We start from the raw sequence: 57,671 nt of genomic DNA on the forward strand, positions 1-57,671 counted from the left end.
AGGGCTTCTCTATGTCCTAACAGACGATGCCAAGAAATCGCGGCTTTATGTTTTTGAGCAACCGGAATTGTGAGGACTGTCCTACTAGTTCTCTACTCTAACTTGTTGAAAAGCCGGTTTGTGTAATTCAGCGCCGTCGTATGTGCGGCGTAATAAGTAAATCTGCGTTCTGTTCACTGTGTTTCTTAAAAACATCACCCATCAATACATTCGAGTAGCGTCAGGTTCACACATGCGAACCACATAATAACATTGGACTTCAACATGCTCAGTCACTTTAAGGTTGTCAAAAATGCGCGTATTCAGATCAGTTGTTTTTGCGATCATTTGCACTCTTGTGGCCACTGCATCAGTTCCAAGAAGTAGCATTGCCCAAACCTGGGACATCGCATCCCAGCACTCGGTCAGCGGCGTAACGGTGTATGATGCGGATGAGCTGTTAACTTTTGCCGGTCAGTTGGCCTTTGATCGATCAGGGCGCATTACAGCGGTGGAGGTCGCATCAACGATCACTCAGATCTACCGAGAAGACGGCTACTTCTTAGCTGAGGCGTGGCCTGGTCCCGATGGGCAGAGCATAGTTGTTGATGAAGGGCGCATTCAAACCATCGAAATTGAAGGCGTAGATACTCGCACGTTCAAAACACTAGAGAAGATTTTTCAGCCCCTCACCACCGCATATCCAATAACTCTCAAACGATTTGAGCGGGCGGTTATGCTAGCCGAGGACATACCCGATTTGGACGTGTCGACCGAACTTGATTACCCGGATCAGGCTGGTGCTCGGCTGAGGGTATTGGGAGAACCTCTGCGCAAACAAGCCGGTAGTGCGACACTCGACAACCCTCCGCGTGAGCTTGGAGAAGCGCTCAGCTTCTATGTCGTACAAGAGTTTTATTCAACGCTGACCGTCGGGGATTTGCTGCGATTTGAGGGATCAGGCAATTACAATTGGGACAAAGACGATGAACACTCTTTATGGGGCGCTCTTACCTATCGCACGCCGCTGAACAGCAATGGTCTGTACGGTGAGATCTTCTACGGGAACATAAACGCAAAACGTGACCTCTCGGGGGACTTTGCGAGAACAGATATTGACGGCGAGAACTTCACAGTCGCGATGGGTTACCCCGTGATCCGCGATGTGGCCCGTTATGGGTATCTTCTGTTGGACTATCGCCTTTCAAAAGCGGACTCAGTCAGTGGTGGCGTTCCACTATCCAGTGACGCGAGTGTCGTTGGCCTTACATATCTTTACGGGCAAAACTATCCAAAGGGACAAGCTCTGGAAGCGGGGCTAACCTTATCTTTTGGTGACAATGACAACGACACGACAGACGCGAATTTTGACGACGGGGACTCTTCGTTCTGGCATCTACGAGGCGGCGTCGGATACGAAAGCCCGCTAACGGGCTTGTCTCCCAACACAGCTTGGCGAACCGAGATCTGGGGGCAGTACACAACAGACCGGCTGCCCTCGGTCGAAGAGTACTTCCTTGGTGATCGTTATGCTTTGCGCGGATATCGTTTTGACGAAGTGGATGGCGATTCCGGGATTTCCGCGATTTTCGAAGTGTCTCATTCCTACTTCCCCAGTTCCCAGAGCGTACATCGCTTAACGCCCTTTGCCTTTTTCGACGTGGGTTACATCTCGAACAATGACCCTGCGAGTTTCGAAGTTGATAATGCTACACTGGCGTCGACAGGTCTGGGTTTGGACATTGAGTTTAAGAAAAATCTATTTCTGTCCGGATATGTCGGTGTCCCTTTGAGAGACGGCCCTTTGACCGACTCTGGCGATCCTGGCGCGTATCTTGCTCTGACAACAAGTTGGTGAGAATGTTATGAAACTGAACCGAATTGCTGTACTTACCGCAACTTGTCTAATTACAGAACTGGCCGTTACTCAGGTCTTTGCCCGCGGAAATCACTACGGGTGGTGCCGAGGTGTAGGGAACCCACACCAGTCGAGCCAAGGGTGCGGGCAGGCTGGTGGGCAAGGGGCAGGTAATCAAGTTACTGGCCCAACTCAGCCGGTGGCAAATCAGTTGCCGCCTAAGGGAACGCAGCAAACGCCCACGTCCGTTACTGTTCCAGTCCTTGCGCCGGGCGCGGTCCCGAACGCAATTCCCGGTCAGGTTCCTATTGCGACACCGATAGCGGTTCCTGGTCAGGTTCCCACGCCGGTAGTAGCGCCAACTCTAGCTCCGCCTTTGGCACCAAACGCGACACCAAAACGGGTTCCGACAGCCGTTCCCAATCAGGTTCCACCATTGGTCGCCGGTCCTACCGCGGTGCCGTCGCAAGTTCCGACTGCAACTCCCAATCAAGTTCCGGTCGCTACCCCTGGCCAGGTTCCGCCTCAACCCACCGGCCCAACAGCGGTGCCGCCACTTGTGCCCACCGCAACACCAAACCAAATACCAGTCGCAGTTCCTGGTCAGGTCCCACCTCAGCCCACTGGACAAACTGCTGTGCCACCGCTCGTCCCAACTGCAACACCAAACCAGATTCCGGTCGCAGTGCCCGGCCGTGTTCCGCAACCCAGCGGTACTACGGCGACACCACCGCTTGTCCCAACCGCAACCCCCAATCAGGTTCCCACGGCGGTTCCTGGCCAGGTTCCACAGTTGACACCAAAACCGACGGCAACTCACGTGGCAGTCCCAGGGCATCCGAAGCCACAAGGCGTCGTGACAATCATGCGCCCTAAGCCGAGGCCGACAACCGGTACTGTCCAGCAACCTGGCACAACACAAGTGACCCACCATCTAACGCACCAAAGCAATGCGAAGAAACACGATCACGTCGCAGCAACACCTGGACGACATGACCCGCACGACCTACCGAGATTCCGCAACGCGGCGGCCAAGGAAGACTGGGAATGCGTTGCCAGCGGATTTGGACAGCGCCGTTATGATGCTGGGCGAGGCGTGTTGCTGAACAACGGAGCGTTACGGCACCTGGGAAACGTGGACGCAATGGCACGGGATGTGCCTGCAAGGCATCCAAAACATTCTGGATGCATTATTTCGGTCAAACGAAAGCAGCGCTGAAGCTCGCATGGTAGGTTTTGCTCGGACAATGAGATTAGTCGACCAATAGTTCGTCAATTGTCATCTGGATAATTGGATTTCGTATTGCCCATATTCCCTGGCGTTTACGTTGGCTGACGTAGCCCAAAAATGCTCTGTACCTAAATTTGCCTCAATTAGGACAACAATCTAAAGTGCCGCACTTCCAAGAAGAGCCTCCGACCATCTGGGACGGTCAGGTCGGGCAAGCGAAACGTTGAACGGCAACTTTGCAAAGTCAGCTTTCTGCGCATCGCTGACATTGGTGCTTTCAGCAACATCGGTTGGTTTGGGCTCGAAGCGGCCATTCTCCGCAGCTTGCATGTTTGGCAGGTCCAGCCCGAAGCAGGCATTCACAGTCAAGCTTTTCAGTTTTGCACCAAACCGTTCACTAGGACATGCGCGACGTTCAGGAAATCATGTTGTCTTTTCCAAGCAGCGTAATTTGCGTTACCAATAGACATGAATGGAGACCGCAGACTTTCCGCAGTACTCTCGGCAGATGTAGTAAACTACTCAGGCCAGATTAAGGCAGATGAAAATAGGACTCTCAGCGAACTTCGTGTTCTACGTCGAGAGTTATTTGATCCTTTGGTTAGCGATCATCGAGGTAATGTCGTTAAGAGGATGGGTGATGGATGGATAGTCGAGTTTAACTCGGTATCTGATGCAGTACGATGCGCCCTTGATCTTCAAAGCCAGGTGTCGACTCAGTCCTCATTGAAACTACGAGTGGGTGTGCATCTTGGAGATGTCGTATTCGACGAAGATGACATTTTCGGCGATGGCATCAATCTATCTGCACGTCTACAAGAGGCTTCCAACGAAGGGGCTGTGTTAATTTCAGATGTCGTCCATCGCAGCCTTGACGAGCGCCTCGCTGAGCAATTTTATCGCGCTGGAGAGCGACAGTTTAAGAACGCGCCGTCACCAATAGAAGTTTTCCAATGGTCGCCGCCAGGTTCTGCCCCACCGCGAGTAACTCCGGCTAGCCATACAAAGTCTCTGCTAATCGGCGTCTTACCTTTCGATAATCTTTCTTCTGACCCGGATCAGGAGTTTTTTGCAGATGGAATTACCGAAGAGATCATCACCACTTTATCAAAACTCCCGAATTTACTAGTCGTCGCGCGTAACTCTACATTCGTCTACAAAGGTCGCTCCGTTGACGTGAAACAGGTCGGTCTGGAGCAGGGTGTCGATCTTGTTCTTGAGGGAAGTGTCCGTCAAAGCGGTAACCGGGTGAGGATCACAGCACAGCTAATCGATGCAAAGTCCGGCATGCATATTTGGGCAGACCGCTATGATCGCCTCATTGAAGATGTATTCGAAGTTCAGGATGAAATCGCACTTAGGATTGCAACCGAGCTTCAAGTCGAACTGTTGGCGGGAGAAATGGCTCGTTTCAGAGGATCCGGCACAAATAACCTAGGCGCGTGGACCGCTCAACTAAAGGCCGTTGAGGCTTCGCGCAGAATTACCAGGGAAGCTCAGGCCGACGCTCGCCGATTTGCACAACAGGCAATTGCACTCGACCCGGGTTACTCGGCTCCGTATTGTACTTTGGGATTCATTTGCACTGTCGAAGCACGACATGGATTTGTTGCTGACCGGCGTGCCGCGCTAGCGGAGGCTCGTGACTGCGCTCAGCGGGCTCTGGAAATAGACAGCTACAACCCAGAGGCTCACGCTATTGCGGGTTTTGCGGATGCAATCGATGGCAAGCTGGTTTCGGCTATCGAGAAGTTCAACGAGGCACTAGCGCTGAATCCAAACCACGCTGACGTGGCTGCCAGACTGTCAATCACCCTAGCTTTCAATGGCCAGGCAAATGAAGCGATCCAAGTCGCACAACAAGCCATTACCCTGAACCCTCACTATCCAGGTTGGTATGCAGGCGTTCTGGGTTTAGCCCTTCGACTCGACGGTCAATACGAGGAAGCCAAGAAAGCATTCACCGAATATGGTCAAAGGGTTGAAGGCTTTGGTCACCTCGACCTCGTAATCGTCCATGTAGAGACGGAGAACCTTGAGGCCGCTCGCGATGAAGCACGGAATGTGATGAAATACCGCCCTCAGTTTTCCATATCGGACTGGGCGAATACTCAACTTTTCTCTGACAGAAAAAGGCTGGAGAAAGACTGTGCGTCATTGCGACTAGCCGGTTTGCCTGAATAGGAGCAAGGTTTCGCTGTAGCAGGATGGTTTGTGATGCAAACCAATCTCACACGTTTCCGATTTGGGTTCGTGATGGCCGTGCGCTTCTAGGCGCCTTGGCGGTAGGCCGCAGTCCAAACCCGGATACTCACAAATGGGCCCAGCAATTTCCCAGTAGCAGACGAAAGCTGCCCTTCGCGGTTAAGCAACCAAGTTGATAATTTTGGCCGATTATCCGTAGGAACTTGAAGCTTAATTTATTTGATCAAGCGGGCTTTATTAGTGTTTCCAGATATGCCCGAGTGTCGGCATCCCACGAGCTGGGGTCCTCTCCATGAGCGACCACCGCGTGGAGCTCCATGAGTTTCCATACTTCATCTTTGGTCGCTGCGATCACTTTCCCTGGGCAGGCCTCCATGCCCTCGCAATCCTTGCAGGCATATGAATAAGCAGCGTTCATCGCTTTCTCCTCTGTTCGCTCGGAAAGTTATCTAGAATTCAGGAAACGTCGGCAGCCCGTCGTCGAGTTTTATCCATGGCTGCTGATGTGACACGAAGATGTGGGCCATGGGTTGTGCAATCGATGGGTCGTCCAACGTTACAGCAGAAAACCACGCATCAGCGCTCCAGTCTTGGCCCTCAACTTCATTTAGGGCGGCATAGGTCAACGTCGTTCCACAGTCCCGACAAAACCCGCGGCGAATACCCGAAGTTTTCTCAATGTGTTGGATTTCGCCTTTGATAACTACGAAGTCTTCCGCTGCCACTTTAGCCCAAGTTACAAAGGCACCGCCAAGGGCCATTTGGCATGAACGACAATGGCAATGTCCCGACCAGACAGGTGGTGTCGCGATCTGGTATCGAACAGCACCACAGTAACATCCACCTTGAAGTTTTTCCATCGTATCAAGATCTCCTGGCATGCGGCTAGGTTGACATCAGCACTAAAGCATCCGCTCCAATATTTTATAATAGCAGCGCAGATTTCACTGTGAATAATGTCAAGAATGTCGATATCATGCGACTCAAATAGTCTAACAAAACTTTAGAAAAACTACAGTATGGATTGGTTGCACCTTCCCCCAATGAACGCTTTGCGCGCCTTCTCAGCGGTTGCGAAGGCTGGGAGTTACACTGTAGCGGCTGAACGCTTGAACGTGACCCAAGCGGCTGTCAGCCAGCAGGTGAAATCGTTGGAAAGGCACTTGGGTGTAGCTCTTGTTGCTAAACGTGGGCGCAGCATTGAATTGACAGAGCCAGGCATCATTCTTGCGCGTGAACTGGGTATCGGCTTTGAAATCATTGGAAGGGGTGTCGAACGACTGGCAGAACACACAGCGCAGCGTCCCGTTCAAGTGACAATGTCACCAGCATTCGCGGTGGAGTGGCTGTTGCCGAGAATGGCAGAGTTTCAACGCGAACATCCAGAGATCACTTTGATGCTGAACCCAACTTCGGAACTGGTTCAGATAAGACCAGGTGGTATCGATGTCGCCATTCGGTATCACGACAGACGCATGCCGAGAAAAGAAGAGGATACTGTCCTTGTTTCCGACATGGTCGTGATCGGGACACCTTCACTGGTGGAAGGCCAAGATCTGCGTGACCCGGCCTCTCTGACAAAACTGCCTTGGTTGCAGGAACTGGGCACCAACGAAGCGGCCGACTGGTTCACCTATCATGGGGTCGTACCTCTCGAGCCATTGACGATAAATCACATGCCGGGGAACCTGATCATGACTGCGGTTCGCCGGGGTGACGGTATCACGTATTCTGCCAGAGCTTTTTTCGAGGACGATCTGTCATCTGGTCGGATGATTGAATTGTTCTCTGAGCCTCTCTTCGGCGTCTATTACATCCAGACGCAGGCAGAATTTCAGCGCCCCGAGGCTAAGGTTTTCGTCAATTGGCTAAAATCTCAGTCGCAAGTCGTATCGAGACACAACTCTGCAAGCTGAGAAGCTTCTATTGACCCCTGCGTGTTTGCTCATCACCGTTGGTTTCGCCTTTTTTAAGGCTGCTTTGTAGAGGAGCCCGCTGCGATCAGAGCCGCCATCCCTCCATCGATGAACTGCACGTTTTGAAAACCCATCGCAGTCAATACATTTGCCGCTGCCGCGCCTCGATAGCTCGGAGCTCCGCCACAAGTGGTGAAAATTCGCCTTGCACGATCCTGTAACTCTTGAGATCTGTATTCACTTTCAAGGTCTGCCATCCAAGCGACGGCGCGACCAGGAGCCGGAATTGCTCTTGGGCTGATACCTGTGGCCGCAATTTCAGCGCTATCCCTTACGTCCACCACAAGTGCGTTGGGGTCTTCGATCAGTACTGCCAGCGCGTCAGTTGCTGAAATTGGATTTGCTTTGGATATTTCCTGAGTTTCCATTTGTGCGAATGTTAAGACCATGTTGCCCCCCGACTGCAAATCCTACGCGATGCTACCATGCGGCTGATTTACCGCAAAACGGCATCCAAGCGATGATTGCCGGTCTTGTGGTCGCCCAGACGGTTGCCATCAACGAAGTTAAACAAGTCCCGATCAACGGCAGAAGCGGGCCTCGCAATTGCCCCAGCCATTGCTGTTGATCCGAGATTACTCGGCGGCCAACGCCTTCTGCCTGCAATAACACGACGCCTTTATCGGCACCTCGGCGCGGGCAGCGGCCTTGTCCAGTTGTAGCTTAATGTGGGCGGCTTCGACCGTTTCACCGCGCCGGGCGAGACATTCGTGCAAGCCATGCAGGCTCCAGACGTTGCCCGGATGCTGACAGGCCCGGCTAAGCGTTGCATCCAGGCCAAGGTCTGCACGGTAAACAGCTTCGGCTTCCTCCATCTGGCCCTGTTCAAGAAGAAGAGCACCCAGCGCATGACGGGTGGGTTGCATCCAGCCCCAGGGCTCGTCGTATGGCAAGTTGTCGTCGATCTCGACTGACTTTCGCAGGTGGTCAAAGGCCGTTTCGTGCTCTCCTGTGTGATAGGCCAACTCACCCAGCATCATTTGCTCAGCGACCTTCAGAATGTCCCGGCATGTGTTGTTGAACAGCATTCGGGTCTCAGGAACTCTGGCTAGAGCATCATAGAACTTGGCTTTTTCACTCTCGGCTTCAGCGACCCTGTGTAGGTTGGCCAAGGCGACCGTCCTTGCATACCGCATCATGGCGATAGTGACGCTGTAGAGCTCCGCATCTTCAGGTAAATCCTGATCAAGGATAGCCTGCCAGCGTCCAAACCTGATCAATACATGTTGTTTCATAGGAATGAACGCCTCGAACCAATCAGCCATTGGCCGAAGTGTCTCTGAAGGTAAAGTTTCGACAAGCTCATCAGCAGCTTCCAGTGCCGCCGTTGGCTGCCCCAAAAACATCGCTCCGTAGATTTTGAAGTGGTAGTTATGACACCTGTAAACGGAATAGAAGTTGTCAGGGCCTTCGCGTTCCAGGAACTTTCGATCTGACAAGATGGCTTTGTGATTACGCAACACAACGTTCATGTAATCTCCACACAAGACGTCAATATGGGTGGGCATGTGAAGCAAATGCCCGGCCTCGGGCACCAGCGTGCTGAGCACATCGCCGTGACGCAGTGCCCGTTCGGGGTGGGGCGACATTTCCATCAGGTGAATGTACATGTGCAGGAGCCCTGCGTGTTCCCATGCTCCGAGGAGTGTATCAAATGCAGTTTCGAGGACTGCTATGGCTTCAAGTGTATCGGCTCCATCCGCTGGTTTCCCAGTCGGCAAATCCCAAAGCTGCCAAGGTGTCCGGTTCATGAGCGACTCGGCCAGAATCGCAGACACGTCCAGATCCTGATCGAATTCAGAGTGAACCTTTCGCATCGCATCAGCGAATGCATCATTCCATGGGCTAAAATCCTCGATATCCGATGAGGATGGATAACGAGCCGGAATGGCTTCGATGAGCGCGCGCTCAACAGGCGTCAGTTTGTCCTTTAACGACGCAGCAGCCTCGATTGACGCTTTTGCCAAGGCGATACAGTCAGGCTTCTCGTCTTCTTCGAATGTTTCCCAGGGCTTGTTGTAGTTCGGCCCAATGCAATACGCGATGCCCCAATGCGCCATTGCGCAATTTGGATCCGCAGCCACGGCATTCTGAAAGCATACAATCGCTTCTTCGTGGTTGTACGCGTAAGTCCAAGCCAAACCACGATCAAACCAAAGCTGGGCTTCGTCCGACGAGGTTGTGATCTTTCGGCTGTAGCTACCGAGATCATAGTATTCCATCACAATAACCCCCTAATTAAAGGTAGGAGGTTACCACAATGGGCTGTTTCTCGATACTGGCGACATCAAAGCCGACCCAAGGCATAGACCCGACTTATATGAGCCCCATTTGATCGAAGCACTCTCCTTGGCGACTGATCAACTTATCGGCTACGTGCGTGAGGCACCGTCCAATCCCTCCACACTAGCCCACCGACAAGACCACAAACACCGCTCGCACACCTAAGACGGTCTTTTGAGAAAGCTGATGTCGGCAGTCAGGTTGGTCTTTTCCGCCAACCAACACTTTCGGGGCCTGGTAACGTCGTGCGACAGCTTCTGTTCTAACTGGCGTTGAAAACGTGTAATTTGGGCTCATTGCGGGCGTCAAAAATACGGGCACCCTACCCTTCTAGCGTGGCAACTGCATGGTCGTGAGAGGTATGCGGTCGATGCATGTTGAGGATACGTCGAGCTTCATTCGATTGTCCCGATATTGCCAGCGCATGCGCCAATGAAAACTCAACAATGTCGCGTTGCGCCCGGCTACCACCAAGGCGTTCGTGCTCAGACATGACACTTACGAATTTCTCAATCGCTTCGTCCGCATTTCCATCCGCCAACGCACGGAATGCGCCTGCTACCGAAGCAACGGTGGGGCCTGCGGGTCCCTTTGCGCCGTCAATGGTTGCTTCCAGACGCTCTCTGTTTCCAGCCATCGCATGCGCAAGAGCAGCGTGAACATCCGCAAAAGCCAAACCAGGTGAAGGAAAGAACTGAACAGCATAGTCGCTGAGTTGTTGCCAACGCTCCTGAGGAATTTGCTCGCCAGCCAAAAAGGCGCGGTGAACAATTGCCACACTATCAGTCAGAACGTTCAGTGGTGGCGCAGGTGGTCGGTCGGGGGAAACATAATCATCGAACAGCTTCCACATACCTGCCACATCGCCGCTCTCAAGCGCCCAAAGAGCGACGTGCCAGCTGAGATGGCAGTGCAGATACGCTGTGAAGGGATAGTCTTGCCAGAACTCGCGAAGATAAGCGTAGCCAGCGTCCGTCTCCCCGTTCTCATAGTAGAGATGGGCCCTGACATGTGCACTGTGTGCGCTGTCAGGCTTCAATTCAAGCGCGCGCTCGATGTTTTCCGCGGCCGGGCCAATCTGTCCGGCCTCCATCTGGGCAAATGCATGCTGGCAGAGAAACCACCAGTCGTCGCCATAGTGTGGCTTTAACATGGTTGTGTACGCAAGCTGCTCTGCCTCGCGTCCAGCCTGACCTGAAAACCCTATTAAGCCAAATACGCTGGTACATGTCTGAGCAAGCAAAATATCTCGCGGATGGTCTGCGACGTGATCTCGGATGCGCCTGTAGGCCTGCGGTGCACGCCCCTCAATGAGATCGCTGATAATGTCGATCTGGGCGGCTTCGCGCGGGCTGACGCCATGCGAAAGTTCTTTTGCGACGGCTATTTCACGCTTTGCATCTTGTCCACGCCCGACAGTAACAAGGTAGCGCGCAAGCCCAACATGCGGCATAGCAAAACCATCATCTGCCCGCATTGCTGATCGGTAGGCTTCTTCAACATCATCAAAAGCACCCAGAAAACGGTCGATGCCTTCAACGTACGCGTCTCGCGCAGTTTGTGATGTGGTCGTTAGCGGGCTTCCGTATCGATCTTCAAGCATCCAAACCTTCCACTATCTGTACCAAACCTGTCCGTCAGTTAGCTATATGAGCATGCCTAGCCATAAACGAGTCAAAGGAAATCGACGGTACGAGGCGCCATGATTTCAGCATCCGTTTCTTTCAGAAGTCTCATGAAATCATCTAAAAGCCGTTCAAACCATAGTTGCTTCATCAAATATCGATTTTCCAAAATTGGACTCCGAAACCAAATTTGGGGATTATTGCATACGGCTCGACCCGCGTCCGGTTAGAGGAGAACGTAGGTATGACTACCCAAACTCGCCCGCTCATTGATACGGCTTGGTTGGCAGATAACCTGACTGACCCGAAACTACGCATCATTGATGTTCGCTGGAAGTTTAGGGAGGAAAACGGCAAGGGCGTGGCCTATGATGATAGGAGCGAATTCCAAGCCGAGCACATTCCTGGCGCAGTGTATGTTGGCATGTCGACAGAGCTTGCAGACAGCACTCAGAACACTCCCGATATGATGCTCGGGCCAGAGGATTTTGGGGAAAAGATGCGAGAGTTGGGTGTTTCCAACGACAGTCATGTCGTGGTCTACGATGACTCTGGGCTTCCGTTGGCGTCTGCGCGTCTTTGGTGGGCACTTTCGCACTATGGCCATAACAACGTGCGGGTCTTGGACGGCGGCTTGCAGCAATGGAAACTCGAAGGTCGGACCACTGAAACTGGCGATCTAGCCGTTGAGCATGGTGACTTTGAACCAACAGTGCAGAGCAATTGGATTGCCCGCAAAGCTGATGTCTTGGATGCGATAGGTAAACCCAGAGTCAGAATTGTGGACTTTCTACCAAACGACCTCTTCCGAGGCGACGGAGTTCACACATGGGGAGGTCGCTCGGGACATATCCCCAGTGCGGTCAACATACCGGCGATATCGAACATCGATCCGGACTTGGCACACACACCCATATCCGAACGTGCAGCTAAACTAAAGGAACGTGGGTCATTCAAGTTGGCGGATCATTCCAAGCTCCTCAAGCACTATCAGGACAAGGGAATTCAAACTGACGATGAGGTCATCGCTTATTGCGGCCGTGGCATAGCTGCTTCTTGTGGGCTCCTTGCGCTGCGCCAAATGGGGTTCGAAAAGTCCCGCCTGTATGATGGTTCATGGGCTGAGTGGAGCGCCGATGAGAGCCTTCCAGTTGAAGCCTCGTGAGACTACGATTTTGGGTCACTTTGGGTGGTCCAATTATTAACGCTTTGCTAGGAGGATATTTTTGATGACGGACAAATTCCGGCTGACCAAAGAAGCTGCGCAGAAGTACAACAACCATAGTGTGCCTGCGATGTTCGGTCCATTGGCTGAAGCAACAATGCAGAAGGTTCAGCTTCGAAGCGGCACTTGTGTTATCGACATTGCATGCGGCACCGGGGCTTTGACGCGAGAGATTGCAAGGAAACTGACGGGCGAAGGCCGGGTTGTTGGCGTAGATCTGAACGAAACCATGATTGAGGTCGCGCAATCCAATCAGCCGGATTGTCGTCATGTGCTCGAGTGGTATGCAGAGGATGTAACCGAGTTACCTTTCGAAAATGCTACGTTTGACTATGCCTTCATACAACAGGGGCTTCAGTTCTTCCCCGACAAATCCGCGGCTTTGCAGGAAGTTCATCGGATCTTGCGCAATAACGGTCAGCTATTTTTGACATGTTGGCGTGCAGTGTCGCCCTTCAATGGAGCGCTTGCAAAAGCTCTCGAGCGCCATGTTGGAACAGATGCCGCAATCAAGGCCAGAGCGCCTTTTTCGTTTCGAGATGGGGACCTCATTTCTAAGTTGTTGGTCGATGCAGGCTTCAAGATAGCTCGTCACGAGCCATTGGTACTTGAGCGAAGATTTATTGATCTTCGCGCGCAAATCATGGCGCTGCCAATCGAAACCGATCTTAAGGATGCAGGTGCTGACGTCACCAACAAGGTCGTGGAAGAGGTTGCAGACGCTTTGTCTAGATATGACAAAGAAGGCGTATTGCACGTACCGCAAGAAGCGCACCTATTTGTCGCCGCGGCATAGGTCAACGACCACTGACTTAGTTCTCCATTACGATCTTTGCCATGGTCGAAAGACAATGCAGCATTAGTGGCGGCCGAGCCTGGCTCCGCGTTGACGGTTGAGTCTGCATCAAACTATACTTTTGCCATGGCTAGCGGAAAATACATCGACGATTTGTCGGTTGGCGAAACCTTCGAAACCGGTGGCGTCACGCTGACCGAGGGAGCGATTATTGACTTCGCACTGGTTCATGACCCGCAGCCCTTCCACGTTAACAAAGTGGCTGCCGCAGAGTCGATGTTCGGCGGTCTCATTGCCAGTGGATTTCAGACAATAGCGCTTACTTTCAGGTTGTTTCGCGACACTGGTGTACTTACCGGAACCAATCTGGGTGGACATGGAATGGACGAGGTACGGTGGCTGGCTCCGGTGTATTCCGGTGACACGATCAGCGTGCGCGTCACGGTTGAGGCGATTACACCGTCACGTTCGAAGCCAGACCGGGGAACGGTCAAATTCCGATACCAGACATTTAACCAGAACGATGTTGAAGTTCTTAACCTGGTTATGCACCACGTGATGGCATATCGGAGTTAAGGCAGTTTGCAGCGACTTGGGCGCGGCGATCAATTTGAACTCCCATTGTCATCTTCAAGAGTATCCTTGGGCTTGCTACATAAGGCTTCTATTCGCAATTGCGGTCGTGGCGTACATGCAAACTAGCTTGTTCGCGTGTTATCAATCCTTTTTGCCTAAATAACTACTTGTAGATTGCCGCATAGCGAGGTGCGAAGAACTTAACGAAGGCTCTAACCTCTGGCCGGCGATAAGCTTCCGGCGAAATGAGCATTAGGTGCGGCACCGCAAGTTCGGGGATTTCGTCGAAACATCGGATAAAAGACATGTCTGTTTCCACCAGCTTGACATTGCTGATCCCAAGGCCTTGCCCTGACCTGATCGCCGCATGCATTAGCTCCAGTTCAGTGAAAGACATGACGATCTGGTCCGGCTCCACGTGATTGGTCAACCATTCGTGGAATACATTGGGCACATCGTCCCGCTGAAAGGTAACAAACTGATGCCCGGCCAGATCATTCGTTGACCCCGGTAAGCCAAATTTGTCCGCGTAATTTTTGCTGCCGAACAAAGACCAGCGGGCCGTGCTGATCTTACGACAGATCAGGTCAGGATCGGGATCGGTTCTTGCAAGGCGCAAAGCAATGTCGGCCTCGCCCGCCATCAGGTCCAGCGCCCGAACGCTGGACAAAAACTCGAATGCGACATCCTGATTGTCGGCGGAAAACTCGTTTACGATTTCAATCATGCGTGCGGAGAAGTTTGCCGAATAAGCGGTGATACGGATGGGTTGTGTCGACGTCAATTCCTTCGCGCAATCGGTAAATTCGAGGACTGAAGCCTCGATTGCTTCGGCGAGGGGAACGAGGCGAAGGGCTTCTGGGGTCGGTTTGAACCCGTGCGTACCACGCTCAAACAGCGTCAAGCCTGTTTCTCTTTCGAGAACATCAATGCGTCGGGCGACCGTTGGTTGGGAGACCTTTAGCTTTCTGGAGGCCGCAAGCGTCGATCCTTCTCTCAAGACAGAGAGGAACACACGAATATCCGACCAATTTCGGAACCCGTTCTTCATTTTTTTAGAACAGCACAATTTTGTGCCGGATACCAGAAAAACAGGTGAACAGTTACTGTTGTTGCGACAGCGCAAGCAACTCGGAAAGGACCATGAGATGGCTTCCCATACAATGTCACCCAGCATCTGGACCGTATTTGGTGGACTGTTCGGTAGGACCAAGAGAGGCTTCCCCGAAGCCCGGAAGCCGCGGCCTACAGCTGACGATTTTCACGCTGAACGCGACTATATTAATGACGTGATCTGGAGTAATCCCGATGCGTTTTCGAGTGAGCTTGACGTGCAGAACATGGTGAGTCTGTATCCAGGAAGGTTCTGACGACACTTGGTGACAATCGGCCGAATAAGGCGATTAGATCACGCCAAATGCAGCTGCAAGCTGGAAGTGGCAGCCACGCACCTGTGTTGTAGCCATTGAGTAAGTACCAATACGAGACTTTCATGAAGCCCGCGAAAGAACCCAGGCCGATTTACTTAGCTCAATCACCCCTTTTTGCGCACCACGACAACAAATTGGGTCATCGAAAAGAAGAAGCGTCCAGTCCTTGCAAGGCTGAGCTGCTCATCAAACCACGATTGCGCAACTGCGGGATCAACATGGTCATTTGCGACAGTGTATTGCTTCATGAGGTGCATCATCATGATTGCGAGGCCATCAGGCTTCAACTGGTGATCCGTCATTGTGAACGACAAGACATCTTCCACACGGTCGCCGCGAGCCTTTATCAGCGCGGGCAGTCTTTCCGGGACGGAACCACTCACAAAGTGCTGGTTCCAGGATGTCAGCATCTTTTGCATTCTGTCGGGCTCATCGCTGAACCAGATCAAGCTGCCAAAGTGTAGATCGCTGATGACGAGGCGCCCGCCGGGTTTGACGCACCGCAGCGTGTCAGCCAACGCACCGTCTACGTCTTCGATGTACTCAAAGACCTGTACCGAGACGGCCTTGTCAGCACTCTCATCCTCAATGGGCAAGCTATTTGCGGCACCAGCACGAAACTCCACGTTTGCGTAGTCGCTGCACCGTTCTCTAGCAGCTGCCGTCATGTCAGCGCTTGGGTCGATCCCGATGACATAGCCATCCGAGCCAACTGCCCGGGCCAACTCAACTGTCAACATCCCGTTGCCACAACCGATGTCCAAAATAGTTTCACCAGGAGCCGGGCACAGCGCATCGAATGAAGCCTGTCTTCGCCGCGTCAGTTCTGCGCCTTGATAGGCGATTTCAAGTAATTTCGTTGTTTCAGCGTCAAATTTAAGCAACTCTCCACCCTTACAAAGCCCACATGCCCCCAAAACCTTATCAGAAATTGAGTTATCTACGAAAAGCAGGACGGATCGTTGAGGCTTGAACATGGATCCACCAACAATAAATGAATGCGCCGACTTGATCCGACGAATGATTTAACCCCGAGAGCGAAGGACGCATCTGCCGCTCTATCGGACCAGCTTTTCGTGGCGTTTCGAACGTTAGAACAACATCAATTCAAGGGATGTCGAGGCCGTTCTCTCGTCCGAAATCGGTATAGAAGCTGTCACTGCGGCATCGGTTTAAAGTGGCTTCGTCCGCTTCTCTTGGGTCGGTGCCAGGGCTTTGGACACCTGTTCCTTCTATGAAGCGGTTCACGAGATTAAAGACACCGCAAACTTGGATAGCATCGAACAGCGCACTCTCCGACCAGCCTGCCGCGTAGACTGCTCTAGCGTCGGCTTCTGTCATTCGGGATGGTGAGACAGTGAGCTTTTCAATGTATGCCAGCAACGGTTTGAGGTGATCCTCGACGGGCGCCGTATCGCGGTCTTCCATCAGTGCCTCGATTGTCTCGACTTCAATACCGTAGGCTTTGGCGAAAACGATGTGCGCCCCATGGCAATACGCACAAGCATTCAATCCCGAGACATAGGCCGCAATGAGTTCACGTTCAGCAACCGAGAGGTCGCTCTCGCCCCTCATCACAAGGCTTTCGTACGCACAAAGCGGAGAAAGTTTATCTGGAAAGGCTTGATAGACACTTCCAAGTGTCGCGTTCTCCGGCAGAGATGGAAACAGGCGTTTCATTTAATTCTCTTTCAATCTTGCTATGGATTACGTTTTCTCAAAGTGAGGAACCAACGTTGTTTACGCAACCTTGAAGCAATTTCGGGTTCCGCTCAGAGATTCTGTTGGGATACTGCGAACGGTAAGTTTGCCAGACGACACCCCCAACTTGTTGCTGCTTGGTTAAAGGCAATTTCATTTGAGCCGTTCTCGTAAATTTGCAAAGTCAGCATTCTGCGCAGTGCAGACGTTCCAGCAAGTTGCAACGAACGACCGCTAAGCGGACAAAGCTGCCTTTCGTGTCGATGTTGTCAATCACAGTAAACAGACCCAATCCGGAAGTTGACCGCCACCCGGGGTGCTGGAACGAAGCGAGAAAGGGCATCAAAATGCGCTTGAATTGCGACTTTTTACTCCCTCGGCGTTGGACGTTTGCTAGCAACCAACTGACAATTCTCTCTTACGCTGCGCGTCTCTGATCAAAGCTGCAAGTCGATAGAAGCCATGAACCATCTTGGTGTATGGCATGAGCAGGAAGAACGTCAGAACCGATCCAAGGTGGATGGCAAGCAGCGCGGGCATCAGATCAGTTGAACCGAGGACGTAAAGGACCAGCCCGCTCAGCCCGACAAATCCGAGCAACAGGACAAACCCGATTTCGCCGCCCCATGCGGACGGGTCACCAAGCTCGCGATCAGACTTTTGCTTGAGAAAAACCATAGCTCCGCAACCCACTGTCAGCAGAATACCGCCTGAAACCCCAAAGAGTTTTGGCAGGGACCAGAACCCGTAGGGCGCGTGTAACGCGAACCCATAGTGCATAATCGTCGCCACCGAGGTCGAGGCAAAGCACAGCAGGAAGCCGTACATGATGGCGTGGTGAATGTGGCGTCGGCCCTGACTGAACCGGTCTTCGTCCTCGAAGTTGCAACCCTCGCCGTGGCCTGCGGCCAAGTCCTGCATCTTGCCAGCGCGTTTGAACGCAGCAGTCAGATCAGACAATTGGATGGGTTTGCCACCTACCTCCGCCCAATAGCGCCTCAGGCTGATAGCCAAGCTAAAGAGTGGCAACAAGAATGCCGGCGCGAAAATTGCGACCATCGCATTATGGGACAGGACGGCATAGAACCCTTCACCTCCGCTGGAACCAACAGCGCGAATTGCCCAGAACATCACGGCAAAACCGATGACGAGGGCCAGCGCGATCGCGCCACCGTGAGTATGGAACCGCCGCGCCAGAGGTTGGGGCCAGGCGAAGCTCTCCCAAGTGTCCCGCCGCACTTCGGCCAGAGCTTTCGGCAGGTTCAGATCGAACTCGTGCGGTGCCGTGTACTGACACGCATAGTAGCAACCTCGACAGTTGTGGCACAAATTAGCCAGTTGCGTGATGTCTCCATCCGAGAACGCGCGTTCCGCGTGCAGCGACGGGAAGACTGAGCAGTAGCCCTCGCAGTACCGGCAGGCGTTGCATATCTCAGCCTGTCGGCGAGCTTCTTGAAAAAGATCAGTTTGCATAGGCTGCAGCCTCACGTCCTGCGATGCGTCCAAAAACGGTCCCGATGGTCATGCCGAAACCGGCCAGATACCCCTGCCCAAGGATCGAACCCGCCATCGTCTCGCCCGCGGCCCACAGGTTTTTGATCTTGCTGTCTGGTGTCGAACACTGGGCCGTATCGTCGACCTTTAGCCCCAGATAGGTGAAGGTCACGCCAGTACGCAGCGAGTAGCCATAGAAGGGCGGATCGGTGATCGGACGAGCCCAGTTGGTTTTGGGTGGCGTCAGACCCGAGGTTGTGACCCCGTCCAACTCGGTTGGATGAAATCCGCTGGTGTCGCCGCAAGCTTCGTTGAATTCACTAACGGTTGCCTTCAACTTGTCGGCGGGTAGGTCCATCATGCCAGCCAGTTCCTCCAAGGTGTCCGCCTTTAGCGGAGGGAACACCGAGGGCATGAACAGGTTCAGCGACTTCGCATCGATGATCACATAGCCCACCTGATCCGGCTGCGCGGCGACCAGACGCCCCCAAATCGCATAGCGTTTGGGCCAGACGTCTTCGCCCTCGTCATAAAACCGCTCGGCATTTTTGTTCACGACGATCGAAAACGGCACGCAATCCAAACGAGTGACGATACCGCCGTCAAACTTCGGCGCGCGCCCGTCGATGGCAACGGCGTGACACTGGGTCGGGTCCCCAACACTTTCGACGCTTTGATCCAGCAGATCAGCCAGCACCACGCCCCGGTTATAGGGCGTTCCCCGGATCAGGAAGTTCTTCGCAGGCGCGCCCCATGCGCGAGTGAGCCAATCGGTATCTGCCTGAAACCCGCCCGCAGCAACGATGACGGCCTTGGGCGTGATGCGATGAGACTGGCCTTCATAGGTATAGTCTACCCACTCAATCTGATCGCCGTTCAGTTCAAGATGCGTCACGGCAGCTTCGTATAGCACGTCAACGCCCAAAGCTGCCGCGGTGCGGTAGTAGGCGTTCACCAGAGACTTCCCGCCCCCCATGAAGAAGGCGTTGGTCCGCGCCAGTGACAGTGTCCCGGACAGGGATGGTTGAAACCTCACGCCGTGTTCTTCCATCCACGTAAGGCATTCCTCGGAGGTTCGGATCGCGAGGCGAGCAAGACGTTCGTCGGTTTTGCCGCCAGTGACCTTGAGCAGATCTTCAAGATACTCATCTTCGCTGTATTTTTCGATCAGCGGACCCAGAGGTGCACCATGCATACAACGAAAATTGCGCGTATGACGGGAGTTTCCACCACGATAGGGTTTTGGCGCTGTCTCGAGAATCAGAACACGGGCGCCTGCCTCGGCAGCAGTCATTGCAGCGCATAGAGCAGCATTCCCGCCGCCGATCACAGCGATGTCATAAGCTTCCTTTTGGGTGGTCATATCCTGTCTACCTAATGGTTTTCGTCGGTTGTCCGGTCGCGTTCTTGCAACGCTCGAATACGCATCCGTTGTGCGGCCTGAATATGCGCGCGCATTTCTTTTTCAGCCGCAGCGCCATCGCGGGCCTTTAAGGCAGCCATGACGCGCTTATGCTCGGCCACTGCTGTCTCGGCCCGGTCACCCTCCAGCAATTGTGATGGCCCAAGGATCAACAGCGCTTTTTGCAAAGACAACATAGACTTGGAAAGAAACCGATTCTTTGCTGCGTCCAAAAGTGTGGCGTGAAAAATCCGGTTGATCCGAGCCGCTTCCGAGCCTGTGCCAGCCTCGGCCAAGCGATCATTCAAAACGCACAGCTCGTCCAATTCGACATCCGACGCTGCACGTGCCGCTAGTCGTGCCGCGGTTCCCTCGAGCACCGCGCGCATCTCATAAAGCTCCATTACTTCGGCATAATCGAGGCTGCGTACGGTTGCGCCCTGCCGTGGCACATGAGTTACCAGCCCGTCGGACTCCAACTGCCGGATAGCTTCGCGCACAGGGGTGCGACTGACGCCTAATCGTTCTGACAACTCAATCTCGCGTAGGCGTTCGCCAGGCTGAAGTGTGCCATCCCGAATCTCATCCAGCAGGTGTTGATACGCTGAATTGCCTTGTGGGCCAGTCTGATAGGGGTCGTCTTGAATGGTCATCGAGCGCTCACTTGTATTCTTGCGTCCACTTGTATACATTTGGATACGATATGAGTCAATATTATCGAAAGCCGTGCCTTGTCCACCCAAAACAAAACACCCTCTTTCCTGACAAAGCGGGCCGTAACACTGGTCCTTGCGCTGCTGGGCACCGGAGTATTTTGGGCGTTGAACCTGCCACTGCCCTTTCTATTCGGCCCAATGAGTGCGTGTCTGATCGCCGCCCTAGCGCATGCCCCTATGGAAGGTTTTGGTCAGATATCGGTTGCAGCGCGCACCATACTCGGCGTTGCAGTTGGGGCTTCGATTACCCCTGCACTTTTTGTCGGATTGCCGAAGATGGCCGCGTCTATAGCACTGGTCCCGTTCTTCATCCTGCTGATCGCGCTGGTAGGCGTACCATTCTTTCGTAAGATTTGGGGTTTTGACTCCACGACCGCGTTTTATGCTGCCATGCCAGGCGGATTGCAGGACATGATCATCTTTGGCGCCGAAGCAGGCGCCAACCCGCGTACGCTATCCCTGATCCACGGTACGCGCGTGCTGATCATCGTGGCACTGGCCCCACTGTTTCTGACAGTGTTCTACGATGCCCAGCTCACCAACCCAATCGGAGAGCCTGCGCGCGACCTGCCAATACATGAGTTGGCGCTGATGGTACTGGCCGCCCTTGTAGGCTGGAAAGGCGGTGAGAGGATCGGCCTGTTCGGAGCATCTATCCTCGGTCCAATGATCCTGACAGCGGCTCTGTCACTGGGTGATTTTATTCATACTCGACCGCCTCGCGAGGCCATACTTGCAGCGCAATTCTTTATTGGTTGCGGGATCGGCGTGAAATTCGTGGGCGTCACTTGGGTCGAACTCCGCCGGGTGGTTGCAGCGGGCTTCGCCTATGTCATCGTCCTTGCGATCCTCGCAGCCGCTTTCACCGCCGTTGTCACTACGTTGGGCTTCGGTCAGCCGGTTGAGGCTTTCTTGGCCTTTGCCCCCGGCGGACAGGCAGAGATGACGGTCTTGGCCATCGTTTCTGGCGCGGATCTGGGCTTTGTGATCACGCACCACCTGACAAGGATCGTGCTGGTAATCATCGGCGCGCCCATAGCAGCCAACCTTATTCTGCGCTGGTCCAAACCTCGGAGTTGATCATGTGAATAGGGGCACCTTCAGCAAAGGCATTAACCTGATCGAAAATGTCTGCAAATTGCAGGTCGAATTCGTCCTCAGTCACAAAACCTATATGTGGTGTCGCAATCAGGTTTGGGTGCGATAGCAAGGGGTCATTCGGGTCGGTGAGCGGCTCGGTATCGAAGACATCAATTGCGGCCTTCCCAGGGCGACCAGCGTTCAGCGCGTCCAACAAAGCACCCGGAGCGATCAGCCCGGCCCGGGAGGTGTTCACAAACATCGCGCCCGGTTGCATCTGCGAAAAATCTGACGCTGTGATGATACCGTTCGTGTTGGGCTTCAGGCGAACATGGACCGAGACAACATCACTGTTGGCAAAGAACGCTTCGCGGCTTGTAGCAATCTGCACGCCGTCGGCCTGCGCGCGTGCCCGACCTTCATCCGAAGACCACCAAACCACATTCATCTTGAATGCCTCGGCATAGCCAGCAACAGCGCGGGCGATACGCCCATATCCATACAGTCCCAACTGTCGCCCTCTCAGAGTCTTGCCAACTCCGGCCTGCCAACGCCCCGTTTTGACCGAAGCCATCTGCGCAGGCAAATCGCGCATCCCGACCATGATCAGTGCCCATGTCAGTTCGGCTGCGGCATATGAAGGCGTCCCACCATGCATGTTCGAACACAGCAGCACGCCATTATCCGAGCATGCCTGCAAATCGACATGCGGATACACGCTGCGCTGACTGATCAATTTCAGGTTTGGAAGTTTTTCAATCAAATCCCGGGTGATCTTGGTGCGCTCGCGAAACAAAACCAGCGCCTCAGCCTCCTGCAAGCGTGCGGCCAATTCGCCGGTATCCTCGACATGATCTGTCCAGACCTTCACGTGATGGTCGGACAGTTTTCCGAAGCAGGGAAGGTCCTGCAGTGTATCGAACCAATCATCCAGAATGTGAACTTTCATCGACTTTCTATACCCTGACTTTTGTTCAGTTTTCTTGGCGTCGGCACAAAATCAAGTTTATCGAGTGCTTCAAGCGCATTGCGAACCCGTTCGCGTTGATCCAACAGATGGTTGAATTGCTCATCGCAACCGGCAATCGGTGTTGGGTATTCCGCGATATCCTTCCGCAGAGCCGACTGCGCCAGCCTGAGTTCCTGACGCGCGATATCAAGGCATTCGGAATAGTCGTCCATCGTGGTATCCTCATTAGGTATACCATAGTATACTTAATGAGGATTGCTACTTCAACTGCCGTTCCACTCAGATTCCGGTACATAAACATGTCCATCTGCCAATTTACGCGCAGTCCTCACCAGACCGGCAGAAATAACGTTGAACTCCCCGACGTTCGAGAAGTCCACCAGAACGTCGATCTTGCCTGAAGCGTGCTCCAACACAACTTCAGCCGGGCTTGAATTCGGGCGATCAAGCAAACCGTCGGCGACGGTACCGGGCGTCAAAGCGCAAGACGCCATGCATTGCGCACCTGTAACGGCCAGTGTCGGGTGAGTTTTCCATGGCATGAAATACCGAACCGCAAGAGTTCCACCCTCTCTGGCGGGTGCGATCAACCCGAATTTCGGAGTTACCGATTTCGAGACGTCCCCCATACCCATCAGTTCTCCGGCTTCGATCCGCACGGCCTCCATCCGATCAAAAAAAGCACGGTTGGCATCCAGCTCTTCGACGCTTTCATATCCTGTCAGTCCGAAATCCTCAGCTCGGGCTATCGCCATCGGCACAGCGACATCCATGCAAGTCAGCTCGACCCCCTGCACTGTATCGCGCAAATTTCCAGTGGGTAGAAATGCACCAGTTGCCGAACCCACAACGCCCATGAAACTCAGCTGCACCGGTGCAGAATGGCCGGGGACTCCGGCGATTTCCACATCGCCGTCGTACACCAACTCACCGCCCGGGGTCTGCACTTTGGTAACGACACGGGCGCCTGTATTGACAGCGCGAATACGGATTTCGGTTTCATCGCCGTTGGGCTGGAACAATCCCATTTCGATCGCAGCTGGACCAACTCCTGAGAGGATGTTCCCGCAGGTGGGTTTGAAATCGACCCGCTTTTCATCAACAGAAACCTGCGCGAAGAAATAGTCGATATCGGCCCATTCGTCCTCGCTGACTGAAAGCATCGCCACTTTGGTCGTCACTGCGTTACCACCACCGATCCCGTCGATGTTGAGCGCTTGTCCAGCCCCGATGGCAGCGACCAGAACATCGGCCAAAGTGTCCAAATCTTCGGGCAGATCAGAGCGTCGAAAATAAGGTCCTCGGGAAGTGCCGCCGCGCATGAAAACATATGGGATTGCTGTCTGGGTCATCGCGAACCCTCCTTTACAAACCGTTGATATTTCGAATTTCAGCGCTGCCCAGCCCGCCAGATTGGCCGGCCGGGCAACCGTGGAGCGCTTAATTGAGCGGCCATGGCAGGTTCACCATGTCTTGCAGCAGACCCGGCGGGAAATCCCTGTTCAAAGCGCCGGCCATGAAGCACATGAAACCGATGCCACAAGCCGTCAGGAGCAGCGTCATCTGCCAGCTGGACCCGGCGCGAATGCGGAAAAATGCGATCAGGAACCCGATCAGGGCTAGGATAAAACCCACTACCCAAGTGGCCGCGATCAAACCTGCAAACCAGGCGAGCGTTGACCAAAGTCCATGTGGCGCGCTCGCATCTTCGCCGGCGAGTTCCTTGTCAGCAAAGATCGCATCCCCCTCGGGTCGCCGCATCATCTGGATCAACAGAATGACGCAGCAGAACAGCGACACGCTGCCGATCACAAGCGGGATGATCTTGTCGGTCATGTTGTAGTCAGGGATCATGTTGGCATTGACCAACGCCACGATCAGATAGGCCATGATCACTAGCAAAAAGATCAGCGGCGCGCGCTTGCTTCCGGATTTGACCTCACCTTCGGCCATGATCATCTTGGCCTGCCGAATGCCCAGAATGACCGAAACCACAGTGACCACGATCAGGACGATCACGATCGGGCTAAAGACATATTCCATGCCTTCTGCAAAGCTTTTGCGGAAGCGGAACGAAGCGATCTGGAACGCCTGGTTGGTGAATTTCTCAACCGGGTTCGACAGAACGAAGCCGATCAGAAAGGCCGGGCGCGACCAGTCAAAGCGGCGCAGGAAGATACCGATCAAGCCGATGACAAACAGGGCCAGAAGGTCTTCGAAGTTTTGTCCGGACTGGAACGCTGCGAAGCTGATCAGCATGAATAGGAATGGCGCCAGATAAGTGAAGCGGATCGTCGTGAGCTTGGCGATACCGCCGGAGGCCGCGATGCATAGGATGGTGCCGACCACGTTGGCCAATGCCAGCAGCCAGACGATCGAATACGTAATATCGAGGTTGTCCTTGAGCATGCTTGGGCCGACCTCGATATCGCCGGACCCCAACAGGGCGACCGCACCGATGAAGATTGCCATAGAGCCGGAACCGGGAATGCCGAACAGCAGGGTTGGAACCAGCCCTCCACCTTCTTTGGCGTTGTTCGAACTTTCCGGTCCAATGACACCCCGCACTTCACCCTTGCCGAAGTTGCTTTTATCTTTAGTCGATTGAACCGAATGGCCATAAGCGATCCAGTCAACAACCGAGCCACCAAGGCCGGGAATGACACCGACAACCACGCCAATGATTGAACAGCGGACTGACAACCAGATGTTTGCAGCCCAGTCTTTGACGCCATCAAGCCAGCCCGCGCCCAGTGAGGCACCCTTAGCAATGGATCGGTCTTGACGCAGCAGCGAGACGATTTCCGGCACCGCAAAAATACCCAAGCCAACGATGACCAACTTCAAACCATCGGTCAGGTAGGGAATGTCATAAGTCGCCATACGCAGCGACCCGCCTGCGTCCGCCTCGCCAATCGTACCGACCATCAAACCCAGCCCTGCGGCCGCGACACCCTTCAGTGGGATACGTCCGGCTAAGATAGCGACCATCGACAAGCCAAGAATGGTGATCATCAGCATCTCGGGCAGACCAAATGCCAGAACGATGGGCCGCGCGACCAGGATGAACATGGTCAAAAAAGTTGCACCGACCAAACCGCCGAAAAGCGATGAAGCAAAGGCCGCTGACAATGCCCGCGCGGCTTCGCCTTTCTTCGCCATCGGGAAACCATCCAACACCGTAGCCTGCGAGGCAGAGCTACCTGGGATGCCCATAAGAACTGACGCGAAGGTGTCAGAGGTCGGCACAACGGCGACCATCCCGATCATCAACGCCAATCCAAGGATCGGGTCCATACCGAACATGAAAGGCAGCAATAGGGACAGACCAGCAATACCGCCAAGCCCAGGGAAAACACCTACGGCCAGTCCCATAACGACACCGAGAACAAGATATCCCAGAACGATAGGTTGCAGGATCAGACCCCACGCGTCACTAAGCGCAGGAACAGCTGTGGCGAAAACCTCCATAGCGGCCGCCTTTCATAAATTGTCTTGTGTTTGGAAAAGCGCGCGCCCGACATTGGGGCACGCGCGGTGGTGTTTGGGCTTAGTTCAGCTCGACACCATAGGCTTCTTTGAGCCAGTTCAGAACGTAGGCTTTGGCGTTGTCGTCGACGTTTGTCGCGGTTTGCAATGCCGCTTTAGAGCCGTCACCTACGAACACTGGGTATTTGCCCACGCGCTTTGAGGAGATGTCGGCAAAGTCGCCGCGCTCCGTCACAGCCTGGAACGCTGCTGTGTATGCGTCGACCACTTCCTGAGGTGTATCACCCGGCAGGAACGCCAGCTTCTGAACCGGGAACCCGGCTACAAAGAACGCTTTCCACGCATCCCATGCCTCACCGCTGGTTTCACAACCATCGGTGGCTTCACATACTTCCTTAAATGTCGGGATATCTGGGAAGGTCGGGTCACGGACGATATTACCATCCGCATCCAGCGCCCCCCAGGTCATCATCGGCACGGCCTGACCGGATTCAACCAGCGGGGCCGATCCACCCAGATAGCCGGACGAGGTCTGATAATCGATGTTGGCTTCACCTCGCTCGAACATCAGACGACCATCGCCACGGCCTTTGATGCCAAAAACAGGCTCAACACTCATGCCCAGCATTTGCCATGCCAGCAGCGGCACAAGGTCAAGGCGTGTCGCGCCCTGCGATCCGTAAATGAAGTTTGTGTCTTTCAGTGCGTTCGCGGAACCATCAAACTTTGCTCCGTCTTCGGCATTCAGATAGGCAACACCACCGGTTCCCGACGCCATAACCGGGATCCAGTCGTTGTATTCATAGCGCACGCGAGGATCGCTCAGCAGATATGGGAATTGAGTTGAACCGGAGGTGCCAAACAGCAGCGTGCCGTCATTATGGCTCTGCTCCTGGAACCAGTTTGCGCCTTTGGTTGAACCAGCGCCCGGCATAAATTTCACAACAACAGTGGGTTGGCCCGGCAGGGCTTCGGACAGAAGTGGCGCAAAGAAGTTGGCCCATTTGGCGGAGCCACCCGTTTCCGAGAACGGGATGACCCATTCAATGGTCTTGCCCGAGAAATCGACCTCGGCAGCGGCAGGTGCGGCGATACCGGCCGCGGCGATCAGCCCCACGACGGCGCGACGGGTGAAGTTGGAAATGGTCATTGGTTCCTCCCTGTTGACCAGACAACCACGCTAGCGCCCTCTGCGCCACCGTGATCGCAAATAGAACTGTGGGGTTGATTCCCCCTCCCATCTGGCAATCATGGAGCGCCAACCTTGCGCGAAACTTGCAGGAGCCCGAATGCGGATCGTCATAATCGAGGATAACGAGACCCTCGCCAACGCTATTGCGTATCGTCTGCGTGACCGCGGTCATGCGGCAGAAGTGCTTGCGGACGGCGACGAGGCTGACTTGTATCTTGCGCAAGAAGGCGCAGACTTGGTTGTTCTGGATATAAATTTGCCCGGACAATCTGGGCTGGAGATCCTGAAATCTCTTCGCAATCGTGGCGATGGCGTACCGGTGATCTTGCTTACAGCACGTGCCGAAACAAGCGACCGGGTTTCAGGTTTGGATATGGGTGCAGATGATTATCTGGTTAAGCCGTTCGAAATGGACGAGCTGGAAGCACGCATCCGGGCGCTTTCTCGACGCAAAGATCTCGACTACGGAGCTAAGGAGAGCATCGGAGGCCTAGAGTTCGACCGCGCCGCACGTCAGGTCAGTGTCCGAGGCGAAGTTATGGATATACCGCGGCGGGAAATCGCGGTGCTTGAATGCCTGTTGGAGCGCAGGGGCAGAATTGTTCCCAAAAGCCAGCTTACAGATTACGTCTATGGCGTGGGTGCCGATGTCGAGGCCTCGGCAGTTGAGCCTCATGTATCTCGGCTGAGAAAACGTCTTCAAGATCTCGGTATTGGAATTAAAACAGCCCGTGGTCTCGGGTATCTGCTTGAGGTGCAGAAGTGATCAATCACGGCTCGCTCAGGTTAAGACTGTTCATTCTTATCCTAACCCCCTTGATACTAATTGCCGCTCTGCTTGGTCTTTGGCGCTTTATGATTGCGCAGAAAACGGCTCAGGAATTGTTCGACGACAGCCTGTTATCTGCTGGTCTCGCAATATCGCGAGATGTTGCGATTTCAGGCGGTGACGCACTGTCACCAACGACACGCAGCATGATCCGTGACGCGTCAGGCGGAGAGATTTTTTACCACGTGACGGGACCCGGCGGCATCTATGTGACAGGCTATGCCTACCCTCCGGCAGCCACCAACCCGACTGCTGAAGAGGTGTACAAGCCGCAGTTTTTCGAAGCACTTTACCGCCAAGAACCGGTCCGCGTTCTTAAGATGACGGAACGAGTGACCATAGAAAATCTAATCGGAGATGCGACAGTTACAGTCTGGCATCGTATGGCGGATCGCAATGCGTTTGCGAATGAACTGTCAATCCGCGCTGGAATTCTCATGGGAATTCTGCTGGCCACGCTCGCCATTGTAGTTTGGTTCGGCGTCGCTCGTGGCCTGAGGCCTTTGCTGGATTTGCAGGACGCAATTGACCTGCGTTCACCAGATGACCTCAGTGAGATTAAGCGCCCTGTCCCGATCGAAGTTCAGGGTGTTGTTAGAACCCTGAACCGGCTTTTTGGTCAGGTGGAAAAAAGTATCAACGCCCATCAAGTGTTTATATCCGAAGCTGCACATCAGCTGCGGAACCCAGCGGCCGCGGTGCAATCGATGGCCGAAGCGCTGCAGGACGCGAAAACGGATGGCGACCGAGAAAAACGCATCTCCGAGCTTGTTGCGGCTGCAAAAAACTCAGCGACAGTGGCGGAACAGCTGTTATCACTTGAAAGGCTCAGGCAGCCGACGCACCAAGACCAAATGGATAAAATTGACTTCCGCTCGGTCGTTGAGGAGGCCTGCGCGGAGATGGGAGTTCACATCCTAGCAAAGGGTATCGAGTTCGACGTCACGATACCTGAGACGGCGGTCCCGGTAACCGGTGACCGGGTCTTTCTGATTGAGGCTCTAAAGAACCTGTTGGACAACGCAATCAAACACGGTGGCACAATGTTGAGCCAAATTTCAGTGGTGCTGCGGTGTGACGGCAAATACGTCAATCTAACCGTGGCCGATGACGGTGCTGGCCTGTCGCCAGACCAAAGCGAAGCGGCATTTAATCGGTTTTCTCAGTTGGAATATTCGGAGGGCAGCGGATTGGGGTTGTCAATCGTATCCGCAGTGGCGGAGCGCCACGGAGGAATGATCGAAATCAACCAAGTCGAAAGAGGAGCGAGCATTACGCTTGAGATTCCCATGGTCCTGTAAGCTGTTTCTAATTTCACTCGGAACCCAAAACCAGTCAAAGTCAACGCGAGTTTCTTCGATTGCTGCTAAATTCAGGTATTCGCCCTGAGCGAAGAACGCAGCTCTCAAAATCTATATCTATGTCGTCTTTGGGCTCGCTGCAGACGTTCGGCAGAATTCATTCAACCTTTGCTGCGCGCACAAAGCGGACATTCCCATCTAGTAGACTCGGATGGAAGTCGATTGGTTCTTCGGGTCACAAAAAACCTCTTCAAAGACGTTCGCGGTTCGTTGTACCGGAGCGTGCACCTATAGGTTGCGCGCGCTTCGGTTTTTTTGCAGATACGCTCGATGCCTCCCAAGATTTCTGCCTTATGCCAACAACCAGATTTTACGTTAAGCTGACCCAAGCTGCATTCCTTGAAGAGCTTTGCACGCACGCGGCAACAAATTTTACGCCATTAAGCCCGTCATGAACCGTTGGATAAACAACGGACGCGTCGGTTGAAATCCCATTTCGGAAAGCTTGGATCGCCTCAGCAGCCTCTCCATAGATATTGGCGAAACCTTCAAGATACCCCTCGGGATGGCCCGGAGGGACCCTGCTCAACCGATTTGCAGCGTCACCAGCTCCAGCTCCATTTCGTGTGATCAGACGCTTGGGTTCGTTGTAGGGCGTGAACCACAGGTAATTGGGATCTTCCTGAGACCACTCCAACCCACCTTTTTCGCCATAGACGCGCAAACGAAGTGCGTTTTCATTGCCGGGGGCCACCTGAGAAGACCACAGCATACCACGCGCTCCGCCTTCGAAGCGAAGCAAGACGTGCGCATTGTCATCGACTTTGCGCCCCGGCACAAAGGCCTGCAAGTCTGCCGCCAGGCTTTCCGCATTAAGCCCGGTTACAAAGCATGCGAGGTTGTAAGCATGGGTTCCGATGTCACCGGTTGATCCACCCGCGCCCGAGCGTTCTGGATCGGTTCGCCACTCCGCCTGTTTGAAATCCTGCTGCTCGGTCAGCCAATCCTGCGGGTACTCAACCTGAACTACGCGGATCTTGCCAATATCGCCGTTGGCAACCATTTCACGCGCCTGCCGAACCATTGAATAACCTGTGTAATTGTGGGTCAAAATGAATAGAGCATTCGCGCTTTCTGCTGCTTTGACCAGCTTTTTTGCATCGGCAAGTGTCGAGGTGAGTGGCTTGTCACAAATGACGTGAATACCGCGTTTCAGGAACTCACGCGCAGCTGCATAGTGAACGTTATTTGGCGTGACAATTGAGACGGCCTCGATCCCAGATTTCAGCCGAGCTTCCCTGATTGCCATTTGTTTGAAGTCTTCATAGACCCGTTCAAGCCCCAATGCTTGCCCACTTTCAAGAGATTTCTCTGGCGTTGAAGACAAAGCACCGGCTACCAGCTCGAACTTGTCGTCCAGTCGCGCGGCTATGCGATGAACGCCGCCTATGAAGGCGTCGTTTCCGCCACCAACCATGCCAAGGCGAATACGACCCGAGGTTTCTTCACTGCGTCCTGTGACCATCACTCAATCCCCAGCATTTTACGATTGGCGGCTTCGTCTGCGCCACCATCAGCGAAATCATCAAAGGCTTTCTCGGTCACACGGATGATGTGATCTGACACAAACTGAGCGCCCTCGCGCGCTCCATCTTCGGGGTGCTTGAGACAGCACTCCCATTCGACCACAGCCCAGCCATCAAAGTCATTCGCGGCCATTTTTGAGAACACAGCCCCGAAATCCACCTGACCATCGCCCAGTGAGCGGAACCGCCCGGCCCGATCTACCCAGCTTTGATACCCGGAATAAACACCCTGCCGGCCGGTTGGATTGAACTCGGCATCTTTGACATGGAACATCCGGATCCGATCTTTGTAGATGTCGATATTGTCCAGATAGTCGAGGCATTGCAGCACGTAATGCGACGGGTCGTATAGCATGCAGGCCCGTGGGTGATTGCCTGTCCGCTCGAGAAACATCTCGTACGTAACACCATCGTGGAGGTCCTCTCCGGGGTGGATTTCATAGCAGACATCGACACCGCATTCATCAGCGTGATTCAGGATGGGCACCCAGCGACGCGCAAGCTCATCAAATGCCGTTTCAATCAAGCCGGCAGGGCGCTGCGGCCAAGGATAGACATATGGCCATGCCAGCGCGCCTGAGAATGTCGCATGTGCCGAAATGCCCAAATTTTTCGAAGCGGACAGCGCTTTTTTGACCTGGTCCACGGCCCATTCTTGTCGGGCTTTCGGGTTCCCCCGGACGCTTTCGGCCGCAAAGCCATCAAACGCACTGTCATAGGCTGGGTGAACAGCCACAAGCTGGCCCTGAAGGTGTGTTGAAAGTTCCGTGACTTCGACACCATTTTCCCTGGCTTTGCCTTTGAAGTCATCGCAATAACCTCTGCTAGAAGCGGCCTGTTCTAAGTCGAACAACCGTCCATCCCAACTGGGAACCTGAACGCCTTTGTATCCACAATCAGCCGCCCATTTTGTGATCGCGTCCCACGAATTGAACGGCGCTTCGTCCCCCGCAAACTGTGCAAGAAACAAAGCTGGACCTTTGATCGTTTTCATAAAATTTCCTCCCCAAAACCTAAGCCTCTATGGCGGTAAATTTTCCTTTAGATAGATATCGATACGGATACGTTCCTGAGCTTTGTTGAACGGGACTTTGTCCGAAGTCGCACGCAACAGGCGAACGGCCGAACGAACAATGTGCCCAGTGTCTTGCGAGATTAAGGCGTCAAATGTGCCAAGCCTAAGCGCCTCACGACTGAGTGGAGTAAGCTCATGAGCTATAATCACCAGATCTTTGCTGAGCTTGTTCTCTGAAAGAAATTGAATCAGGCCTGCGTTGCCCGCTGCTGACGAGTATATTCCGACCAGATCCGGATAGGTTTCAAAGATTTCGGGCATCATCTTGTAAATCAGATCCGGGTCATCCCGGCCCTCGACAGACGCTACGACTTGGAGGTGCGGAAATTCCTCAGCCACAACAAGGTCAAAGCCTTGGCGACGCTCGAGATGGTCACGCGCCAATCGGGATCCTGTGAGAACCAAGACCTTGCCTTCGCGATGGACAAATCTACCCATCAGCTGAGCGGCGGTTCGTCCTGCCGAAACGTTATCAATTCCCACAAAGTGGTCTCGCTCAGAACTGGGCAAGTCAGACACCAAGGCGACCACCGGAACGCCTTTGTCCCTGAGCCTTTTTACGGCATCCCGGACAGAAGGCGTTTCGGGTCCGAAAACTGCGACTCCGTCTACATCCAAACTGTCGACAGCATCCAGAATGTTGACGATATCTTGCGGCTCGAACGGCGCGACCTTCTTTATCGCAATGCGGGTCCGCTCGATAAATTGGTCAGGGGATTGATCTGCGATCTGGCTGCTGATTGCCTCTACAAACTCGTTGTCCGTGTCCGGCAGAACAAAGAGGAAGTTGTAAACTCGGTTTCGTGCAAGGTTGGCCGCAGCGGTATCGCGAACATATCCCAGCTCATCAATTGCCTTTTGCACTTTCTGTACGGTTACGGCCCGAACGCCGGGACGTCTGTTCAAGACCCGGTCAACAGTCGCTAGGCTAACACCCGCAACGCGCGCGATGTCATTAACGGTTGGCTTTTTCACCAATTCTAATCTTTGTTTTTGGTCTTCCACGTGTTCTTCAGCCCTCAATCTCCCGCGCTAAGCCTTCAAACAACAAAGCAACAGCCTCAGCGCCGGGATCGTTATGTCCAACAAGGTTTTCTTCGGGAACATAGGCCGCGCGGCCTGCCTTCGCACGACGAATATTCGCGGTGTTGTTCGCGCCTTCGCGGGCAGCCTCGGCCGCATGCGTCAGACCAGATGGCAGTGCCGCAAGCGCCGGTGCCAGAGCGTCAATCATTGTCCTGTCACCGACCTTGGCGCCCCCAACCTGGCTGACGCGATTCAGACCTTCAACCAGAGACTTCGATACCGAAGCCCCGCTCGCACAGGCATCTCCAGCTGCGTTGAAGAAAATTGCAAGTATCACGCCGGAAGAACCACCCATTGTCTGGCTTAACTCATTGCCCAACGCCGGAAACAGTTGTGTCAAATCGGCAAGCGGCATGCGGTCAAGACTTCCTTGCAATGCTCTTGCGGCAGTCGCCAATGTGCTTCCTGTATCGCCATCCCCAGATTTCGCGTCTAGCTCGTTTAGATTCTTCTCTGCGTTGATGAGCAATTCAGACAGCCGGGTGATCGTTTCCCTTGTGGTGGGATTGTGCGAGGGGATTGGATCGATCGGAGTCAGGCCATCAGGCAATGGTGCAACTTTGATCGGGTCGATGGAATTCACCCCGGGCCACGCGGCCAGATCAACGGGTGCTTCAAGGGCTGACAAATCGTCCTGATCTACAGGCAGAATGGAAACCGAAAACCCGTGCATATCCAGCGATGTCATCATTGGTGCCGGGCCAATTATATGATGGGCAATACCAGTCTCGAACAAGGCATGTGTGAGGACAGCCATTTCCAGCGGAGTTGTAGAGCCTAGGTTGTTGACCAACGCCACACAGTCCCCGGTGCCCACCCTTTGCTTCAGCTTCTCCACTACTGTGGACATAGCCGATACGGCATTTGAGAACTCGACTTGCTGTACACCAGGTTCGCCATGGATGCCCAATCCAAGCTCTGCTTTGCCAGGGGCAATCCGGTCTTCTTTTGGAGAACCCGGAACGGTACAGGTGTCCAAGCTCATTCCGATGCTGACAACCTTTGCTATGGTGTTTCTTGCTGCGGTGGTAACGGTATCTAGGTCAGCACCGCTTTCAGCAAGCGCTCCGGCTATTTTGTGAACGAACAACGTACCCGCCACGCCACGTGGTTGCGGAAGGTCGGGTAGGGCGATGTCATCATCGACAACGACCATTTCAACCTTGCGGCCCAATGCGCGGGCGCGTTCCGCTGCCAGTCCAAAATTCAATCGATCTCCAGTGTAATTCTTGACAATAAGCAGGCACCCTGCCTCACCTGTGACCGCAAGAATACCTGCCAGAACCGCTTCGACTGACGGGGACGCAAACACTTCCCCACATACTGCAGCTGTCAGCATACCGGCGCCAACAAAGCCCGCATGGGCGGGTTCGTGACCAGACCCTCCGCCGGACACCAAAGCGACTTTCGACTTGTCCCAATCTGACCTCAAGACAACCTTGATGTGCGGGTAGCCGTCCAACCGGATAAGTTGTCCTCCGGAGGAGGTCAGAAGGCCGTCTATCGCCTCGGTTACCAGGGTTTCTTTTGTGTTGAGGAACTGGGCCATGCTTTTGCTCCTTAATTCACACGCGCGCCGGACGCGTCAAAATACAACGGGTTGTGGGGGCGGATTTTTATAATCTTTCCAGATGGGTAGTCCTGATGGACATCGATCAGGGTCACCACCGGGTGACCATTCAGATCCAAATGCAGCCGTGTTTGGTCTCCCAGATGCTCGGCGCGTATCACGCGCGCCTCGCTGCCTTCGCCTTCGATGATGTTTTCCGGGCGCAGGCCGATCTGCGGGCCTTTGTGATCGCCTCCGAACAACTCGGACGGCAGGATGTTGATCCGTGGCAGTCCCAACCGGCTGGCGACGTAAACACTGCCCGGGTTTTCATAGATGTCCCGGGGTGTTCCGTATTGAACCAGCCTGCCGTTTTCCAAAACGCCGATATGTGTCGCCATTGTCATGGCTTCGACCTGATCATGCGTCACGTACAGTAAGGTCGACCCCAGATCGGCCTGAATCCTTTTAAGCTCGACCCGCAAATCCGCCCGAAGCTTGGCGTCCAAAGAGCTGAGCGGTTCATCCATCAGGAAAATCTGTGGGTCACGCACAAGCGCACGTCCGATTGAAACGCGCTGCATTTCACCGCCGGACAGTTCAGTGGCTTTGTTGTCCAGCTTGTGCGGAATTTGCAGGATCTCAGCGACTTCGTTAACCTTCCTCGTGATCTCATCCTCTGGTGTCTTCAGGATCGGCGACCGCAAAGGGAAAGACAGGTTCTCGCGCACCGTCATATGCGGGTACAGCGAGTATTGCTGGAAGACCATCGCCACATCGCGCTGGGCAGGTGTATCTATACCGACGTCACGCCCGGCAATGCGTACTGATCCAGAGTCCAGTTTCTCAAGCCCGGATATCAATCTCAGCGTCGTTGTTTTTCCAGCGCCAGTCGGACCCAACAACACCACAAAGGCACCGTTGGGGATCGTCATCGAAATACCGTCCACCGCTTTGACGTTGCCAAATGACTTCGAGATATTCTCCAAAACGACTTCAGCCATTGCTCAGTACCTCGTCGTTCAGAGCGGACCTCAACGCGCGTCCGGTGGATCTTTCAAAAAGGGTTACAGCAGGTGAGCGGAACTCCAATCCAACGGTCTCACCGGGACTGACGACCTCGCGTGCATCAATTCGCGCTTTCAGTTCACCGTTCGGGCTTTGCAGTGTAACGATTTGGGTGGTCCCCAGGTATTCTGCTGCCAGGACTCTGGCCCGGTATTCGCTCCCATCCGACAGAAAAACATGCTCGGGGCGAACGCCAAAAACCAAGTCACCTTCCGCCCCTTCCATCAACCTCGGCACGGCTTCGTCATGGCCATTCAGCCGAACCATTTCCGAACCAGGCTCGACCTTTCCCTCAAACGGCAGGAAATTCATCGAAGGAGACCCGATAAAATCCGCAACGAACATCGTCGCTGGTTTGTCGTAGATTTCCTGGGGTGTACCGAATTGCTCGATCACAGCGTTGTTCATCACAACGATCTTGTCGCCCATTTGCATGGCTTCTAACTGATCGTGTGTGACGTAAACAGTGGTTGCGCCCATGCGATCATGAAGCGCGCGCAATTCTTCGGCCATATGCTCCCGAAACTCGGCATCCAAGGCGCCCAGCGGTTCGTCCATCATGAACGCTTTGGGTTCGCGAACGATCGCGCGGCCCAGCGCCACGCGCTGCCTGTCGCCACCTGACAGTCCACCTACGGGGCTATCGAGAATGTCGTTGATCCCCAGAATTCCCGCGACTTCCTCTACTTTGGCTTTGACCGCAGCACGCGGCATGCCCTGCGATATCAGGGGGTAGCTGATATTTTTGCGCACGTTCATGTGAGGATACAGCGCAAACATCTGGAACACGAATGCAATGTCTCGCTCTGATGGGGGCCGCTGGCTGATCTCCTCACCGTCCAGGTAGATTTCACCTGACGTTGGAAGTTCCAAGCCTGCGATCATCCGCAGTGTCGTCGTTTTTCCGCAGCCAGAGGGCCCTAGCAACATGAAAAACTCACCGTCCTCAATCGTGAACGAGCTTTCGCGAACAGCCGTGAAATCGCCGAACATCTTCTTTACGTTTTTGACTACGATCTGGGCCATTTCTACTCCGGGAAATGGCTGACGATGATGAACATGACGGTTCCGATCAGCGTGACGATGAAAGAGTAGGTGAAGGCCCAAAGGACAAAGGGCTGCATCAGCATAAAGACACCCAGCGCAATAAGGATGGTTGCGACCATCTCCCATGGGCCGCGGCGAAATCGCAACAATCCGTTAAGAAACCCGCTCATTTGCGTACGGCTCCGAATGTGATCCCACGCAGCAAGTGTTTGCGCATCAGGATGGTGAATATCATGACAGGGATCAGGAAGATCGTGGCACCTGCCGCCACAGCAGGCCAATCCAGGCCGCCAATACCGATAATGGTTGGGATGAACGGTGGTGCAGTCTGCGCGTTCGCGGATGTCAGCAGCACGGCAAACGCGTACTCATTCCAGGCGAAGATCAAGCAAAAGATAGCTGTTGAGGCTATGCCGGTCGCGGCTTGCGGCAGCACCACTTTGTAAAACGCCTGAAACCGTGTGTAGCCATCTATGAGCGCGGCTTCTTCGTACTCTCTTGGGATTTCGTCAATGAAGCCTTTTAGCAACCAGACCGCCAAGGAAATATTTACACCCGTATATAGCAGGATCATTCCAAGATGCGTGTCGCTTAATCCAAGGTTTCTGAACATCAGGAAGATTGGGATTGCGACAGCAACTGGTGGCATCATCCTTGTACTCAGGATGAAGAACAGAAGGTCGTCCTTGAGTGGGACCTTGAACCTGCTGAATGCATAGGCGGCCAGAGTGCCTAGGAAGATACTCAAGAACGTCGAGCCAAATCCGATGATAACCGAATTCATAAAGCGCTCGCCGAACTTCGATGGTCCTACAATCACCATGTCGTACTGGCGGACGATTTCATCGGTCCAGTTCTGCGGCGGGTTCGCTTCCAAAAACTCCTGCGTCTGCCGCGTGCGCGTGGTGAATAGATTTACATACCCTTCAAGCGTTGGGTCAAAGACCACTTTGGGCGGGTAGCTGATCGCATCGGCCGGAGATTTGAAACCCGTCAGCAAGATCCATACCAGTGGGATCATCGTAATCATCGCATAGCCGATGACCAGAAAGCCTGCGATCCACTTGGACCGGTTTGAAGGTTCAGTGACGGAAAAACTGCTCATCTCTGTTTCACCTTGTTCAGGGCTTTGACGTAGATCGACGCAAGGCCGAACACGGTGACGAAAAGGATAATCGCATAGGCTGACGCATAGCCCGTACGCCACTTCTCAAAGGCTTCGCGTTTCAGGTTGATCGAGGTGAGTTCCGTAACAGACCCCGGCCCCCCGCCGGTTAGCTGAACCACCAGATCGAACATCTTGAAGTTCTCGATTCCTCGAAACAGCACCGCGAGCATCAGGAACGGTAGCACCATCGGAATGGTGATTGTGAAGAACTGCCGCAGCTTGCTGGCCCTGTCGATCTCAGCCGCCTCGTAGATGTAATCGGGAATGCTGCGCAGCCCGGCCAGACAGATTAGCATCACGAAGGGGGTCCACATCCAGGTGTCGACAATCACGATCGCCCAAGGGGCCAGATTGACGGATCCGAGCATTTCAAAGCTCGATGGGTCTTTGCCTGTAAACCAGGACACGATGTAGTTAAACAGCCCGATTTGAGGTTGATACAGGAACTTCCAGAAGTTCCCGACGACTGCAGGAGACAGCATCATCGGCAGCACGATGATCGTTGTCCAAAGATCGTTGCCCTTGAATTTCTTGTTGAGCAACCAGGCCAGAGTAAACCCGATCAAGACCTGGAAAAAAATCGTCCAGAACAGGAAGTGCGCCGTCGCCTGCATATTTAGCCAGGTGTCCGAGTCTGTCAGAATACGCTCGTAATTCCTGAGCCCGACATCTTTGACTTCGCGCCCGATCCGGTTGGCCTTGTAGTTGGTAAAGCTCAGTTGGATGGTCCAGATCAACGGAAAGATGTTGATCGCCAGCAATAGGAATATCGTTGGGGAGATGAATATCCAGGCGATCGCGCGATCGGATAAACCTCGTATTTTTCGCGCAACTCGCTCGGGCGTTGCCTGCGCAACGCGATCTACGGTCCTGTCAGACATCTCTTTGCCAGTTCTTGTTGGTTTAGGACTCACGGGTGAAGGTGGAGCGGGATAGCACCCGCTCCTGCCTTTGTCCGGACTACAGCTTGCCTTCGTCTTCGAAGACTTCCGTCCAATCTTCAATCAGAAGATCAAGCGCTTCTTGAGCTGTACCTTGATCAGCAACCACGTAGTCGTGGATGCGTTTCTGCATGGCCAGCAGGAGTTCCGCGTAGGCAGGCTCTTGCCAGAAATCCTGAACTCCAGCCATTGCTTCAAGGAAGTCACCGGCAAACGGTTGGCTGTCCACGAAACCAGGATCTTGCAGCACGGAGTTATGTGCCGAATAGCCGCCTAGCTCCCACCATTTGGCCTGCACTTCTGGCTGTGCGAACCACTTGATGTATTCAAGGGCGGCGTCCTGTTTGTCAGAGTAGCTGACAACAGAAATGCCTTGTCCGCCAAGCGTTGAACCTGCCTGATTTTGTGGCGGGTTTACAAAGAAGTCGATCTTGTCACCGCCGGTATTGGGGTCGGCATAGAGACCTGGGAAGAACGCAAACCAGTTCATCGCCATGGCGACCTGACCGGACTTAAAGGCATCCAGGCTCTCACCCATGTAAGAGTTGGTATATCCCGGAGGTGTCGCCGTTTTGTAGAATTCCTTGTAAAATTCTAGAGCTTCAACAGCTTCCGGTGAGTTTACAGCACCTTCCATGTCATATGAGCCCGGGGTGTTTTCGTATTTGAAACCCCATGGATACAGCGCTCCGGTCACACCCATGGTGATCCCTTCCGAGCCGCGTTCGGTAAAGATTGCTGCACCGTAGACAGTCTTGCCGTCGATTTCACGACCCTGAAAGAACTGGGCGATCTGCAACAACTCTTTCTGAGACTGAGGTTCACGTAGGTCCTGACCAGTCGCCTCCTTGTATGCAGCTTGGATTTCGGGATTTTCGAACCAGTCCTTGCGATAGAACCAGCCGTTTGCATCGCCCATCGCAGGCAGCGCGTAGTAGTTTGGTGTACCTTTGGGCCAGGTCGAGTAAGCGTAAACAGTGGCCGGTGCGAAATCGTCCATGCTGATGCCTTCAGCATCGAAGAAGTCGTTCAGCTGGACGTAATGACCATTCTCAGCGCCGCCGCCGATCCATTGGCTGTCACCGATCAGTAGGTCGCAGAGCTTACCCCCAGAGTTCAGCTCGTTCAGCATACGGTCCGCAAAATTTGGCCACGGAACAAATTCGAAGTTCATCGTGTGGCCGGATTCTGCTTCGAATTCCTTGGATAGTTCGACAAGCGCGTTGGCCGGATCCCATGCAGCCCAACATAGCGTCAGATCTTCAGCATTTGCCTTGGTAGAAAGAGTAGTAGCGGCAAGGACTATTGCGCTGGCCGAAGCCAGTTTTGTGTAAGTCATCCATTCCTCCCTTTTTGCGCCGTCAATCGAGGATGTGCGAATCGCGGCATACTTCCAAGGCTATTTGAGGTACGCACCTCATGTCCAGAAATATTTGAGGTTCGTACCTCAGATGAGCAGGGAAGTTCGTTGAACTTGTTGTCTTAACCTATGATTTTAATAGAAATTGTTTGTTTTCTTTGATGTGCATCTATTTTCGGCAGTAAGGTTTTAAATTGCCATATCGACAAAAACTGGCGCGGCCCACTTTGGCGGCCATCATGGTTCCAACACGTTTAGCGAACCCGCTGCTGAAGCACTCACAGATTATTTAGTCGATACCTAGGAGAATTGGAGATAGCTTCAAAAAGCACGCACCACTCGGGATCGTGCATAACTCGTTTGGTCAGGTGCAAACGTATGAAAACTCTCTCTATCGTAAGATTGAACCGCTACCCAATAAAAGGCTTGAGCGCCGAGCCCATGCAAACTGTAACGCTGCGTTCAGGAGATGGCATTCCAGGTGACCGTCTGTTCGGATTTGCTCGATACAACTCCGGTTTCGACGTACATAACCCGCAGCCGCTCCCGAAAGATCGCTTTGTTGTTTTGTTGAATGAAGCTGCGCTTGCAGGCGTTAAGACAAATTTTAATGTTGAGACCCAATATCTTGAGATCAAAGCGAGCGGCAAAACACGCAGCTTTAATATGCAAGCACCAGAAGATCGGATGAATGCGGTGAGTTTCCTGTCTTCGGAGATCGACCTAAAAGACCCCGAACCACCAAATTTCGTTTCGTCCGCTCCGCATCGGTTTACAGATGTATCTGTCGTGTCACCTAAAATGATGAACGCGATATCCGTTCTAAATCTGGCGTCTGTGGAAAAGTTAGGTGAAAAACTGAACGCGGAAGTCCACCCAGCGCGCTTCCGGGCGAATATCGAGATGGACGGTTTACCCCCGTTTTCTGAGTTGGATGAAGCTGGATCAGTTTTTAGATTTGGCGATGTTGAGTTAAAGATACTCTCACGTACGAAAAGGTGTGCAGCCACTGAAGTGAACCCGGAAACGGCTAAGCGGGACCTGAAGATACCCTATCTAATTCGGAAGTTGATGGGTCATACGGACATGGGTGTCTATGTTGAGGTTGCTGTAGGCGGAACGTTGAGAGTCGGCCAAATTGGGGAGATGTTGAATTGAGTGTTACTCACCCCGCCAGAGTGGCAGTCGCAGGCGATTTGTCCCGCGTTCTCTCAAGTAATTTGTGTCTACGCTTTCGCCAGTCGTTTTCTTGCTCGCCCAGCCTAGCGAATGTGACTCCGTCAAAAAAATGCTCCAGATGAAGCATGTAATTGACCGAACCTGGAAAGTTCACAAAGGTCGTTTTTTGCGGATTTCTCTGACCTCTTCCCAGGCTTGGGAAGAAAGATGGGCTTCGACCGGCTGCCGATTGCGCTCGTTGCAGCCATCGAATTCGTCAGTACCATCGTTATTGCTCTTTTGGGCGTACGTACTGGGCGCAACTATCTTGCCTTTGCCTTCGCAATCATCGGCGTAGCCCTCCTGATTGACGTGCCGTCGCTACTGGCAGCAGATGGACCTGATCTCATTTCTGATCTTCTTGGCCTGTTCTGGGCGGTGCTGAACAGCTCGCTTTTCGTTCTCTACATCATCTTCGGCCACAAGATTTCCGAAGGTGGCGCGTCGGGCGGTGTGGAGCGCCTTGGCGCTGTCTCGACAGCGGCCTTTATATTTGTGATGCCCATAGGTTTCCCGCAAGCCCTCGACGATTTTGGTGCGCCCTCGCTGGTACTGACCGGGATCGGCGTCGGCATCTTTTCCTCGTTAATCTCCTATGTCTGCGATCAGCTCGCGATGGCCCGCTTGCCACGTGCCAGCTTCGCGTTCCTTATGGCTCATCTGCCAGCGACCGCTACGATCATCGTCGCGACGGTCTTGCGTCAGGTTCCGAGCGCTGTGGATGTCCTCGGCGTGCTCCTCGTCATGATTGGCGTAGCCGTTCACAAATCCTGTCGATGCGGTCTGCGGGTGTCGACGGCGACTAGAATCGGCCATTCGCTGCAACCTGACGAACGAGCAGGTTGGGCTCAATGCGGTGCTGTCAGACGAATTCGAACCAGTCTCAGTTTGCCGCGGAAACCGCGAACCTATCCGGAACAAAGTTGACGCCACTCGCTAAGAGCGGCGGCGCGAGTCAGCTTGAAGGTGTCTCGGCTGGCTAGCGATCTTTCCTGGTTGAAGTGGTTGTAGATGGAGGAATGGACGGCGGCGAACTTCTGCAAACTTCGCATGCGCCTGAAACGCTGCATCGCGCGTTCGCGTCGTCGAAACGGCAGGTGCGAGTTCTCGACGCGGTTGTTGAGCCACCTGCCCGTTTGCTGTTTTTCGAATGCACCCAGTTCTCTGAGCGCGGCTCTGTATGAGGCGAAGCGATCCGCGACGACATTTTCCGCTTTTCCGTGTCGCTTCATCAATTTCTTGAGGAATTTCAATGCTGCCTGCTTGTTTCGGCGTTTGGTAACAACGGCTTCCAGCACCTCGCCTTCGTGATCAACAGCCCGCCAAAGATAATTCCGCTTGCCATTTACCCTCACGAAAACCTCGTCCACGTGCCACTTCCATTTCGAGAATGCGTGCTGCTGCTGAACACGCTTTCGTCTGATCTCAGCAGTAAACATCGGGCCAAACCTGTTCCACCAATATCGGACAGTTTCGTGGCTCACGTCGATGCCTCGTGCGTGCAGCAGGTCTTCAACATTCCGAAGCGAGAGAGGGAAACGGATGTACAGCATCACCGCACGGCGGATGATCTCTGGTCTGGTTTTGAAGTACTTGAAAGAGGCCGGATTGGTCATGGGCAAAAACTACGCAACACCCCTGCCCCGCTCAACCAAAGTTCGTCTGACAAGACCCATTTTCTGAATACTAACTGCTAAGAATTTACCTTTGGTTCAAAGGCCGAATGGGCTTCAGGAGAAAAAGATTACGGCGATTTTGAGCGGTAGCTTTGGGCTCGATGCAAACGTTCGCACAGTTTCTGCGAAAGACCGCTTTGCGGGACAGAGCCGCCATTGGCCCACTTTCACCGTAGGACCGGACACAGCCCGAAGCGGACATTCACAACTGAGCTTTGCAAATTCCGAGATGCGGGACTAAGCAGCTGTTCGCACTCAAGCACCTAATTACGACATTTAGCCTCTTTGCAGCCATTGAATCGATGCCCAGCATCCGGAGCAATGGCGTCAACCGGACATTCTTTGCAGACGCAAATTGGAGAGCCTTCCAATTGCTAAGCGATCATTCGGCTCCAACGCGGTGCTGTTTGTCGGTTTTACCCCAAAACCCATTTGGCCTAAGCGTTGTCGCCAAAAACCTGAAAACCGCAAAAATTGAACTTTCCTCACAGCTCATAAGGCGATGTAGTGCTCACCACACCAGATCATGTTTGGCTGGTTGAAAGACTGAAGACGCGTTGCCACCTGCTACGACAAAAACCTTAAGGGCTTCCTTTCTGCCATAGCAGTCCAGCAACCGATTTTTGTTTGCTACGAGGCCTAAGACCACCCTAAAATTTCTACCCCAAACCCATCGCAACCAAGGGCAATAACACACCCGACATGGCTATCGATACACCCATCGGATAGCTGGCTTTTGGTCGCATTGCGAGCCAGCGGCATTCCGGAAATCCAATTATCGAGCGGGTTGTGATCACAAACAGCATGCCCACGACCATGGACAGGGTGAAAGTGTAGAAGAACAGCAAAAGAAAGTAGCTGGGCACAAACATTGTCAGCGCGGCGATTGCCTTTACGTCCCCTCCACCCCACAGGCGCAGCATGAAACCAAGAAAACCAACGACAAATACGCCGACGCCGAAGATCGCGCGGTATAACGTCTCGTGGAAGGATAGAAACACGGGCGTGGAGAGGACAAAAGCGGCGAGCATAATCAGCACCAGCCTATTGGATATCCTGAGGTTCTTCAGGTCATTCCATGCCATTGCAGCCAAAAGCGGAGTAATGACGATCAAGGGGACGAACTGCGCGACTTCAGGCGACATTTTCGCTACTCGCAGTCAGCGATTGGCGCTTGACCATCGGGGTCAACAAATCATGGATCAATTCGGGTTGAGAGGACGTTTCTGTTTTGACGTAGATATTGCGAAGATGCGTACGCAGTGTCGAAATTGAAATCGACAACTCGGACAACAAGGCGTTGTTGTTCAATCCCCGCGCCAATAAAACGCAAACCCGATATTCCGAGCGGCTCAGCCGACAAGGGTTGTCCATAGACAAAATGCTTTTTGGTTCTTTCTTGATAAGCTTTCGGCGCGTGTTTTTCTGCTTCGCTTCGGAAAACCGACCAAGAGATCTTTTCTTCCAGCAATCCGACAGAACAGGGCCCAGAACGCTCAGTATATCAACCACAGCCGAAGAGATGGGGTGGCTAAAATGCAATTCCAGAAAGTCGGCGACACCATTTTGCCTTTCCAGCAAAATGGATACGGACTCGTAAAATCTGCGGAACTCATAGAACTCTGATAGATGTTCGTATTCAGAAAGGTCATCGAGCTTGCCGAACCAAGCCGACCCCAGTTTGGCCCGGCTCATGTTGTTGCCGTAGATGGCAGGCGCGATGCAGAAGTCGAAACCGCTGAAACTGTCCGGCGTCTTGTGATTGGCGTCGTAGCTCAGCACTTTTGCCGAATTCTGATTGCCTTGCAGGTCCACCCGGCTGATTGAAACGACTTCCGCATCAATTGCGCGAGCTGTTTCGCGCAGTGCATTTAGCAGTGGGACTTTCCCCTGAGTCGCCTGGCAAAGGACAGCTACGACTTTAAGAAGTTCTGACGTTGGTGCCATTGCACCGGGCGCGAAACGATGCGCCGAAAACAAACTATTCATACCGTTTAACATTGACCGAAACCCGATCACTCCTTTCGACAAACACCCCCACCCGTCGATTGCGTCGCGATTTTTTGTGTGGCCGGACTCCACTTAACTACCTAAAAGCTTACTCTTTTCTCTCTAAACTGGGCAAAATCTGCCGAAACTAGACGCCCGTTTTGTCCTCGTTTTGGAAACATGAACTGCCCGAACACGCGATTACGGCGGATACGGCCGGCAATTCTACGCCCCAAAGCCCCGGAAGTATCGAATCATCGAAGGTGCGGCGGTAATGATGATCAGCGTCGGCAGCATCAGCGCGGCCAGAACAGCGGACATCTTTACTGGTAGCTGGTTTGCCAGTTCCTGTGCCCGTGTTTCGCGTGAGTCCCGCATTTCAGACGCATAGGTGGTCAGAGCTTCGGACATACTGGTCCCGTAGCGTATGGATTGCTGGACAACAGTGGCAAAAGACTGGATTTCATCAACCCCTGTACGCCGCGCCATGTCAGACAGCGCAGTTGCGCGGGGACGCCCGGCCTGAATCTCGTGCTGGGTGTTCAGAAACTCAAACGCCAGATCAGGGGAGGCCAGCGCCAGCTCGTTCCCGACCCGGGTCATGGCGGCATCAAAGCCCAGACCGGCATGAAGTGATATCTGCAACAGGTCGAGGGCGTTCGGAAATGCGTCACGGATACGTTGCTGACGCTCTTTGCGGCGATGCTTCAACCAGGCTGCGGGAACAAAATATCCGACCGCCGTCAGCAAACCAATAAGCTGAATAGCGTTGGCTTTGCTGATGGATTCAAAAATGCCAGTAATCGCGCTGGGAACGGGGATGCCAGGCGTTCTTGAGGCAACGATGAGCAGACCCAAAATCATAGGCACGAAAATTCCAAGCCAAACCCGCGTTAGTGTGTAGATACGCAAGGCATTCCGACCAGTCAGCCCGGCCTGAATCAGCTGATCCTCGATCTTGCGCCGCTCAGCCTCCCTACTGGGCAGTGCGGCCTTAAAAAGACCTTTAGGGGTGACGAGAGTCTCCCGCAACAGTCCACGGTCATTGCGGGCTTCATACCTTTGGGCGCGCAGATTGGCGATGCGGACGGCCGCTGGATGGCGGCGGCTCAACGCCGAGGTTACGGCAACAAACACCAGCAAAACGCCAAGGCCAAAGACGGTCAGCAGAATTGTTTCGGCTGGCCAACCGAAACGAAGCGAAATGATTTCCAGAATATTTTCCATGAAACTGTCCTCAGATACGGAAATTAACGAGTTTGTGCAGGATGATGACGTTCGAGACCATCAGAACGACAACCAGCACTGCAAGTTTAATGAATGCGGGATCGTCGCTGACATCGGTGTAATATCCCGGCGCGTTGATCGACATTAACCCCATGATCACCAGCGGAATGATCGACAGAAGAAACCCGGACAGCCGTCCTTCTGCGGAAATGGCCTTGATCCGCGCGCGCAACGCGATGCGCCGTCTGACAACAGTGGCCAGAACGGACACGATCCGCTCCAGATCGCCACCGGTACCGTGTTGGATCGCCATGCTCGCCGCCAGGTATTGTGCATCTTCCGAGCCGACCCGGTCTGCAAAGTCCTGAACCGCGTCGGGAAGCTCATCACCAAAGCTGATCTGGTCGAAGATGATACCAAACTCGGACCCTATCGGATCTTGCATCTCGTCCGCGACGGCTTTGATCGAGGTGTTGACCGGATGGCCAATTCTCAGGCCGCGCGCCATCAGCTCTAGTGCATCGGGCAACTGACTAGTCAAAGCTTTTTGGCGTTCAGCCTGCCGAGATTTCACGATCAAAGCAGGCAAAACTACACCCAGGATGAGCGCAATCGGAGCCGCTTGCCAAGGCGGTAGGAAAATCATACCGGCGGTAGCGATCGCCAGAGTACCAAACAGGCAAAGCAGCACGAAATTCTTTGCTGAAACATGCAGTCCCGCCTGAATCAATGTATCCGGCAAATTCCCAAAAAACGGAATTTTCGCAAAAAAGCCTGTCTGGGTCTCAGGAAGCAGCAAGGCCAGCCGTTCTTCATCGGACACGCCTTGCCGGACCATGCGCATCCGGCGATTGCGGGCCTCTGCATGGTTTTCACCGCGACGGGCAAAGTGGAACACCCCGGTAATCAGCATGAAAATTCCGACGAAGACGCAAGCCAGCGTCAGATAGTTAAGAAGTTCTGCGGTGTTGATACTGGTCATGCCTCAGCCTCCTGATACTCGGAAAATCTCGGGTTCGAGATCGACACCAGCAGCTGTCAGCAAATCATAGCATTTCGGGCGAATCCCGGTGGGAACAAACTGACCAAGCACTTCGCCGTTTTCCGCGCGCCCCTTTTTCTGGAATACGAAGATGTCCTGCATGGTGATGATCTCACCTTCCATCCCGGTAATTTCCGAGATGCTGGTGACGCGGCGCGAACCATCCGCCAACCGCGACAGATGCACAATGAAGTGCAGCCCCGACGCAATCTGGGATCGAATGGCTGCGGCGGGAAATTCGATACCCGTCATCGTGACCATCTGTTCTAGGCGACCCAATGAATCGCGCGCCGAGTTCGCATGTACAGTTGTCATCGAGCCATCATGGCCCGTATTCATGGCCTGAAGCATGTCGAATGTTTCCGCTCCGCGAACCTCGCCGACAATGATCCTGTCAGGACGCATACGCAGCGCGTTGCGCACCAGATCACGCTGAATAACCTGGCCGTCGCCGGACGGGGACGGCGGGCGTGTTTCCAGGCGGACGACATGCTCCTGCTGGAGTTGCAGTTCTGCGGCGTCTTCGATGGTGACGACACGTTCGCCATGGTCGATATACGAAGACAGGGCGTTCAACATCGTTGTCTTACCCGACCCCGTCCCGCCGGCGATCAGAACGTTCAGGCGCGCATAGACCAGCGATTGCAGGAACCGCGCGGCGGCATCATTCAGAGCGCCATTTGCGACCAGCTTTTCCATCGTCAGCTTCGACTGCGCGAATTTACGGATTGAAACGCTGGGGCCATCAATAGAACAGGGGCGGATGATTGCGTTGACACGGCTGCCATCTTCCAGCCGGGCATCCACCCAAGGTTGGCGTTCATCGACGCGCCGCCCGATCTTGCTGACGATCTTGTCGATAACCCGCAGCAGGTGCTTTTCATCGCGGAACCGCACCGGCACGCGCTCCAGCAGACCAGAGCGTTCGACATAGACCGTCTGATAACCATTAACCAGAATGTCGTTGATCGTTGGATCGGCCAGCAATGGCTCCAATGGGCCAAAACCCAGAATTTCGTCCAAGAGTTCTTCGACGATGCGGTTGAAGTCTTCGGTATTCAGCGGCCTGCCGGTTTGGGACAGAGCGCCACCAACAACCCCGGCGACTTCGCGCCGCAGCACGTCCTTTTCAACCTTTTCGATCACCGAAAGGTTCAGCCGTTCCAGCAAAGCCTCGTGCAAAGTGCTTTTTAGCTCAAGCCAGTCCGCGAGTTCGGTATCTTCTTCTGTGGTGTCTGGCTGAATGTCCTCGGCCAGTCGATCAGCATGCTGGTTCAGATGGATAACTTCGGCCTCATTGGTTCGCCCGGCGCGTGTAAACTTTTCAAACATCCCTTTGACTCCAATTAGGCTGCGTTGTTTCTCAGGTCGGTTTTGCCGACCATGGTTTCATTCATGATTTTCCGGCCCATTGTGCGGATTGCCTTGGACAAGGCACAGTTGCCTGAGGCCTGCGACAAGAGCTGACCCCGATCCAGCGCCTGCTTTGCGTGGCGCGCGTCGCTAGGCAGCCAAAAGCGCAATTCGCGTTCCAGCGCCTTTTGGGCTTCGACATGTTGGCTTGACCGGAATGTCGGTTTCGTTTCCTGGCTGATGACGATCTCAACCGGAGGTTCGAGCCGCTCTTTTGTGAAGAATTCGATCAAACGGCAGGCTTGACGCACCGAAGAGACCGAGCTGTCGCCCACCATCAGCATCCGGTCGGACGCGGTCACAACTGCGCCCAGCCAATCGACCAGTACACGTGGCAGATCAATGACGACAAAGTCGAATTCCAGTCGCAGAGTCTCGATCAACGCGCTGACCTGTTCGCGTGTCAGAACATCCAGAGGAATGAATTCCTCGGGCGCGCTCAGGACTTCTAAACCGGACGCATGTTGCACCAGAGATTGCTGAAGGAACGTCCGGTCCGGCATGACCCCATCCTGGGCCATTCTCAAAAGCCCGGAAGAAGGCTGCAAGTCCAAGGACGTCGCGACCGTGCCGAATTGCAAATCTAGATCTACGACGGCGACCTTGTTTTGCGTCTTTTTCCGGAAGATGCCGGAATAACCCTGCAACTGGTCGGCCAGGTTGATGGACAGCGTCGACGCGCCTATGCCACCACGGGCCGGGCATACGCTAATGATCTGTCCCAGCCGCTGCGGTTGCGGCGAGTAAATTGTCGGCAGCAAGGACTTGTCAACCGTCAGACGTTGAATCTGGTCGGCCAGTTCGTCCTGCCCGATGGGATAGGGCAGAATCTCATCCACACCCGATTTGCTCAGCGCACGCGCTTCGGTCAATGAGATGTCACGGTCGCTAAGTGCCAGCAAGGTGCCGCGCGAACCGGCGCCACGACGAAGATCGCTGACAGTTTCCAGTTCCAATTCGCCTGAAAAGCTGAACACCAGCAGGTCATTTTTACCCATCAGATCACAGGCGCGACCATTTACCGAAGACAAGGTCCCGGAATGTGTCTCTAGCGAAAGATCATCGAACCGGTCGACGGCCTGGGCGACTGAATTCTTAATCGCCTCATTGTCAGAGATTAGGGCTAATGATTTTTGCGTCATTCTTCAGCTCCCATGATTAGAAATTTAACCGTTGACTCCGCTGGCGAGGTCTTCGCCAGGAAGGGTTGCGCTAAAGTCGGAAAATATTTTGAAACCCGTTGTCGCGGTGGTCAGCGCATCGGTTTCTGGCGTTGAGCCGCCCAAAACCAGCGCTGCGATCGAACCCAACGGAGAGACGAACCGGAACGGAAGTTCTTCGATCGTCACTGTGACCATCGGCACATAAGGGCCACCCAGAAAATTCATTTCCGGGTCGAAATCGTAGGTGAACGTGATGTTGCTTTCGTCGAAAGTTGCGGTGGGATCGTTGGGAACGGCAAACTGAAGCATGTTCCAGATGTCGGTCACGGTGGTCTGGGCAGCTGCATTCGCGGGGGCCGCACCGGTGCATACGGTGGCTGCCGGTTCGACGCAGACGCCAGCGGCGAAACTGCAATTGGTTCCGAACCGCGGGCCGGTGATATCGGTATAGGTTCCCCGGGCGTTGGTTGTCGGCACACCGCCACATGCGGGTGGCATCACGGCCGCCATCCGAGCGGCGACCTGTGCTGTTTTTTCAGCCGCCACATAGTGGAAGGCCAATCTGCCGAAATCAATCAGACCCAGGAAAATCAAAAGGAACAACGGCAGGACAAAGGCAAGCTCGGTGACCGTCGACCCATCTTCCTGACGGACAAATCGCGACATTCCGCGGGTTATTTTGCGAATGCAGTGGGTCATGGTCCAAACACCCGGCTGCGATCTGTGATCGTGGTTTGGATCTGCGCCGTTGCCGAGCCTCCTACCAGTTGGAACAGGGGCGTGAACGGCAGATTAGAAATTGTCAGTGACGCGGTCAGGACGGCGACTGGCGTGGGCGAAACACGGTATTCACCTGTAAGCCCGACGCATTCGAGGGACAGAGAATCCAGGCCGACGGCAATGTCAGTGGTCGAAAGCGATGTCAGAGTGTTTGAGACAGCGGCCTGGAAATCGCCGATTGCAGCGCTTGGCGAGGCAGTGCACATATCGGACGGGGCGATCCGGCCAACATAACGGGCAGTGTCCCGAACCCCCGTGATTGCATTTTGATAAGACCAGAATATCCGGCCCCCCTCGACGATCAGGGCAAATGTCACCAACAGGATTGGCAAAAGGATCGCAAACTCGACCAACGCCGCGCCGGACTGGTCATTGCGGAACCGGCCAAGGGTTTTGCTGATATGACGGGATGCACCAAACATGATCATTACTCGTAAAGCTGAACCAGATCGTGAACGATGCCGCCAACTCCGGCGCCGCCGATGCCATCCGATACGGTCTGAATGACCTCACCATAGATGACCGCGTTGGCACCGGTGCTGCCGGATTCCGAAGGGCGGATCAGGAACATCTCGATGAAACTGGTGACCGGAATGGTGCCCGACCCACCGTTAAGCTCGTCCTCAAACGTCGCACAATCGATACCGGCAACGGTGATGACACGGCGCGTAGGATCGGCGCGACCAGCTGACGGGGGTTGGCACGAAGGCATGCTGCTTTCAGCTTTGCCACCGGCGGTCAGGATAGCCTCCAAAGCGGCCTGGTTGGTGACCTCTGCATTGTAGATGTCATAGCGGGTGCCACCAGTCGGGAACCAAGGCGGAATACCGGTCGGGAGAGGGCCGCTGAAATCAGCGCCATAGTTGATAGTCAGATACTCGGTTAGGCCAGTGGTAAAGACGCCATTGCCGATACGAGGCGATGGGCAAGTGCCGCTGGCAAAACAGTCGTCAAGCGGCAGACCCACGGTCGCGGCCGGATCAAGGACCCCGTTCGCTTCATAGGTGGGCGACAGCTGGCTGGTGCAGCTGTTTCCGTTACCTGCAGTGATCCAGCCGTCCAGGACATGCGGAGAAGAGGCGAAATTGTCGACGTCGTAGCGCGAGCCGTTGCTGAACTGCTTGGCGCTAGATTCAAACCGGTCGAAACGCGTGTTGAAGCCAGCCACCATGTTGCCCACGCTCAGACCCGGTCTGGTTTCAACGCCTCTTTGGCTGAAGCACATGGAAACAGCGCGCGATGCCGCCAGAGCACATGAATCTTCCTGACCGTTTGGTGCAGGATCGCAGGCACCGGAGGCATCGATGGCCAGATTCTGATTAGAAGACAGAAAACCGAAGTTGCCGGGCCCCCATTGTCCATTGCCGCCTTGGCTAACCATTCTAATCAACTGGCCTTCGGTCAGATCGAGGCTGGGCTGCGGCAGGCAGATAAACATCGGGGTGATGTCGCAGGCCATCAGGGTGAACCCTGCTACGGCTTCGGCGTTGACGCTGGAGAAAGGCTGCGCATTGCCCAAAAGAGCCGCCGCTGCCGCCGCCAGCGGAGTGGCAACCTCGTGCGTGTCGACGGTCACCCGAACAAATGCAGCAATCGGTCCGCTGGCTGGATCGGTCGAATCCAGCAGTTGCGCGGGTTGAGCGGGATCGGTCGCAGTTGTCGGCGGGTTTTCGTAAAACCGTAGCTGGTAATCCGTTGCACCGGACAACAGCTGATCCTTGTTGCGCACGCCAAAGCTTTGACGGTCGCGGATCATGTTTGCAGCCGCATTGGTGGCACGCGTGATTGAATCCGGGCGCCCATCCAGTTCCCCCGCAGCCGCAAGGGCGACATTGTCCGCAAAGCTCTGCAATTCCGACTGGGTGGTGGTCACGCGGCCAATGTCGAATGCAAGGGCGGCCATACCGACCATGACCGACAGGGCCACCGCAACAAAGACCAGGATCGCGCCGTCTTCGGAGCTGCGGAATTGACGTATGAATTGAGCGAGGGACACGGTCGAAACCTTCCTTGGTCGATTCAGTTAATGATGGATTCAGTCACTTCGGTGCCGCGGCGGACCCGGATTATCGTTTTGCGCACCGGTTCTTTGATGTCCTGCGCAATAACCGGTTCATCAATCAGCAGATCGTTCAACCGCGTCATAGTCAGCGTCTTGTCCTCGGTGTCATCAATGGACCGCAAGGTCAGGCTCAGCCGACCGGCACGCTGCGCCAGGGCAAGGCGCTGGACCTGATCAGGCGTAACGGCAACAGTAACCGTGCGCGCAACAACGGGTTGGTCGGTCTGTTCGTCAGATTCCTGATCGACACCGATGACCCTGATGTTTTGCAAAATGGTGACGGCGTGCATGTCTCTTTTTTCACCAGTGGTCATCACCACATCGACCCGATCGCCCGGGGTTACAAAGCCCCCCACGGCGGTTTCGGCGTCAACCTCGATGGCCATGGCGCGATGATCTGCGCCCAACGTCTGAACGATGGTGACCTTCTCACCAAAGTCGGAAACCTTGCTGTTCAGTATCAGTTCACCCTGAGTAATTGCGCGACGGGCGCGCCGGGACGGCATGTTGGCCGCCGCAATCAGGTCGTCGTAATCTGTAAAGACGCCCACGGGTACGGCACCACGGGGCCAGTCAATGGTTGTCAGCGCGCCGGGCTCGATTTCTTCGCCGAACGAAATATCGCGCGATGCAACGACCACGCTCACCATCTCGCTCTCGGCCCCGACATTTGCGGACTGAGTATCGAATTGAATGTAATCCCGAGCGACGTAAACCGACCCTCCGGCTACGACTAGGCCCGTCAATGCAGTGAAAATGGCAGAGAGTCTCATCTGGTGCTCCTTCAGCTATTTCCTGGCGTTTATTGAATGAACCGATCGGAACGGTTGCACTTTGCCAATGGATCAAGAAAATTTTCCGGGGCGATAAGCACGCGGGGCTGAGCGCACCGCGTGCTTTGTATTCCTTAAGGAATCAGGGTTTCCGCGCTGGTGAACTGACCGTTAACGTCAGCGCCCAAAGCTGTCAGAGTGGCAACTGCAATCGCCGTGACGATTGTCAGAGCAACACCATATTCCACGATGGTCGCGCCGCTTTCGTCGCGTGCCATGGTTTTCATCGTTACGTAAAGCTTCAACATTTTACTCTCCTAGTTAACTCACTAGTTACTGATGGATGCCGCCCAAATTCGCGGCGTTCTAACCCCCTCCATATCGACGGAGCCTTCCACAAGGTTAGGTCCCGCCGTCAGGGCGCCGCATCCTCCAAACCACGGAGAAATACACGCCAAGATTGTAAGATTTGGCATTTTGGTCGATTCTGTGTCGGAAAATTGCCTGATCCCTTACCGGAATCCGAATGGCTAGATTCGTGATTCTTTCCCAACTGACGGGTCGCCAATTCTGGAGCCAAGCTGCTTTGCTGCCAAATGGGTTGAAGGATTCACCTCATAAATCCAGCATGATAGCTGAGAGATACGACCAGTTGGGCCCGAACGAAGTACAAGACCGGGAACTGGCCTTCGTACAATCACGCATTGAAAGAACGAGGATCGCTTTCGATCTGGTTTGATCCTGAGATAGATTGGACACCGCTACCTTAAGGCAAGCGCGGTCGTCACCACAGTTTCAGCGAATCCGCATTCCAAGCGTCTCTGACCCTGAAGGTTTTGTCGGGCTGCAGCTGAGGCAAGCCACGGGCTTCGTGGGTAGTTGCCTGCGGCTGACTGGCGGACTGTGCAGTGCCTGATTTCAGTACCCTGTGCCGCCGTCAAAGAACGCTGAAGGTGAGTCTTCCGTATCGCGGCGGGAAGCGGCCCGCTGCATCTTCTGATCGACTCGACGCTTCACTATTCTTCTCGTGCGGCTCGCAGATGTGCGTATGAACGACAATCCTTTTGATCGGCAGCCCGAAGTTGATGCGACACGGTCCGATCTCGCTCACCTCGGGAATCTTGCGCGGTCTACGGTCGCATAGCATCTGGGTCAACTCCAAGAAGCAGGTTTCATCTCTCGAGCCTACGGGAGTTTCAAGCTTCTAAAGCCACGCGAGATGCGAATGTCATTAATCGCTGGAGCTGACGCGGATTCATGACTCTTTCTATACGGACGCATTGGGTCTGCAGTCGGTTTTTCCAAAGACTGCTTGCTCCTGCGTTGCGGTCATTGGGGCATCGCGCAGCATTGGCCAAAATGGGCTCAAAGCAGTCTTTCGCCGCGTAATGCATCAATGACCGCTGTGCGGACAAAGCTGTCACTAGGTGTCCTAGGATAAGGAGCTAGATCATCCAAGCTCAACTGTAAAACTAATCTGTGTTTCCCCGCTTTTGCCTATTAGGGCAAGGTCGATCTCCTGGGTTATTCCAAATGCTCAAGCATTGGCTTCAAGTTATGAAGATAGAAAAAGTACGGCTTGCTGACAGCGAACATTGGCGTTTTCCGCCATAAAATCAGTGATTTAGTTAGCTTGCCTTGAACGGGGCTAGGCTCTCTTGAAACTGTTCGATGAACTCTAGCGTCACCAGTGACGGTTGCTTCAAAATCGGACGCACAAGGGAAAGCGTATGTGACAAGAGCGGTTTGAACGGTCGGTAGCTCAATCCGTTGTCTGCATATTGGACGGCATCCAACTCGCTGACCACGGAAATCCCAACACCTTTTACAGCCAATTCACAAGCTGCCGTAAACTGCCTGACTTCGATGTGGGAGTTGAGTTTGACGTTGGCGCTTTGAAACGCTTTTGAAAGTTTTCCAAAAAAGTCGCTGTCGCGCCTTGTGTGAATAATCTTGGCATTCGCAAGATCCGTAGGTGACACCTCGGAGAGTTCTTCCAATTCATGTCCGGTAGGAAACACGCAAACTGTACGGACATCGATGTCTCTGCTTTCGACGGCCGGATGCCCGTTAAAGCTGTCTGTGATTCCGAAATCATATTGCTCACCGATCATCCACTCGAGAATGCGTTCTGGTCTGTCAGGCTCGATCGTCATGGTCACACCTGGCCGATTTTGTAAAAAGGTGGCGATGACGTTGGGAAGGTGACTGGTGGCGAACCCGGGCAAACATGCGATTCGGATGTGTCCCGCTTTGCGTTGGGTTATGTCCTGACTAACGTCCGAGATCTGCTTCATCAATTCCAAAACGCGCTCTACGCTGGGTTGCAGATAACGCACCTCCTGCGAAGGAACTAAGCGACCTTCGCGGCGATCAAAAAGTTGAAAGCCAAGCGATTTTTCCAGATCAGAAAGCAGTCGGCTGACCGCAGGCTGGCTTATCCCAAGATCCTTAGCTGCAGCAGTGACCGACCCGTTTGAGGAAACTGCCATGAGCGCTTCCAATTGGCGGATTCTAAAAGTTTGACTCATGCTTTGAACCTGGTTCGTTGTTTGCTTAGTAATTTCATAACGTAGTGTTATGTTTTTTTCAAAAATTTAATGCTTGAATTATAAATTTGTAACGTTAACGTCGTGAAATCGTCATGTGTGCTGATTACGCGTTGCGGTCGGTATTCAACGAAGCATCAACACTGATGCATGGGAGGAATCATGAATAAGCAATTTCTCGGCGCTCTCGCCGTAACTACTGCGTTGTCCCCCGTGGCGGCGATGGCGCAAACTGAAGTTCAGTTCTGGCACGCTTTCACCGGTCGATTGGGTGAGCTTGTTAAAGCGCAAGTTGATGAGTTCAACGCCAGCCAGGATGAGTTCGTCGTGGTCGAAAGCCACAAAGGCAATTACTCGGAAACTCTGAACGCAGGTATTGCGGCTTTCCGCGCCGGCGAGCAACCCCACATTCTGATGGTTTTCGAAGTGGGTACGGCAACGATGATGTCGGCCGAAGGTGCGATCAAACCCGTCTATGAAGTGATGGCTGAAAGCGGTGCGTCGTTTGATCCTGACGCGTACATTGGCGCTGTCAAAGGTTACTACACTACAACGGACGGTGAAATGCTCTCTCTGCCTTTCAACTCGTCCACACCGGTTCTGTGGGTCAATCGCGATGCCTTCGAAGCGGCGGGTGTTGATCCGGACACAGATCTATCGACTTGGGAAAAGGTTGGCGACGTACTTGAGCAGCTTAAGGCTGGCGGCGAGGACTGCCCGCTGGTGACCGCATGGCAAAGCTGGATTCACCTCGAGAACCTGTCGGCCTATCACGACGTTCCGTTCGCATCGCAGGACAACGGTTTTGCCGGTCTGGATACCGAACTGATGCTGAACGGTCCAGCGCAGGTTGCACACCTGACAGCAATGGGTGACTGGGCCAAGGATGGCAAGTTCATCTACACCGGGCGCAGAAACGAAGGTGGTGCAAATTTCCGGGCCGGTGAATGCGCGTTGTTCACGGAAAGCTCGGCCGGTTACGCCGGTATCAGCTCTGAAGCTGAGTTTGAGTTCGACGTAAGGCCGCTGCCCTATTGGGAAGCAGTCACCAGTGAGCCGCAGAATACCATTATCGGCGGTGCATCCCTTTGGGTTATGGAAGGCCATGATCCCGAGGAATACAAGGGCGTTGGAGAGTTCCTAAGCTTCCTTTCCTCGTCGGACGTTCAGGCTGCTTGGCACCAAAATACCGGTTATCTTCCAATCACGGCCGAAGCGGGTGAAGCTACTCGTGCTGCAGGTTTTTATGATGAAAACCCGGGCACCGACATCGCGGTAATCCAGATGACTGCGAAGGAACCAACCGCAAACTCGAAAGGTCTGCGTCTGGGCTCGTTCGACCAAATTCGCGGCATCATCGACGAAGAGCTTGAGGCCGTCTGGTCCGGTGAAAAGACCGCTCAGGAAGCGATGGATAGCGCAAAAGAGCGCGGTGACGCACTGCTGCGCCGGTTCGAATCCGCCAATCAATAAGTCGTAAACTGATGCGGGCCTATTAAGGGCCCGCATTTTCTTTCTTCGGTGGATTATCAAGATGGAAA

The 57,671-nt window shown here is 54.0% G+C and carries 53 protein-coding genes and 1 pseudogene (1 of these 54 running past the window's edge); 14 read left to right on the forward strand and 40 right to left on the reverse strand.

From position 1 onward, the window contains the following. Positions 1–292 precede the first annotated feature (292 nt). On the forward strand, positions 293–1,837 hold the full coding sequence (locus tag GOV85_RS17230; protein WP_171180429.1) for a ShlB/FhaC/HecB family hemolysin secretion/activation protein: 1,545 nt from the start codon (positions 293–295) through the stop codon (positions 1,835–1,837). A gap of 1,387 nt (positions 1,838–3,224) precedes the next feature. On the opposite strand, the gene GOV85_RS17235 is transcribed toward GOV85_RS17230, so the two are convergent. Then, on the reverse strand, positions 3,225–3,437 hold the full coding sequence (locus GOV85_RS17235; protein ID WP_171180430.1) for a hypothetical protein: 213 nt from the start codon (positions 3,435–3,437) through the stop codon (positions 3,225–3,227). Positions 3,438–3,536: 99 nt separating this feature from the next. Between GOV85_RS17235 and GOV85_RS17240 the strand changes: the two genes are divergently transcribed. Beyond that, the gene (locus GOV85_RS17240; protein ID WP_253282942.1) at positions 3,537–5,252 is read left to right on the forward strand and encodes an adenylate/guanylate cyclase domain-containing protein; all 1,716 of its coding nucleotides are present in this window, start codon (positions 3,537–3,539) and stop codon (positions 5,250–5,252) included. Between the two features lie 244 nt (positions 5,253–5,496). On the opposite strand, the gene GOV85_RS17245 is transcribed toward GOV85_RS17240, so the two are convergent. Next, on the reverse strand, positions 5,497–5,691 hold the full coding sequence (locus GOV85_RS17245; protein ID WP_170805199.1) for a DUF1059 domain-containing protein: 195 nt from the start codon (positions 5,689–5,691) through the stop codon (positions 5,497–5,499). A 31-nt stretch (positions 5,692–5,722) separates the two neighbouring features. Beyond that, the gene (locus GOV85_RS17250; protein WP_170805200.1) at positions 5,723–6,133 is read right to left on the reverse strand and encodes a GFA family protein; all 411 of its coding nucleotides are present in this window, start codon (positions 6,131–6,133) and stop codon (positions 5,723–5,725) included. 159 nt (positions 6,134–6,292) lie between these two features. Between GOV85_RS17250 and GOV85_RS17255 the strand changes: the two genes are divergently transcribed. Next, positions 6,293–7,189, forward strand: coding sequence for a LysR family transcriptional regulator (locus GOV85_RS17255; protein ID WP_170415292.1), 897 nt, complete (start codon positions 6,293–6,295; stop codon positions 7,187–7,189). Positions 7,190–7,242: 53 nt separating this feature from the next. Here GOV85_RS17255 and GOV85_RS17260 read toward each other — a convergent pair whose 3' ends face one another. From GOV85_RS17260 to GOV85_RS17270, 3 genes are all read right to left on the reverse strand, one after another. Further along, on the reverse strand, positions 7,243–7,617 hold the full coding sequence (locus tag GOV85_RS17260; RefSeq protein ID WP_171180432.1) for a rhodanese-like domain-containing protein: 375 nt from the start codon (positions 7,615–7,617) through the stop codon (positions 7,243–7,245). A gap of 207 nt (positions 7,618–7,824) precedes the next feature. Beyond that, complete coding sequence (locus GOV85_RS17265) at positions 7,825–9,471, reverse strand: tetratricopeptide repeat protein (RefSeq protein WP_171180433.1); 1,647 nt, start codon at positions 9,469–9,471, stop codon at positions 7,825–7,827. Between the two features lie 383 nt (positions 9,472–9,854). Further along, on the reverse strand, positions 9,855–11,135 hold the full coding sequence (locus tag GOV85_RS17270) for a tetratricopeptide repeat protein (protein ID WP_171180434.1): 1,281 nt from the start codon (positions 11,133–11,135) through the stop codon (positions 9,855–9,857). Positions 11,136–11,401: 266 nt separating this feature from the next. Between GOV85_RS17270 and GOV85_RS17275 the strand changes: the two genes are divergently transcribed. From GOV85_RS17275 to GOV85_RS17285, 3 genes are all read left to right on the forward strand, one after another. Then, entirely contained in the window at positions 11,402–12,322 is a 921-nt protein-coding gene (locus GOV85_RS17275; RefSeq protein WP_170805205.1) for a sulfurtransferase, read from the forward strand. Between the two features lie 64 nt (positions 12,323–12,386). Beyond that, the gene (locus tag GOV85_RS17280; protein WP_171180436.1) at positions 12,387–13,178 is read left to right on the forward strand and encodes a class I SAM-dependent methyltransferase; all 792 of its coding nucleotides are present in this window, start codon (positions 12,387–12,389) and stop codon (positions 13,176–13,178) included. A 126-nt stretch (positions 13,179–13,304) separates the two neighbouring features. Beyond that, complete coding sequence (locus GOV85_RS17285; protein WP_170787436.1) at positions 13,305–13,754, forward strand: MaoC family dehydratase; 450 nt, start codon at positions 13,305–13,307, stop codon at positions 13,752–13,754. Between the two features lie 163 nt (positions 13,755–13,917). Here GOV85_RS17285 and GOV85_RS17290 read toward each other — a convergent pair whose 3' ends face one another. The 6 genes from GOV85_RS17290 to GOV85_RS17315 form a co-directional block, all read right to left on the reverse strand. Beyond that, the gene (locus GOV85_RS17290; RefSeq protein ID WP_171180438.1) at positions 13,918–14,931 is read right to left on the reverse strand and encodes a LysR family transcriptional regulator; all 1,014 of its coding nucleotides are present in this window, start codon (positions 14,929–14,931) and stop codon (positions 13,918–13,920) included. A 357-nt stretch (positions 14,932–15,288) separates the two neighbouring features. Further along, positions 15,289–16,068: a methyltransferase domain-containing protein gene (locus GOV85_RS17295; protein WP_093965079.1), complete on the reverse strand. Its 780-nt coding sequence runs from the start codon at positions 16,066–16,068 to the stop codon at positions 15,289–15,291. Between the two features lie 223 nt (positions 16,069–16,291). Further along, complete coding sequence (locus GOV85_RS17300; protein WP_093964968.1) at positions 16,292–16,864, reverse strand: carboxymuconolactone decarboxylase family protein; 573 nt, start codon at positions 16,862–16,864, stop codon at positions 16,292–16,294. A gap of 414 nt (positions 16,865–17,278) precedes the next feature. Continuing rightward, positions 17,279–18,358, reverse strand: a complete 1,080-nt coding sequence (gene tcuB / locus GOV85_RS17305; RefSeq protein WP_171180446.1) for a tricarballylate utilization 4Fe-4S protein TcuB — start codon at positions 18,356–18,358, stop codon at positions 17,279–17,281. Further along, positions 18,348–19,742, reverse strand: a complete 1,395-nt coding sequence (tcuA, locus tag GOV85_RS17310; RefSeq protein ID WP_171180448.1) for an FAD-dependent tricarballylate dehydrogenase TcuA — start codon at positions 19,740–19,742, stop codon at positions 18,348–18,350. Before tcuA ends, tcuB begins: the two co-directional genes overlap by 11 nt. An 11-nt stretch (positions 19,743–19,753) precedes the next feature. Beyond that, the gene (locus GOV85_RS17315) at positions 19,754–20,434 is read right to left on the reverse strand and encodes a GntR family transcriptional regulator (protein ID WP_171180450.1); all 681 of its coding nucleotides are present in this window, start codon (positions 20,432–20,434) and stop codon (positions 19,754–19,756) included. Between the two features lie 78 nt (positions 20,435–20,512). On the opposite strand from GOV85_RS17315, the gene GOV85_RS17320 reads away from it, so the two are divergent. Next, a complete protein-coding gene (locus tag GOV85_RS17320) occupies positions 20,513–21,577 on the forward strand; it encodes an AbrB family transcriptional regulator (RefSeq protein ID WP_216599091.1) in 1,065 nt (354 codons plus the stop codon). Here GOV85_RS17320 and GOV85_RS17325 read toward each other — a convergent pair. The 5 genes from GOV85_RS17325 to GOV85_RS17345 all read right to left on the reverse strand — a co-directional run bounded on the left by GOV85_RS17325 (position 21,546) and on the right by GOV85_RS17345 (position 27,186). Further along, entirely contained in the window at positions 21,546–22,526 is a 981-nt protein-coding gene (locus tag GOV85_RS17325; RefSeq protein ID WP_171180452.1) for a D-2-hydroxyacid dehydrogenase family protein, read from the reverse strand. The two genes, GOV85_RS17320 and GOV85_RS17325, sit on opposite strands and share 32 nt — an antisense overlap. Then, on the reverse strand, positions 22,523–22,759 hold the full coding sequence (locus tag GOV85_RS17330; protein ID WP_171180454.1) for a hypothetical protein: 237 nt from the start codon (positions 22,757–22,759) through the stop codon (positions 22,523–22,525). Before GOV85_RS17330 ends, GOV85_RS17325 begins: the two co-directional genes overlap by 4 nt. 51 nt (positions 22,760–22,810) lie before the next feature. Beyond that, entirely contained in the window at positions 22,811–23,899 is a 1,089-nt protein-coding gene (locus GOV85_RS17335) for a 4-oxalomesaconate tautomerase (RefSeq protein WP_171180456.1), read from the reverse strand. An 88-nt stretch (positions 23,900–23,987) separates the two neighbouring features. Continuing rightward, positions 23,988–26,018, reverse strand: a complete 2,031-nt coding sequence (locus GOV85_RS17340) for a tripartite tricarboxylate transporter permease (protein WP_171180458.1) — start codon at positions 26,016–26,018, stop codon at positions 23,988–23,990. A 79-nt stretch (positions 26,019–26,097) separates the two neighbouring features. Further along, entirely contained in the window at positions 26,098–27,186 is a 1,089-nt protein-coding gene (locus GOV85_RS17345) for a tricarboxylate transporter (protein WP_171180460.1), read from the reverse strand. Positions 27,187–27,325: 139 nt separating this feature from the next. Here GOV85_RS17345 and GOV85_RS17350 point away from each other — a divergent pair, with 139 nt between their 5' ends. Continuing rightward, a complete protein-coding gene (locus tag GOV85_RS17350) occupies positions 27,326–27,994 on the forward strand; it encodes a response regulator transcription factor (RefSeq protein ID WP_171180462.1) in 669 nt (222 codons plus the stop codon). After that, positions 27,991–29,358 (forward strand): sensor histidine kinase, encoded by a 1,368-nt coding sequence (locus GOV85_RS17355; protein WP_348540124.1) that lies wholly within the window; start codon positions 27,991–27,993, stop codon positions 29,356–29,358. The genes GOV85_RS17350 and GOV85_RS17355 overlap by 4 nt, the downstream gene beginning before the upstream one ends. Before the next feature lie 370 nt (positions 29,359–29,728). Here GOV85_RS17355 and GOV85_RS17360 read toward each other — a convergent pair whose 3' ends face one another. The 10 genes from GOV85_RS17360 to GOV85_RS17405 form a co-directional block, all read right to left on the reverse strand. Continuing rightward, a complete protein-coding gene (locus tag GOV85_RS17360; RefSeq protein WP_171180464.1) occupies positions 29,729–30,883 on the reverse strand; it encodes a Gfo/Idh/MocA family protein in 1,155 nt (384 codons plus the stop codon). After that, the gene (locus GOV85_RS17365; protein WP_171180466.1) at positions 30,883–31,938 is read right to left on the reverse strand and encodes a sugar phosphate isomerase/epimerase; all 1,056 of its coding nucleotides are present in this window, start codon (positions 31,936–31,938) and stop codon (positions 30,883–30,885) included. The genes GOV85_RS17360 and GOV85_RS17365 overlap by 1 nt, the downstream gene beginning before the upstream one ends. Before the next feature lie 27 nt (positions 31,939–31,965). After that, entirely contained in the window at positions 31,966–32,994 is a 1,029-nt protein-coding gene (locus GOV85_RS17370; RefSeq protein WP_348540123.1) for a LacI family DNA-binding transcriptional regulator, read from the reverse strand. 37 nt (positions 32,995–33,031) lie between these two features. After that, the gene (locus GOV85_RS17375; RefSeq protein WP_171180470.1) at positions 33,032–34,654 is read right to left on the reverse strand and encodes a dihydroxyacetone kinase subunit DhaK; all 1,623 of its coding nucleotides are present in this window, start codon (positions 34,652–34,654) and stop codon (positions 33,032–33,034) included. Between the two features lie 11 nt (positions 34,655–34,665). Then, positions 34,666–35,658: an ABC transporter ATP-binding protein gene (locus GOV85_RS17380; RefSeq protein WP_171180472.1), complete on the reverse strand. Its 993-nt coding sequence runs from the start codon at positions 35,656–35,658 to the stop codon at positions 34,666–34,668. Beyond that, positions 35,651–36,748 carry an ABC transporter ATP-binding protein gene (locus GOV85_RS17385; RefSeq protein ID WP_171180474.1) on the reverse strand — a complete coding sequence of 366 codons (1,098 nt, stop codon included), beginning with the start codon at positions 36,746–36,748 and terminating at the stop codon, positions 35,651–35,653. The genes GOV85_RS17380 and GOV85_RS17385 overlap by 8 nt, the downstream gene beginning before the upstream one ends. 2 nt (positions 36,749–36,750) lie before the next feature. Then, positions 36,751–36,939 (reverse strand): hypothetical protein, encoded by a 189-nt coding sequence (locus tag GOV85_RS17390; protein WP_171180476.1) that lies wholly within the window; start codon positions 36,937–36,939, stop codon positions 36,751–36,753. Beyond that, positions 36,936–37,874, reverse strand: coding sequence for a carbohydrate ABC transporter permease (locus GOV85_RS17395; RefSeq protein WP_171180478.1), 939 nt, complete (start codon positions 37,872–37,874; stop codon positions 36,936–36,938). Before GOV85_RS17395 ends, GOV85_RS17390 begins: the two co-directional genes overlap by 4 nt. Next, positions 37,871–38,818 carry a carbohydrate ABC transporter permease gene (locus tag GOV85_RS17400; RefSeq protein WP_171180480.1) on the reverse strand — a complete coding sequence of 316 codons (948 nt, stop codon included), beginning with the start codon at positions 38,816–38,818 and terminating at the stop codon, positions 37,871–37,873. Before GOV85_RS17400 ends, GOV85_RS17395 begins: the two co-directional genes overlap by 4 nt. A gap of 79 nt (positions 38,819–38,897) precedes the next feature. After that, positions 38,898–40,217 (reverse strand): ABC transporter substrate-binding protein, encoded by a 1,320-nt coding sequence (locus tag GOV85_RS17405; protein WP_171180483.1) that lies wholly within the window; start codon positions 40,215–40,217, stop codon positions 38,898–38,900. 399 nt (positions 40,218–40,616) lie between these two features. Here GOV85_RS17405 and GOV85_RS17410 point away from each other — a divergent pair, with 399 nt between their 5' ends. Together GOV85_RS17410 and GOV85_RS17415 are read left to right on the forward strand one after the other, a co-directional pair. Further along, entirely contained in the window at positions 40,617–41,396 is a 780-nt protein-coding gene (locus GOV85_RS17410) for an MOSC domain-containing protein (protein ID WP_171180484.1), read from the forward strand. A 228-nt stretch (positions 41,397–41,624) separates the two neighbouring features. Next, positions 41,625–42,383 carry a DMT family transporter gene (locus GOV85_RS17415; RefSeq protein ID WP_245223252.1) on the forward strand — a complete coding sequence of 253 codons (759 nt, stop codon included), beginning with the start codon at positions 41,625–41,627 and terminating at the stop codon, positions 42,381–42,383. Here GOV85_RS17415 and GOV85_RS17420 read toward each other — a convergent pair. The 12 genes from GOV85_RS17420 to GOV85_RS17475 form a co-directional block, all read right to left on the reverse strand. Then, complete coding sequence (locus GOV85_RS17420) at positions 42,365–43,072, reverse strand: IS6 family transposase (RefSeq protein WP_171180486.1); 708 nt, start codon at positions 43,070–43,072, stop codon at positions 42,365–42,367. The two genes, GOV85_RS17415 and GOV85_RS17420, sit on opposite strands and share 19 nt — an antisense overlap. 719 nt (positions 43,073–43,791) lie before the next feature. Further along, positions 43,792–44,277, reverse strand: a complete 486-nt coding sequence (locus GOV85_RS17425; protein ID WP_171180488.1) for a prepilin peptidase — start codon at positions 44,275–44,277, stop codon at positions 43,792–43,794. Continuing rightward, positions 44,267–45,121 carry a LuxR family transcriptional regulator gene (locus GOV85_RS17430; protein WP_171180491.1) on the reverse strand — a complete coding sequence of 285 codons (855 nt, stop codon included), beginning with the start codon at positions 45,119–45,121 and terminating at the stop codon, positions 44,267–44,269. Before GOV85_RS17430 ends, GOV85_RS17425 begins: the two co-directional genes overlap by 11 nt. Positions 45,122–45,346: 225 nt before the next feature. Then, complete coding sequence (locus GOV85_RS17435; RefSeq protein ID WP_171180493.1) at positions 45,347–46,348, reverse strand: type II secretion system F family protein; 1,002 nt, start codon at positions 46,346–46,348, stop codon at positions 45,347–45,349. 10 nt (positions 46,349–46,358) lie between these two features. Next, complete coding sequence (locus GOV85_RS17440; RefSeq protein ID WP_171180501.1) at positions 46,359–47,330, reverse strand: type II secretion system F family protein; 972 nt, start codon at positions 47,328–47,330, stop codon at positions 46,359–46,361. 3 nt (positions 47,331–47,333) lie between these two features. Beyond that, on the reverse strand, positions 47,334–48,722 hold the full coding sequence (locus GOV85_RS17445) for a CpaF family protein (protein WP_171180503.1): 1,389 nt from the start codon (positions 48,720–48,722) through the stop codon (positions 47,334–47,336). Positions 48,723–48,736: 14 nt separating this feature from the next. Beyond that, on the reverse strand, positions 48,737–49,945 hold the full coding sequence (locus GOV85_RS17450; RefSeq protein WP_171180505.1) for an AAA family ATPase: 1,209 nt from the start codon (positions 49,943–49,945) through the stop codon (positions 48,737–48,739). A 24-nt stretch (positions 49,946–49,969) separates the two neighbouring features. Next, positions 49,970–50,632, reverse strand: a complete 663-nt coding sequence (locus GOV85_RS17455) for a TadE/TadG family type IV pilus assembly protein (protein ID WP_171180507.1) — start codon at positions 50,630–50,632, stop codon at positions 49,970–49,972. Positions 50,633–50,661: 29 nt separating this feature from the next. Then, complete coding sequence (locus tag GOV85_RS17460; protein ID WP_171180509.1) at positions 50,662–51,168, reverse strand: TadE/TadG family type IV pilus assembly protein; 507 nt, start codon at positions 51,166–51,168, stop codon at positions 50,662–50,664. A gap of 5 nt (positions 51,169–51,173) precedes the next feature. Continuing rightward, positions 51,174–52,742: a Tad domain-containing protein gene (locus GOV85_RS17465; protein WP_171180511.1), complete on the reverse strand. Its 1,569-nt coding sequence runs from the start codon at positions 52,740–52,742 to the stop codon at positions 51,174–51,176. A 23-nt stretch (positions 52,743–52,765) separates the two neighbouring features. Further along, positions 52,766–53,581 (reverse strand): Flp pilus assembly protein CpaB, encoded by an 816-nt coding sequence (gene cpaB / locus GOV85_RS17470; RefSeq protein WP_171180513.1) that lies wholly within the window; start codon positions 53,579–53,581, stop codon positions 52,766–52,768. 134 nt (positions 53,582–53,715) lie between these two features. Next, positions 53,716–53,889, reverse strand: a complete 174-nt coding sequence (locus GOV85_RS17475) for a Flp family type IVb pilin (RefSeq protein ID WP_171180515.1) — start codon at positions 53,887–53,889, stop codon at positions 53,716–53,718. Between the two features lie 327 nt (positions 53,890–54,216). Between GOV85_RS17475 and GOV85_RS17480 the strand changes: the two are divergent. Then, a pseudogene (locus tag GOV85_RS17480) lies at positions 54,217–54,592 on the forward strand (transposase); the annotation flags it as partial. 617 nt (positions 54,593–55,209) lie between these two features. Here the strand turns inward: GOV85_RS17480 and GOV85_RS17485 are convergent. Next, on the reverse strand, positions 55,210–56,112 hold the full coding sequence (locus GOV85_RS17485; protein ID WP_171180517.1) for a LysR substrate-binding domain-containing protein: 903 nt from the start codon (positions 56,110–56,112) through the stop codon (positions 55,210–55,212). 180 nt (positions 56,113–56,292) lie between these two features. On the opposite strand from GOV85_RS17485, the gene ugpB reads away from it, so the two are divergent. Both ugpB and ugpA read left to right on the forward strand, forming a co-directional pair. Next, entirely contained in the window at positions 56,293–57,603 is a 1,311-nt protein-coding gene (gene ugpB, locus GOV85_RS17490) for a sn-glycerol-3-phosphate ABC transporter substrate-binding protein UgpB (RefSeq protein WP_171180519.1), read from the forward strand. 61 nt (positions 57,604–57,664) lie between these two features. Continuing rightward, positions 57,665–57,671 carry the 5' portion of a sn-glycerol-3-phosphate ABC transporter permease UgpA gene (gene ugpA / locus GOV85_RS17495; RefSeq protein ID WP_155150415.1) on the forward strand. The gene runs 875 nt beyond the window's last position, so 7 of the gene's 882 nt are visible here — the first part of the coding sequence; its start codon is at positions 57,665–57,667; the stop codon falls past the right edge of the window.

The organism is Ruegeria sp. HKCCA4633 (genome assembly GCF_013034605.1).
Lineage (GTDB): Bacteria > Pseudomonadota > Alphaproteobacteria > Rhodobacterales > Rhodobacteraceae > Ruegeria.

Coding starts and splice junctions, on each gene's coding strand:
- GOV85_RS17230 (WP_171180429.1), top strand. CDS start 293: ATGCGCGTATTCAGATCAGTTGTTTTTGCGATCATTTGCACTCTTGTG.
- GOV85_RS17240 (WP_253282942.1), top strand. CDS start 3,537: ATGAATGGAGACCGCAGACTTTCCGCAGTACTCTCGGCAGATGTAGTA.
- GOV85_RS17245 (WP_170805199.1), bottom strand. CDS start 5,691: ATGAACGCTGCTTATTCATATGCCTGCAAGGATTGCGAGGGCATGGAG.
- GOV85_RS17250 (WP_170805200.1), bottom strand. CDS start 6,133: ATGGAAAAACTTCAAGGTGGATGTTACTGTGGTGCTGTTCGATACCAG.
- GOV85_RS17255 (WP_170415292.1), top strand. CDS start 6,293: ATGGATTGGTTGCACCTTCCCCCAATGAACGCTTTGCGCGCCTTCTCA.
- GOV85_RS17260 (WP_171180432.1), bottom strand. CDS start 7,617: ATGGAAACTCAGGAAATATCCAAAGCAAATCCAATTTCAGCAACTGAC.
- GOV85_RS17265 (WP_171180433.1), bottom strand. CDS start 9,471: ATGGAATACTATGATCTCGGTAGCTACAGCCGAAAGATCACAACCTCG.
- GOV85_RS17270 (WP_171180434.1), bottom strand. CDS start 11,135: ATGCTTGAAGATCGATACGGAAGCCCGCTAACGACCACATCACAAACT.
- GOV85_RS17275 (WP_170805205.1), top strand. CDS start 11,402: ATGACTACCCAAACTCGCCCGCTCATTGATACGGCTTGGTTGGCAGAT.
- GOV85_RS17280 (WP_171180436.1), top strand. CDS start 12,387: ATGACGGACAAATTCCGGCTGACCAAAGAAGCTGCGCAGAAGTACAAC.
- GOV85_RS17285 (WP_170787436.1), top strand. CDS start 13,305: ATGGCTAGCGGAAAATACATCGACGATTTGTCGGTTGGCGAAACCTTC.
- GOV85_RS17290 (WP_171180438.1), bottom strand. CDS start 14,931: ATGCTGGGTGACATTGTATGGGAAGCCATCTCATGGTCCTTTCCGAGT.
- GOV85_RS17300 (WP_093964968.1), bottom strand. CDS start 16,864: ATGAAACGCCTGTTTCCATCTCTGCCGGAGAACGCGACACTTGGAAGT.
- tcuB (WP_171180446.1), bottom strand. CDS start 18,358: ATGCAAACTGATCTTTTTCAAGAAGCTCGCCGACAGGCTGAGATATGC.
- tcuA (WP_171180448.1), bottom strand. CDS start 19,742: ATGACCACCCAAAAGGAAGCTTATGACATCGCTGTGATCGGCGGCGGG.
- GOV85_RS17315 (WP_171180450.1), bottom strand. CDS start 20,434: ATGACCATTCAAGACGACCCCTATCAGACTGGCCCACAAGGCAATTCA.
- GOV85_RS17325 (WP_171180452.1), bottom strand. CDS start 22,526: ATGAAAGTTCACATTCTGGATGATTGGTTCGATACACTGCAGGACCTT.
- GOV85_RS17330 (WP_171180454.1), bottom strand. CDS start 22,759: ATGGACGACTATTCCGAATGCCTTGATATCGCGCGTCAGGAACTCAGG.
- GOV85_RS17335 (WP_171180456.1), bottom strand. CDS start 23,899: ATGACCCAGACAGCAATCCCATATGTTTTCATGCGCGGCGGCACTTCC.
- GOV85_RS17340 (WP_171180458.1), bottom strand. CDS start 26,018: ATGGAGGTTTTCGCCACAGCTGTTCCTGCGCTTAGTGACGCGTGGGGT.
- GOV85_RS17345 (WP_171180460.1), bottom strand. CDS start 27,186: ATGACCATTTCCAACTTCACCCGTCGCGCCGTCGTGGGGCTGATCGCC.
- GOV85_RS17350 (WP_171180462.1), top strand. CDS start 27,326: ATGCGGATCGTCATAATCGAGGATAACGAGACCCTCGCCAACGCTATT.
- GOV85_RS17360 (WP_171180464.1), bottom strand. CDS start 30,883: ATGGTCACAGGACGCAGTGAAGAAACCTCGGGTCGTATTCGCCTTGGC.
- GOV85_RS17365 (WP_171180466.1), bottom strand. CDS start 31,938: ATGAAAACGATCAAAGGTCCAGCTTTGTTTCTTGCACAGTTTGCGGGG.
- GOV85_RS17375 (WP_171180470.1), bottom strand. CDS start 34,654: ATGGCCCAGTTCCTCAACACAAAAGAAACCCTGGTAACCGAGGCGATA.
- GOV85_RS17380 (WP_171180472.1), bottom strand. CDS start 35,658: ATGGCTGAAGTCGTTTTGGAGAATATCTCGAAGTCATTTGGCAACGTC.
- GOV85_RS17385 (WP_171180474.1), bottom strand. CDS start 36,748: ATGGCCCAGATCGTAGTCAAAAACGTAAAGAAGATGTTCGGCGATTTC.
- GOV85_RS17390 (WP_171180476.1), bottom strand. CDS start 36,939: ATGAGCGGGTTTCTTAACGGATTGTTGCGATTTCGCCGCGGCCCATGG.
- GOV85_RS17395 (WP_171180478.1), bottom strand. CDS start 37,874: ATGAGCAGTTTTTCCGTCACTGAACCTTCAAACCGGTCCAAGTGGATC.
- GOV85_RS17400 (WP_171180480.1), bottom strand. CDS start 38,818: ATGTCTGACAGGACCGTAGATCGCGTTGCGCAGGCAACGCCCGAGCGA.
- GOV85_RS17405 (WP_171180483.1), bottom strand. CDS start 40,217: ATGACTTACACAAAACTGGCTTCGGCCAGCGCAATAGTCCTTGCCGCT.
- GOV85_RS17410 (WP_171180484.1), top strand. CDS start 40,617: ATGAAAACTCTCTCTATCGTAAGATTGAACCGCTACCCAATAAAAGGC.
- GOV85_RS17415 (WP_245223252.1), top strand. CDS start 41,625: ATGGGCTTCGACCGGCTGCCGATTGCGCTCGTTGCAGCCATCGAATTC.
- GOV85_RS17420 (WP_171180486.1), bottom strand. CDS start 43,072: ATGACCAATCCGGCCTCTTTCAAGTACTTCAAAACCAGACCAGAGATC.
- GOV85_RS17425 (WP_171180488.1), bottom strand. CDS start 44,277: ATGTCGCCTGAAGTCGCGCAGTTCGTCCCCTTGATCGTCATTACTCCG.
- GOV85_RS17430 (WP_171180491.1), bottom strand. CDS start 45,121: ATGAATAGTTTGTTTTCGGCGCATCGTTTCGCGCCCGGTGCAATGGCA.
- GOV85_RS17435 (WP_171180493.1), bottom strand. CDS start 46,348: ATGGAAAATATTCTGGAAATCATTTCGCTTCGTTTCGGTTGGCCAGCC.
- GOV85_RS17440 (WP_171180501.1), bottom strand. CDS start 47,330: ATGACCAGTATCAACACCGCAGAACTTCTTAACTATCTGACGCTGGCT.
- GOV85_RS17445 (WP_171180503.1), bottom strand. CDS start 48,722: ATGTTTGAAAAGTTTACACGCGCCGGGCGAACCAATGAGGCCGAAGTT.
- GOV85_RS17450 (WP_171180505.1), bottom strand. CDS start 49,945: ATGACGCAAAAATCATTAGCCCTAATCTCTGACAATGAGGCGATTAAG.
- GOV85_RS17455 (WP_171180507.1), bottom strand. CDS start 50,632: ATGTCGCGATTTGTCCGTCAGGAAGATGGGTCGACGGTCACCGAGCTT.
- GOV85_RS17460 (WP_171180509.1), bottom strand. CDS start 51,168: ATGTTTGGTGCATCCCGTCATATCAGCAAAACCCTTGGCCGGTTCCGC.
- cpaB (WP_171180513.1), bottom strand. CDS start 53,581: ATGAGACTCTCTGCCATTTTCACTGCATTGACGGGCCTAGTCGTAGCC.
- GOV85_RS17475 (WP_171180515.1), bottom strand. CDS start 53,889: ATGTTGAAGCTTTACGTAACGATGAAAACCATGGCACGCGACGAAAGC.
- GOV85_RS17485 (WP_171180517.1), bottom strand. CDS start 56,112: ATGAGTCAAACTTTTAGAATCCGCCAATTGGAAGCGCTCATGGCAGTT.
- ugpB (WP_171180519.1), top strand. CDS start 56,293: ATGAATAAGCAATTTCTCGGCGCTCTCGCCGTAACTACTGCGTTGTCC.